This window comes from Pseudomonas sp. HN2 (genome assembly GCF_020736465.1).
GTDB classification, from domain to species: domain Bacteria; phylum Pseudomonadota; class Gammaproteobacteria; order Pseudomonadales; family Pseudomonadaceae; genus Aquipseudomonas; species Aquipseudomonas moraviensis_A.
Genome location: NZ_CP085885.1, coordinates 4,880,657 through 4,938,327 on the forward strand (window position 1 = coordinate 4,880,657; position 57,671 = coordinate 4,938,327).

General features: G+C 58.2%; 49 protein-coding genes, 1 tRNA gene and 1 pseudogene (2 of these 51 running past the window's edge). 16 read left to right on the plus strand and 35 right to left on the minus strand.

What is annotated here, in order from left to right; translation table 11 throughout:
- The 3 genes from LIS66_RS21540 to treP form a co-directional block, all read right to left on the minus strand.
- Positions 1–872 carry the 5' portion of a maltoporin gene (locus LIS66_RS21540; protein WP_227973011.1) on the minus strand. The gene continues 352 nt to the left of window position 1, outside the view, so 872 of the gene's 1,224 nt are visible here — the first part of the coding sequence; it begins with the start codon at positions 870–872; its stop codon lies off the left edge, out of view.
- Between the two features lie 104 nt (positions 873–976).
- Positions 977–2,623, minus strand: coding sequence for an alpha,alpha-phosphotrehalase (gene treC, locus LIS66_RS21545; RefSeq protein WP_042608322.1), 1,647 nt, complete (start codon positions 2,621–2,623; stop codon positions 977–979).
- Positions 2,624–2,702: 79 nt separating this feature from the next.
- A complete protein-coding gene (gene treP, locus LIS66_RS21550) occupies positions 2,703–4,145 on the minus strand; it encodes a PTS system trehalose-specific EIIBC component (RefSeq protein ID WP_042608323.1) in 1,443 nt (480 codons plus the stop codon).
- 235 nt (positions 4,146–4,380) lie between these two features.
- Between treP and treR the strand changes: the two genes are divergently transcribed.
- Positions 4,381–5,085: a trehalose operon repressor gene (gene treR, locus LIS66_RS21555; protein WP_227973012.1), complete on the plus strand. Its 705-nt coding sequence runs from the start codon at positions 4,381–4,383 to the stop codon at positions 5,083–5,085.
- Positions 5,086–5,187: 102 nt separating this feature from the next.
- Positions 5,188–8,322 (plus strand): membrane-targeted effector domain-containing toxin, encoded by a 3,135-nt coding sequence (locus LIS66_RS21560; protein WP_227973013.1) that lies wholly within the window; start codon positions 5,188–5,190, stop codon positions 8,320–8,322.
- 77 nt (positions 8,323–8,399) lie between these two features.
- On the opposite strand, the gene guaA is transcribed toward LIS66_RS21560, so the two are convergent.
- The 4 genes from guaA to LIS66_RS21580 all read right to left on the minus strand — a co-directional run bounded on the left by guaA (position 8,400) and on the right by LIS66_RS21580 (position 13,202).
- Entirely contained in the window at positions 8,400–9,977 is a 1,578-nt protein-coding gene (guaA, locus tag LIS66_RS21565; protein ID WP_042608327.1) for a glutamine-hydrolyzing GMP synthase, read from the minus strand.
- Positions 9,978–10,057: 80 nt separating this feature from the next.
- Positions 10,058–11,527: an IMP dehydrogenase gene (gene guaB / locus LIS66_RS21570; RefSeq protein WP_016773343.1), complete on the minus strand. Its 1,470-nt coding sequence runs from the start codon at positions 11,525–11,527 to the stop codon at positions 10,058–10,060.
- 196 nt (positions 11,528–11,723) lie between these two features.
- Positions 11,724–12,272: a hypothetical protein gene (locus LIS66_RS21575; protein WP_064364344.1), complete on the minus strand. Its 549-nt coding sequence runs from the start codon at positions 12,270–12,272 to the stop codon at positions 11,724–11,726.
- A 162-nt stretch (positions 12,273–12,434) separates the two neighbouring features.
- The gene (locus tag LIS66_RS21580) at positions 12,435–13,202 is read right to left on the minus strand and encodes a sulfite exporter TauE/SafE family protein (RefSeq protein ID WP_227973014.1); all 768 of its coding nucleotides are present in this window, start codon (positions 13,200–13,202) and stop codon (positions 12,435–12,437) included.
- Between the two features lie 179 nt (positions 13,203–13,381).
- Here LIS66_RS21580 and xseA point away from each other — a divergent pair, with 179 nt between their 5' ends.
- The 3 genes from xseA to leuA all read left to right on the plus strand — a co-directional run bounded on the left by xseA (position 13,382) and on the right by leuA (position 17,730).
- On the plus strand, positions 13,382–14,761 hold the full coding sequence (gene xseA, locus LIS66_RS21585) for an exodeoxyribonuclease VII large subunit (protein ID WP_042608330.1): 1,380 nt from the start codon (positions 13,382–13,384) through the stop codon (positions 14,759–14,761).
- Positions 14,762–14,764: 3 nt separating this feature from the next.
- Entirely contained in the window at positions 14,765–15,586 is an 822-nt protein-coding gene (locus tag LIS66_RS21590) for a peptidoglycan DD-metalloendopeptidase family protein (RefSeq protein WP_227973015.1), read from the plus strand.
- Positions 15,587–16,050: 464 nt separating this feature from the next.
- A complete protein-coding gene (gene leuA / locus LIS66_RS21595) occupies positions 16,051–17,730 on the plus strand; it encodes a 2-isopropylmalate synthase (protein WP_042608332.1) in 1,680 nt (559 codons plus the stop codon).
- Between the two features lie 145 nt (positions 17,731–17,875).
- Here the strand turns inward: leuA and LIS66_RS21600 are convergent, their stop codons facing one another.
- The 21 genes from LIS66_RS21600 to trmJ form a co-directional block, all read right to left on the minus strand.
- Complete coding sequence (locus tag LIS66_RS21600; RefSeq protein WP_227973016.1) at positions 17,876–18,667, minus strand: amidohydrolase; 792 nt, start codon at positions 18,665–18,667, stop codon at positions 17,876–17,878.
- Positions 18,655–19,803, minus strand: coding sequence for a pyridoxal phosphate-dependent aminotransferase (locus LIS66_RS21605; protein ID WP_227973017.1), 1,149 nt, complete (start codon positions 19,801–19,803; stop codon positions 18,655–18,657). The genes LIS66_RS21600 and LIS66_RS21605 overlap by 13 nt, the downstream gene beginning before the upstream one ends.
- 282 nt (positions 19,804–20,085) lie before the next feature.
- Complete coding sequence (gene der, locus LIS66_RS21610; RefSeq protein WP_024014210.1) at positions 20,086–21,558, minus strand: ribosome biogenesis GTPase Der; 1,473 nt, start codon at positions 21,556–21,558, stop codon at positions 20,086–20,088.
- Positions 21,559–21,694: 136 nt separating this feature from the next.
- Complete coding sequence (bamB, locus tag LIS66_RS21615) at positions 21,695–22,846, minus strand: outer membrane protein assembly factor BamB (RefSeq protein ID WP_064364339.1); 1,152 nt, start codon at positions 22,844–22,846, stop codon at positions 21,695–21,697.
- On the minus strand, positions 22,839–23,480 hold the full coding sequence (locus LIS66_RS21620) for a tetratricopeptide repeat protein (RefSeq protein ID WP_016773334.1): 642 nt from the start codon (positions 23,478–23,480) through the stop codon (positions 22,839–22,841). Before LIS66_RS21620 ends, bamB begins: the two co-directional genes overlap by 8 nt.
- A gap of 41 nt (positions 23,481–23,521) precedes the next feature.
- Entirely contained in the window at positions 23,522–24,811 is a 1,290-nt protein-coding gene (hisS, locus tag LIS66_RS21625) for a histidine--tRNA ligase (RefSeq protein ID WP_042608336.1), read from the minus strand.
- Between the two features lie 22 nt (positions 24,812–24,833).
- Entirely contained in the window at positions 24,834–25,943 is a 1,110-nt protein-coding gene (ispG, locus tag LIS66_RS21630) for a flavodoxin-dependent (E)-4-hydroxy-3-methylbut-2-enyl-diphosphate synthase (RefSeq protein WP_042608337.1), read from the minus strand.
- Positions 25,944–25,946: 3 nt separating this feature from the next.
- On the minus strand, positions 25,947–26,966 hold the full coding sequence (locus LIS66_RS21635) for a RodZ domain-containing protein (protein ID WP_065616635.1): 1,020 nt from the start codon (positions 26,964–26,966) through the stop codon (positions 25,947–25,949).
- On the minus strand, positions 26,966–27,724 hold the full coding sequence (gene pilW / locus LIS66_RS21640; protein WP_042608339.1) for a type IV pilus biogenesis/stability protein PilW: 759 nt from the start codon (positions 27,722–27,724) through the stop codon (positions 26,966–26,968). The genes LIS66_RS21635 and pilW overlap by 1 nt, the downstream gene beginning before the upstream one ends.
- 12 nt (positions 27,725–27,736) lie before the next feature.
- Positions 27,737–28,885, minus strand: a complete 1,149-nt coding sequence (rlmN, locus tag LIS66_RS21645) for a 23S rRNA (adenine(2503)-C(2))-methyltransferase RlmN (RefSeq protein ID WP_024014215.1) — start codon at positions 28,883–28,885, stop codon at positions 27,737–27,739.
- A gap of 28 nt (positions 28,886–28,913) precedes the next feature.
- Positions 28,914–29,339 carry a nucleoside-diphosphate kinase gene (gene ndk / locus LIS66_RS21650; protein WP_024014216.1) on the minus strand — a complete coding sequence of 142 codons (426 nt, stop codon included), beginning with the start codon at positions 29,337–29,339 and terminating at the stop codon, positions 28,914–28,916.
- A gap of 87 nt (positions 29,340–29,426) precedes the next feature.
- Positions 29,427–29,627 (minus strand): Fe-S cluster assembly protein IscX, encoded by a 201-nt coding sequence (gene iscX / locus LIS66_RS21655; protein WP_042608340.1) that lies wholly within the window; start codon positions 29,625–29,627, stop codon positions 29,427–29,429.
- A 14-nt stretch (positions 29,628–29,641) separates the two neighbouring features.
- The gene (gene fdx, locus LIS66_RS21660; RefSeq protein WP_016773327.1) at positions 29,642–29,983 is read right to left on the minus strand and encodes an ISC system 2Fe-2S type ferredoxin; all 342 of its coding nucleotides are present in this window, start codon (positions 29,981–29,983) and stop codon (positions 29,642–29,644) included.
- Entirely contained in the window at positions 29,983–31,848 is a 1,866-nt protein-coding gene (gene hscA / locus LIS66_RS21665; protein WP_227973018.1) for a Fe-S protein assembly chaperone HscA, read from the minus strand. The genes fdx and hscA overlap by 1 nt, the downstream gene beginning before the upstream one ends.
- A 50-nt stretch (positions 31,849–31,898) precedes the next feature.
- Positions 31,899–32,420 carry a co-chaperone HscB gene (hscB, locus tag LIS66_RS21670; RefSeq protein ID WP_016773325.1) on the minus strand — a complete coding sequence of 174 codons (522 nt, stop codon included), beginning with the start codon at positions 32,418–32,420 and terminating at the stop codon, positions 31,899–31,901.
- Between the two features lie 8 nt (positions 32,421–32,428).
- Positions 32,429–32,752: an iron-sulfur cluster assembly protein IscA gene (gene iscA / locus LIS66_RS21675; RefSeq protein WP_003227904.1), complete on the minus strand. Its 324-nt coding sequence runs from the start codon at positions 32,750–32,752 to the stop codon at positions 32,429–32,431.
- 34 nt (positions 32,753–32,786) lie between these two features.
- Positions 32,787–33,173 (minus strand): Fe-S cluster assembly scaffold IscU, encoded by a 387-nt coding sequence (gene iscU / locus LIS66_RS21680; protein WP_003227907.1) that lies wholly within the window; start codon positions 33,171–33,173, stop codon positions 32,787–32,789.
- 101 nt (positions 33,174–33,274) lie between these two features.
- Positions 33,275–34,489: an IscS subfamily cysteine desulfurase gene (locus LIS66_RS21685; RefSeq protein ID WP_039761430.1), complete on the minus strand. Its 1,215-nt coding sequence runs from the start codon at positions 34,487–34,489 to the stop codon at positions 33,275–33,277.
- 50 nt (positions 34,490–34,539) lie between these two features.
- Positions 34,540–35,031: a Fe-S cluster assembly transcriptional regulator IscR gene (gene iscR, locus LIS66_RS21690; RefSeq protein WP_016773323.1), complete on the minus strand. Its 492-nt coding sequence runs from the start codon at positions 35,029–35,031 to the stop codon at positions 34,540–34,542.
- Positions 35,032–35,271: 240 nt separating this feature from the next.
- Entirely contained in the window at positions 35,272–36,048 is a 777-nt protein-coding gene (cysE, locus tag LIS66_RS21695; RefSeq protein WP_227973019.1) for a serine O-acetyltransferase, read from the minus strand.
- Between the two features lie 3 nt (positions 36,049–36,051).
- Positions 36,052–36,822 (minus strand): tRNA (cytosine(32)/uridine(32)-2'-O)-methyltransferase TrmJ, encoded by a 771-nt coding sequence (gene trmJ / locus LIS66_RS21700; RefSeq protein ID WP_227973020.1) that lies wholly within the window; start codon positions 36,820–36,822, stop codon positions 36,052–36,054.
- A 145-nt stretch (positions 36,823–36,967) separates the two neighbouring features.
- On the opposite strand from trmJ, the gene suhB reads away from it, so the two are divergent.
- Positions 36,968–37,786: an inositol-phosphate phosphatase gene (gene suhB, locus LIS66_RS21705; RefSeq protein WP_016773320.1), complete on the plus strand. Its 819-nt coding sequence runs from the start codon at positions 36,968–36,970 to the stop codon at positions 37,784–37,786.
- A gap of 248 nt (positions 37,787–38,034) precedes the next feature.
- On the opposite strand, the gene LIS66_RS21710 is transcribed toward suhB, so the two are convergent.
- The 6 genes from LIS66_RS21710 to queA form a co-directional block, all read right to left on the minus strand.
- Positions 38,035–38,583, minus strand: a complete 549-nt coding sequence (locus LIS66_RS21710; RefSeq protein ID WP_042608344.1) for a glycine zipper 2TM domain-containing protein — start codon at positions 38,581–38,583, stop codon at positions 38,035–38,037.
- Positions 38,584–38,704: 121 nt separating this feature from the next.
- Positions 38,705–39,619 carry a protein translocase subunit SecF gene (secF, locus tag LIS66_RS21715; protein ID WP_042608345.1) on the minus strand — a complete coding sequence of 305 codons (915 nt, stop codon included), beginning with the start codon at positions 39,617–39,619 and terminating at the stop codon, positions 38,705–38,707.
- A 9-nt stretch (positions 39,620–39,628) separates the two neighbouring features.
- Entirely contained in the window at positions 39,629–41,497 is a 1,869-nt protein-coding gene (secD, locus tag LIS66_RS21720) for a protein translocase subunit SecD (RefSeq protein ID WP_016773318.1), read from the minus strand.
- A 65-nt stretch (positions 41,498–41,562) separates the two neighbouring features.
- Positions 41,563–41,901 (minus strand): preprotein translocase subunit YajC, encoded by a 339-nt coding sequence (gene yajC / locus LIS66_RS21725; RefSeq protein WP_016773317.1) that lies wholly within the window; start codon positions 41,899–41,901, stop codon positions 41,563–41,565.
- Between the two features lie 43 nt (positions 41,902–41,944).
- Positions 41,945–43,060, minus strand: coding sequence for a tRNA guanosine(34) transglycosylase Tgt (gene tgt / locus LIS66_RS21730; RefSeq protein ID WP_160768392.1), 1,116 nt, complete (start codon positions 43,058–43,060; stop codon positions 41,945–41,947).
- A 14-nt stretch (positions 43,061–43,074) separates the two neighbouring features.
- Positions 43,075–44,139, minus strand: a complete 1,065-nt coding sequence (gene queA / locus LIS66_RS21735; RefSeq protein WP_042608346.1) for a tRNA preQ1(34) S-adenosylmethionine ribosyltransferase-isomerase QueA — start codon at positions 44,137–44,139, stop codon at positions 43,075–43,077.
- 108 nt (positions 44,140–44,247) lie between these two features.
- Between queA and LIS66_RS21740 the strand changes: the two genes are divergently transcribed.
- From LIS66_RS21740 to LIS66_RS21785, 10 genes and pseudogenes are all read left to right on the plus strand, one after another.
- Positions 44,248–44,332, plus strand: a tRNA-Leu gene (locus tag LIS66_RS21740).
- Between the two features lie 164 nt (positions 44,333–44,496).
- Complete coding sequence (locus LIS66_RS21745; protein WP_227973021.1) at positions 44,497–45,738, plus strand: tyrosine-type recombinase/integrase; 1,242 nt, start codon at positions 44,497–44,499, stop codon at positions 45,736–45,738.
- Positions 45,739–45,982: 244 nt separating this feature from the next.
- The gene (locus LIS66_RS21750; protein WP_227973022.1) at positions 45,983–46,903 is read left to right on the plus strand and encodes a hypothetical protein; all 921 of its coding nucleotides are present in this window, start codon (positions 45,983–45,985) and stop codon (positions 46,901–46,903) included.
- 85 nt (positions 46,904–46,988) lie between these two features.
- Positions 46,989–47,255, plus strand: coding sequence for a helix-turn-helix transcriptional regulator (locus LIS66_RS21755; protein ID WP_227973023.1), 267 nt, complete (start codon positions 46,989–46,991; stop codon positions 47,253–47,255).
- Entirely contained in the window at positions 47,252–47,860 is a 609-nt protein-coding gene (locus tag LIS66_RS21760; protein WP_227973024.1) for a hypothetical protein, read from the plus strand. Before LIS66_RS21755 ends, LIS66_RS21760 begins: the two co-directional genes overlap by 4 nt.
- Positions 47,857–48,162, plus strand: coding sequence for a hypothetical protein (locus LIS66_RS21765; RefSeq protein WP_227973025.1), 306 nt, complete (start codon positions 47,857–47,859; stop codon positions 48,160–48,162). The genes LIS66_RS21760 and LIS66_RS21765 overlap by 4 nt, the downstream gene beginning before the upstream one ends.
- 534 nt (positions 48,163–48,696) lie before the next feature.
- A complete protein-coding gene (locus tag LIS66_RS21770; RefSeq protein ID WP_227973026.1) occupies positions 48,697–48,981 on the plus strand; it encodes a hypothetical protein in 285 nt (94 codons plus the stop codon).
- The gene (locus LIS66_RS21775) at positions 48,978–49,250 is read left to right on the plus strand and encodes a DUF3077 domain-containing protein (RefSeq protein WP_227973027.1); all 273 of its coding nucleotides are present in this window, start codon (positions 48,978–48,980) and stop codon (positions 49,248–49,250) included. Before LIS66_RS21770 ends, LIS66_RS21775 begins: the two co-directional genes overlap by 4 nt.
- Positions 49,247–52,152, plus strand: a pseudogene (locus LIS66_RS21780) (DUF927 domain-containing protein). Before LIS66_RS21775 ends, LIS66_RS21780 begins: the two are co-directional and overlap by 4 nt.
- A gap of 93 nt (positions 52,153–52,245) precedes the next feature.
- Positions 52,246–53,190: a chromosome segregation protein SMC gene (locus tag LIS66_RS21785; protein ID WP_227973028.1), complete on the plus strand. Its 945-nt coding sequence runs from the start codon at positions 52,246–52,248 to the stop codon at positions 53,188–53,190.
- A 410-nt stretch (positions 53,191–53,600) separates the two neighbouring features.
- Here the strand turns inward: LIS66_RS21785 and LIS66_RS21790 are convergent, their stop codons facing one another.
- On the minus strand, positions 53,601–57,671 hold the 3' portion of the coding sequence (locus LIS66_RS21790; RefSeq protein ID WP_227973029.1) for a hypothetical protein. The gene runs 810 nt beyond the window's last position; the window shows 4,071 of its 4,881 coding nt (coding positions 811–4,881); the start codon falls outside the window, past its right edge; it ends in the stop codon at positions 53,601–53,603.

The following is a 57,671-nucleotide window of genomic DNA, read 5'->3' on the forward strand; positions in this document are numbered from 1 at the left end:
ATATCCTTTTGATACACCGCCTGCACTTGCCCGCCAAAACGCGGCGTCACTTGCCAGTCGAAGAACTCGACGATCCGATAGCTCTTGTTGCGGTCATCGAGCCTGACGTTACCGGTATAGCCCAACCCGGTGCCCGGCCCTTCGCCGTATTGCAGCGCCAGTTTGTTCTTGCCGCCGAAAAAATCCTGCTGCACGTGCTGAGTGGTGATCGCCCAGCCACGGTGGGCGTCGCGGCTGTCGGGCTTGTCGATGTAGCTCAGGCCAAACTCCAGTTCACCGCCGGGGTTGCTGTTGAAACCGCCGACGTTGAAGTCGTGCCGGTTGATGTAATCCTTCTGGTAAAGGTTGTCCTTGCGTGAAAAGGCGTAGCTGTATTTCAAGCCACCGATCAACACGTCTTCGATACCACCGCCGGTGGCGCTCTGGTTCCAGTAGTAGTAATCGGAAATGTGGATGTCGTTACGTTTGTAGTAGCGCCGCCCCGCCCACAGCGAACCGCCATTGAGCGCGGGCATCGCCGACCACTGTGCGTAGGCCTGGGGCAAGCGAATCGAGCCATTGTCCTCTTTGAATGTCGGGCTGCGATCGTAACGGTTGTACAGCGACGCCATGCCGTCGACGCTCAGCACCGAACCGTCGTCGAGGGTGTACAGATCCTGACGCAGCTCGAGCTCGCCGTACTGCTCGCACTCGTTGCCGAGGCGATATTTGGTCTGCGCGCCGGGCAACTGGAAACACGACTGGCCACTGCTGTTGACCGAAGTACCGACACCGCTGCGCAGATAGCCGCCAAACTCCAGCGCCTGTGAAGACGTAGGCATTGCCAGACAAAATCCGGCGACTGCCAGGCTGTAACTCATGGTTTTTTTCATATGCCACCCATTGTTTTTATTGTGTGGTCGCAGGAATTCAGCGCGCACAAATCCCCCGCGCAGCGTTCTGCGTGTTTTTTTAAAAGTTGTTTTTCAGTTAGTGATCAGGGGTCGGTCAGGTGCAGAACGAAGGATTCGTAAGGTCGCAGGTGCAGCAACCGCGTGCGTTTCGGACAGTCCGGGTGGTTGCTGATCAACAGGCGCTGCTCCATGGACTCGTTGATCAGCGGCGGTAGCTCGACGTCACACGCGGTGCCATAGAAGTTGTTCACTACCAACAGACGTTCACCTGCGCCCTCGCGCAGGTAGGCCCAGACCTGTGGATGCTCCGGCAGCAGCTGACGATATACGCCGTCGGAGATCAGCGCTTCAGTGCGGCGCAAGGCGATCAGGCGTCGATAGTGATGCAATACCGATTCCGGGTCGTGGAGCTGCTGCGCGACGTTGATCTGCGCGGCATTGGCCGGCACGCCGATCCACGGTTCGCCACGGGTGAAACCGGCGTTGTGCCCGGCGTGCCAGTGCATCGGCGTGCGCCCGTTGTCCCGGGACTTCTGCATGATCGCTGCCATGTTGTCGAGTTCGCTCGCCCCGGCCTCGCGCTTGAGGCGAAAGATATTCAGGGTCTCGACATCGCGGTACTGCTCGATGCTCTCGAAGCCGGGATTGGTCATGCCCAGTTCTTCACCTTGATAAACGAACGGCGTGCCCTGCAGAAAGTGCAGCGCCGTGCCAAGCATCTTCGCCGAGAGCTCGCGGTATTCAGCGTCATTGCCGAACCGCGAGACCACGCGCGGCTGATCGTGGTTACACCAGAACAACGCATTCCACCCACCGCCCGCCTGCATGCCGGTCTGCCAGTCGGAGAGAATCTGCTTGAGCTGGAGGAAATCGAAATCGGCGCGCACCCACTTCTGCAGATTCGGGTAATCGACCTTCAGGTGATGAAAATTGAAGGTCATCGACAGTTCTTGCGATTGCGGATTGGAGTAACGAATGCAGTGTTCGAGGCGGGTCGAGGACATCTCGCCGACGTTGATCAGATCGTGCCCCTCGAAAACTTCGCGGTGCATTTGCTGCAAGTAGGTGTGCACATTCGGCCCGTCGGTGTAGAAGCGCCGACCGTCGCTGTCATCTTCGGGAAAGTCCGCCGGTTTGGAGATCAGGTTGATCACATCCAGGCGGAAGCCACCGACGCCTTTGTCGCGCCAGAAGCGCATCATCTTGAACACTTCGTCGCGGACTTTGGGGTTGTCCCAATTGAGGTCGGCCTGGGTGTGATCGAACAGGTGCAGATAGTACTGGCCGGTCTGCGCTTCGTACTCCCAGGCCGATCCACCGAACTTGGATTCCCAGTTGTTCGGCTGATCGCGCCAGATATAGAAGTCGCGGTAGGGATTGTCGAGGCTGCTGCGTGCCTGCTGGAACCAGACGTGCTCGATCGAGGTGTGGTTGACCACGATGTCGAGCATCAGCTTGATCCCGCGCTTGCCCGCTTCGGCGATCAGCAGTTCACAGTCGGCCATGCTGCCGTAGCTCGGATCGACCGCGTAGTAGTCGCTGATGTCGTAGCCGTTATCGCGCTGCGGCGAACGCAGAAACGGCGTGATCCACAGGTAGTCGACTCCCAGCCATTGCAGGTAATCGAGCTTGGCAACGATGCCGAGCAGGTCGCCGGTGGCGTTGCCGGCATGGCTGTGAAAGCTTTTCGGGTAGATCTGGTAGATCACCGAACGTTGCCAGTCTTGCATGGCGGATTTTCCTCTTGAATGTCAGGAACCGTGTAGGAGCTGCCGAAGGCTCGGGCCGCGATCGGACGATCTTTTGATTTCAGGCCACCCGGTAACCCGGCCGGACGATCTTCATGCTCAGCACGCAGGTCAGGGCAAACGGCACGAGCATGGCAATGAGCATCCCGATGACGAACATGGGGATGAACTGCGGCATGATCGAAATGAAACCGGGCAGGCCGCCAACACCGATGGCCGAGGCCTGGATCTTGTTCAGCGAGAGGAACATGCAACCCAGCGCCGAACCGGCCAGCGCGGCGTAAAACGGAAACTTGTAGCGCAGATTGACGCCGAACATCGCCGGTTCAGTGATGCCGAAGTAGGCGGAAATCGCCGAGGTAGAGGCCATGCTCTTGTCCCGCGCATTGCGCGTCATCCAGAACACCGCCAGTGCCGCACTGCCCTGCGCCAGATTGGACATGACAATCATCGGCCAGATGAAGGTGCCGCCCTGGCTCGAGATCAATTGCAGATCCACCGCGAGGAACATGTGGTGCATGCCAGTGATCACCAAAGGCGCATACAACAGACCGAAAATCAGACCGCCCACCAGCGGCGCCAGATCGAAGAGCATCACCAGCCCTTCGGTAATGTAGATGCCGATATGCCGGGTCACCGGGCCGATGATCGCCAGCGCCAGCACGCCAGTGACGACAATGGTGGTGATCGGCACTACCAGCAGTTGCACGGCATTGGGCACACGTGCGCGCAACCATTTTTCAATCACGCTCATCACATAGGCCGCCAGCAAAATCGGCAGGATCTGCCCCTGGTAACCCACCTTTTCCACCTGGAAAAGGCCGAGGATGTCGAAATACGGCAGTTGCTGCCCGTCCAGCCCGGCAACGGCCTTGCCGTAGTTCCAGGCGTTGAGCAGGTCCGGATGCACCAGCATCAGACCGAGAACGATGCCGAGGATTTCGCTGCCGCCAAAGCGCTTGGCCGCCGACCAGCCCACCAGTGCCGGCAGAAACACGAACGAGGTGTTGGCCATCAGATTGATCAGGCTCCACAAGCCATCGAGGTTGGGATAGGCATCGAGCAGGGTCTGCCCCTCGATGAACATGCCCTTGGCGCCGAGCAGGTTGTTGATGCCCATCAACAGGCCGGCAATGATCAGCGCCGGCAGGATCGGCATGAACACATCGGAAAACACCCGCACCAGCCGCTGCATGGCGTTTATCTTCTCGGCGCTTTTCTGTTTAACGTCGGCGATGGTCGATGCCGCGAGGCCTGTCTGTTGCCTCAGTTCGGCGTAGACCTTTTCAACGTCGCCCGGGCCGATGACCACCTGATACAACCCACCCGTGAAGAACGACCCCTTGACCAGCTCGACGCCGTTGAGTGCGGCGACATTGACCCGCGCGGGGTCTTTCAACGCCAGGCGCAAACGCGTCACGCAATGCGCCGCCTGCTCGATGTTATCGCTGCCACCGAGGCTTTCCAGCAGCTCCCTGGCGATGTTCGGATAGTCATGGCTCATGCTTGTTCTTCCGTCGTGGATTGTTGTTATTGGCAGCACGCCGAGAGGAAAAATACTCGTCTGTACGAGTTAATGCAACAACTCGTCTGTACGAGTTTGTGTGAGTGGATGAACGTCAGATCAGCAAGGATTTTTCCTACTCTGACTTAAGCCGTTTTCCGTCCTCCGCATGGACAAAGCCCTACCCTACCCTTAAGGTTCGGGGTTTTGAGCACCGTCGGCACAGAGCCCAGTCATGAGCAAATACAATCAGATCTACAGCGATTTGCTTGCCAGCATCACCACCCAACGCTTGGAGCGCGGCGCCCGGCTGCCTTCGGAAACCGAATTGATGGACACCTATCAGGCCAGCCGTGGCACGGTGCGCAAGGCCATCGATCAACTGCAGGAGCGCGGTTTCGCCCAGAAGATTCACGGCAAAGGCGCGTTCGTGCTGTCGACCAACCCGATCGAGTTCCAGCTCGGCGGCATCGTCAGCTTTCAGGAGACCCACCCGCGCCTGGGCAACGACGTCAGCACCGAAGTGGTGGAGATGTGCCAGGTTCCGCTGGAAGGTACGCTGCTCGAACACATCAATGCCGAGCCCGGCAGCCCGATCACCCGCATCAAACGGGTACGGCGCATCGACGGCAAACGCGTCATTCTCGACATCAACCATTTCGTCAGCACGGTGATTCCCGACCTGTCTGCAGACATCGCCGAACACTCGATCTACGCCCACATCGAACAGACCCTGCAACTGCAGATTGCCTACGCCCAGCGCACCATCGAAGCAGTTGCGTGCAGCAGGGACGACCAACAACACCTGGACCTCGACGGCCAGAGCCACGTCATCGTGGTCAGCAACCAGACCTTCCTGCAGGACGGCCGCCAGTTCGAATACACCGAATCGCGGCATACGCTGGACAAGTTTTATTTTTCGGACGTGGCGCGGCGCTGACGAGAACATCTTTTGTAACGCAACTTGCGATAGCTGGCTAACACACCCCCCTTGGGCCAATCGGTCATGCTCAGTCTTTGTTCCTCAAGGATGAAAGAACACATGACCGCTCCCGAACGCCGTCTGCTGCCAAACGCAGCGGACAAAAACGCCCTCAAAACCATCGCCACAACGATCGTGAAGACCTGCCCGAGCCTGCTTGATGCGGCCCGGCAAGTGGCCAACGAACTGCTCGCGGACAAAGGTCTGTCCGGCCTTGACCCTGACGAGATTTATTTCCACCGTTTCAAAACGGCGCAGAGCAGCACGCTGACCTTTACCGGTTGGGAACACTTGCTGGAAAAGCCTTACGAAACGCTCACCCTCACGCAACTGGTCATCCATCGTTTTCGTGCCACCGACCAGGACAATGCAGACCTGCTCGGCCTCTATTGCGGCTTTTATTCGGATGGCCCGCAAGCAGAGAATTTCAATCAGAGCAATGAAGTGCGCTTGCTGGGCAGCGACGTGCTGAAGGTGTTCTGGGATGTCGACTTCAGCGCTCGCTACACCGGTCAATTGACGAAATTCTGGCAAACCGCGTCGGAGGATTTCCGTGCGTTGGCAAAGTGCAATTTCCTCAGCCAGGCCGTGCAGGCGCTGCAACAGGGCGACCTTGATGGGACCGATTTTCAGCGCATCGTCGATTCGGTAGTCGGCCCCGTTACCTGGCCTGTCACCCTGCCAATGCTCCGAGCGACATACCCGGTCGGCGCTGAAGTACGCGCGCTGGATCTCGATGGTCACGTCGCCACCAATGTGCTGCGTCTGGTAGAAACCAATGGTCGACAGACCCTCTATTTGCCCGGCGAGGCCCAGGCCTTTCGCTTGATGGACAACGAGGCCGATCTGCATTGGTGGTTGCTTGAGCAGATGAATGCCGAGGACAAGCGCCCGGCGTTTCTCAAGCACTTCGCGCTGGCCGACAGCAATCACATGTCCGAAAACCTCACCGATCTGATGAATCGCCTGGTCCACACCTGGGGCCACAGCGATCACCACATGGTCAACCGCAGCAATGTCGCGATCAGCGGTGACGCATTCACTTGGTTAAGCGAATCGACTCGCACGGCGATGGTTGCCGAAGCGCATCTGGTGCTCACGTCCAACAGTGACCTGCGCAAGAAACTCTGGATGGGTTATCTGACTGCCGGCCTCAAGGTGTTCGGCCCTATGGCGGCCGTAGGCTGGCCGGTGGCGTTGCCCCTGATTGGCGCCAGCATCGCCAACATGGGTTTGAACATCGATCAGGCCATCAACGGCTCGACGGCCACCGAACGCAAAGCCGGCGTTACCGGCGCGGTGCTCAACGCTATCGAAATTGTCTTCAACGTCCCGTTCCTGATCGGCACGGGCGCGCAACTGGAGGTAGGACCTCAGGTCGAGTTTGCCGAAGCGCAGGAAATGCTCGGGCTGATCGAGTTCACGTCGGCTGACACGCCCTTGCTGCCGCCTGCAAAGCTTCCACCGGCCACGACGATTGAAGCGGCGACGGATGAGTTGACGAACGAAATACCCCGCGAGACGACATCCGTCACCGCCTCTGAGCACCTGAGCATGGCGGCGGCAAGGCAAGGTTCGGCGTTGCCAGGGATTCCCGGCCGTTATCGGTGCAACGAACTGCTTGCACAACGTTCCGCTGAGGCGGTCCCGGGAAAATTCGAAGGCATCTACCGCCTCGACAAAGAGCCGGCCTATGCCATCGAAATGGATGGCGTAGCGTATTACGTGCGCTATTTTGCCGACTCTGAAGGCACTGGCAACTGGGCCATCGTCAATCCCGAGCGCCCCAATCAGTTCGCGTACTCTTTGCCAGTACGTCTGGGCAGTGGCGGCAAATGGGAACGTATGCCAGCGCTGCGTTTGCGTGGAGGCGGCCAATGTGTGGGCAAGGCGTGTTTGCCGGAGGATGAACTGACCTCGACGCCGGCTTCGGCAACGCCGTCGGCGGAGCTGCCACTCGTCCAGCCGGTTTCGCCGGTTGCGCGCCCGTTGCGCCTGGTAACCCCCCTTGACGATATCGTCGGGATGGACATGGCCAGAATGAGAAGATGGGCAATGAACTTGCCAGAGACTTTCGCCGAGCTCTCCAGTGCAAACCGGGGCAATCGTGCACCCGCCGACACGTATGCAGCCTATTTCAGCGAAAGACGCGCGGCACTGCTCAATGAAGCCAAGGAATATTACTCGGAGCTGAACTGGACCAATCTGCCCGTGCGGCCGGTCATTCCTCAGGTCAGCCCGCAAATGCAGACAACTCAGTTGATCGATCGCATCTTTGCCAATAGCCAAGGGCTGGTCGTCGGTGAAACCTTCGATCGTATCGCCAGCATGCGTTTCATGATCGAGAACATGCCCGCGTTCGCGCGGCATATCAAAACCCTGTACGTCCGTGGCTTGCTGAGTGACTTCGCCCAGGCAGATCTCAATGACTTCTACTTGTCGGGAGAGATGTCCGAGGATCTTCGTGTCTACCTGTCCAGCCTGGGTACCGACCCTGAAGGCCGGTTCGACCTTCTCGAACTGGTCAAGACCGCCCAGGCCAATGGCATCAGGACCCACGGCCTCGAGACCGTGCACAGCTACAAACTGAAGATACCGCTTACCTCGATCGAGGAGCAGATGATCCACGCCCGGCTCGCCTCGCAGATCATGTGGGGTGACGAAATCCTCAACGGACCGGGTAAATGGGCAGCTCTGATCGAGGCGACGAACATCAATACGTTCAGAAACCTGCCTGGAATAAGCGAACTCAGGGGCGGCATCGGTTTGCGGATTGAAGAGGTTTCGCCGAGCGAAGTGGCGGAGACAGGCATCGATCCGGGGTTGAAAGTCGCTCGCGGTCCGTTTGATAACGGAGCAACGACGCGCAACTCATCCGACGTGCTTTTCGCTGATCTGCGCTTGCAGATCGAAACAGCGGCGCCGCAATGGACTGAGGCATCCCTGGAAAAGCTTCTGCATCGCAACGGTATGTTTCTGATCGAACAGGCACAAAACAACACGTACACGTTGGTGCGTCGCAACAGCGCGAGCAATATTGTCCGGACAGTGGTCAATCGCAGGAGGGATGGCCAGGTTTACATCTGGGCCCAGTCGCTACCTCGCATCAGCGGCATCATGTTCCGCAACATCGCCGCACTGGCCGAGCGCCTGATAGAAATCGGCCTGACCCTGCAAAGTCGCTTGCCCACCTGACCGATTGGCCAACCCATGAAACGAAAAAACCCTTGGCTTGAGGCCAAGGGTTTTTCGTTAATCGAACCGCAGCGGGATTATTCCCACTCAATCGTCGCCGGTGGCTTGCTCGATACGTCGTAGGTAACGCGCGAGATGCCTTCGATTTCGTTGATGATGCGGCCGGAGACGGTTTCCAGCAGTTCGTAAGGCAGGTGTGCCCAACGTGCGGTCATGAAGTCGATGGTTTCCACGGCACGCAGGGCCACGACCCAGGCGTAACGACGGCCGTCGCCGACCACGCCCACCGATTTCACTGGCTGGAACACCACGAACGCCTGGCTGACCTTGTGGTACCAGTCGGCCTTGCGCAGTTCTTCGATGAAGATGTGGTCGGCGCGACGCAGCAGGTCGGCGTATTCCTTTTTCACTTCACCGAGGATGCGCACGCCCAGGCCCGGGCCCGGGAACGGGTGACGGTAGACCATGTCGTACGGCAGGCCCAGTTCCAGACCCAGACGACGGACTTCGTCCTTGAACAGTTCGCGCAGTGGCTCGACCAGTTTCAGGTTCATCTCTTCCGGCAGGCCGCCCACGTTGTGGTGCGACTTGATCACGTGGGCCTTGCCGCTTTTCGCGCCAGCCGACTCGATTACGTCCGGGTAGATGGTGCCTTGCGCGAGGTACTTGATGTTTTCCAGTTTGTTCGACTGGGCATCGAAGACGTCGATGAAGGTGCGGCCGATGATCTTGCGCTTCTTCTCCGGGTCGGCTTCGCCGGCCAGGTTGTTGAGGAACTGCTCTTCAGCGTTGGCGCGGATCACTTTGACGCCCATGTTCTCGGCAAACATGGCCATCACTTGCTCGCCTTCGTGCAGACGCAGCAGGCCGTTGTCAACGAACACGCAGGTCAACTGGTCGCCGATGGCCTTGTGCAGCAGCGCAGCAACCACCGAGGAATCGACACCGCCGGACAGGCCCAGCAGGACGTTGTCAGTGCCGACCTGGGCGCGGATATTGGCGATGGCGTCTTCAGCGATCTTCGACGGCGTCCACAGCGCTTCACAGCCGCAGATGTCGAGCACGAAGCGCGAAAGGATGCGGCCGCCCTGCTTGGTGTGGGTCACTTCCGGGTGGAACTGCACGCCGTAGTAAGCGCGGTCGTCGTTGAACATACCGGCGATCGGGCAGCTCGGGGTGCTGGCGAGGATGTGGAAGTCTTCCGGCATCTTCGTGACTTTGTCACCGTGGCTCATCCACACGTCGAGGCCGAACAGGCCGTCGGCGTCGATGTGGTCTTCGATGCCGTCGAGCAGGCGGCTCTTGCCGACCACGTCAACGCGGGCGTAACCGAACTCACGCAGTTCGGAACCTTCAACCTTGCCGCCCAGTTGCTCGGCCATGGTCTGCATGCCGTAGCAGATGCCGAACACCGGAACGCCCAGATCGAACACCGCCTGCGGGCAGCGCGGGCTGTTGGCTTCGTGCACGGACTCGGGGCCGCCGGCGAGGATGACGCCTTTAGGGGCGAATTCGCGGATCGCATCTTCGTCCATGTCGAACGGGTGCAGTTCGCAGTACACGCCGATCTCGCGCACGCGGCGGGCAATCAGCTGGGTGTATTGCGAACCGAAGTCGAGGATCAGGATGCGGTGAGCGTGAATGTCGAGGGCCATGACTCATTCTCATGTAGTGAATCAGAAACAACTCGGGGCTGAATGAACAGCCCCGGTGATTTAACGTTTTGGTGGAAGCCTCAACCTACGCGGTAGTTCGGCGCTTCCTTGGTGATCTGCACGTCGTGAACGTGGGATTCGGCCATGCCGGCACCGGTGATCCGCACGAACTCGGGCTTGGTGCGCATTTCTTCGATGTTGGCGCTGCCGGTGTAGCCCATCGAGGAACGCAGGCCGCCCATCAACTGGTGAATGATCGCGCTCAGGGTGCCTTTGTACGGTACACGGCCCTCGATGCCTTCCGGAACCAGTTTCTCGGCACCTGCCGAGGAGTCCTGGAAGTAACGGTCGGACGAGCCTTGGGCCTGGGACATGGCGCCCAGCGAACCCATGCCGCGATAGGCCTTGTACGAACGGCCCTGGAACAGTTCGATCTCGCCCGGCGCTTCTTCGGTACCGGCAAACATCGAGCCCATCATCACGCAGGACGCACCGGCGACGATGGCCTTGGACAGGTCACCGGAGAACCGGATACCGCCGTCGGCGATCAACGGAACGCCGGTGCCTTCAAGGGCGGCGGCGACGTTGGCGATGGCACTGATTTGCGGCACGCCGACACCGGCGACGATACGGGTGGTGCAGATCGAGCCAGGGCCGATACCGACCTTGACTGCGTCGGCGCCCGCTTCGGCCAGAGCCTTGGCGGCTGCGCCGGTGGCGATGTTGCCGCCGATCACCTGCACTTCAGGGAAGTTCTCTTTGACCCAGCGTACGCGGTCGATCACGCCTTTGGAGTGACCGTGCGCAGTGTCGACCACCACCACGTCCACGCCGGCGTTGACCAGGGCGGTCACGCGATCACCGGTGTCTTTACCGGTGCCGACCGCAGCGCCAACGCGCAGACGACCTTGGTCATCCTTGCTGGCCAGCGGATAGGCTTTGGCTTTTTCGATGTCGTTGACGGTCATCATGCCTTTGAGGGCGAATTTGTCGTCGACGATCAGCACGCGCTCGATGCGGTGCTTGTGCAGCAGTTCACGGACGTCGTTCTTGTCGGCGCCTTCCTTGACCGTGACCAGACGCTCTTTAGGCGTCATCACTTCGCGGACAGTGGCTTCCAGACGGTTTTCGAAACGTACGTCGCGGGAGGTGACGATGCCGACCAGGTCGCCATCGTGCAGTACCGGAACGCCCGAAATGTTGTGCAGACGGGTCAGTTCGAACAGATCACGCACCGTGGCATCGGCCTCGATGGTGATGGGATCCTTGACCACACCGGCTTCGAACTTCTTGACCTTGCGCACTTCGGCAGCTTGCTGCTCGATGGTCATGTTCTTGTGGATAATGCCGATGCCACCTTCCTGAGCCATGGCAATTGCCAGACGGGCTTCAGTAACGGTGTCCATGGCGGCAGAAACCAGAGGAATATTCAGTTCGATGCCACGGGTAAGACGGGTCTTCAGACTGACTTCGTTGGGAAGCACCTCGGAATAACCGGGCACTAGGAGAATGTCGTCGAATGTCAGAGCTTCTTGGCTGATACGCAGCATCGCGGGGGCTCCCGAGCGGGAAAATGGAAGCGCGCCATTATAGTCAGACACCCCCTGCTGTTCAATGTAAAACTCAGCCTAATTGATAGATGGAAAACCCCGCTTTCCGTAGGAGCTGCCGAAGGCTGCGATCTTTTGACTTTGCTTTTCAAAGGCAAGATCAAAAGATCGCAGCCTTCGGCAGCTCCTACAGGGATCAGAGCTCGACCTTTACCCAACTTACTGGTTGATCGAGCCAGTCGGCGAACTCGTCGATAAAGCTCTGCTTGAACCCCGCCTCCAGCCAGTTATTGAAAATGAAACCGAGGTTGGAAAACGCGCATTCCTGCAAAAACAGGAAACCGTTGATGTCGTCTTCATGCCCGCATTCAGGGCAGGTGAAATTGTCGGTGCGTCCTGGAAACCAGTCTTCGAGGCTTTCGAACAGCGCCTCGCCCACTTCGCGGCGGCACTCGGCGCAACCGGCCTCTTCGAGAAAACCCTTGGCCGGGGTGTAGATGCAGCGTTTGGTGACGATCTCCAGGCCATTGATCGGCTCGCCGAACGGCAGCGCTTCGGGGTGCAGAACGACAGCGCGGGCACCCTCGGCGATGGCGTGGGCCATGCGGTTGCCGGTGCGGCCGCAGGTGGTCAGCTGTTCTTCGATGATGTTCTTGCGCACCAGCCAGCGCACGATCGCCCGCGCCCGGGGTTCGTGCACCGGCAAGGTGGAGATTTTCGGGACGATGATGCTTTGCGTGTTCATGGTCGAGCCTGCTGAAAATACCGGGATCCCCCTGTAGGAGTGAGCCTGCTCGCGATAGCGGTGGGTCAGACGCACCAATTTTGATTGATGCACTGCTATCGCGAGCAGGCTCACTCCTACAGGGAAACTGCGGCCGGCAGCTTAATCCCTGAAGAAATCCGGTCAAGTGCTGAAATAGCGCACGATCAAGGCAATCCCGCTGACCAGCACCAGCCAGGTCACCAGCCGCACAAATGCCTCGCGCGACAACCTCATGGTCAGCCGCCGGCCGATCCACAAGCCCAGCGCCATGGCCGGTAGCAGACACAGGGCCAGCATCAACAAGGGTAGCTCGGCATATACACCGGCGATGGCGAACAGGCTCAAACGCACCACCGTGCTGCAACTGATCAGCGCACTTTGCGTGGCCCGCGCCGCTTCCTTGGGCAGACGACTGTTCAGATAAATGGCATAGAGAAACCCGCCGCTGCCAAACAAAGCGCCGAACAACCCGCCGACCGTGCCCATCGGCACCGCCCACGCCGCTGACAACTGCGTCGGCCGGGCTTTGACCCACAGGCTGTAGATCGCATAAGCGCTGATGAACAGCCCCATCAACAACAGCAACAGATCGGATTTCAGATTCAGCAGGAAGATCACCCCCAGCGTGCAGCCGATCGCCATGCACGGCAGCAGCCTGAGCAATTCCGGCCTGGCGACGTCCCGCCGCGAGGGCAGCAGATTGCCGAATGCCGCGACGAAATCCAGCAGCACCAGCAGCGGAACGATTTTCGACAACGGCATGAACAGGATCAGAATCGGCCCCGCCACCAGCGCCGTGCCGAAACCGGCGATGCCGAACACGATGTAGGCCAGCGCAATGCCCAGCCCGATCACCGCCCAACCGCCAGCGCCCCACGACCATGTGCCCAACAGCTCCATCATGCTCATTGTCCGCATCCCTTATAAGACCGCGCTGACTCTACCATTCCCCTGTAGGAGTGAGCCTGCTCGCGATAGCGGTGTGTCAGTCGACAACAGCTTTGAATGACTCACCGCTATCGCGAGCAGGCTCACTCCTACAGTGGATCGGTGGTGATTGACGGGCAAATGCCTTTAAACTGCGCCCCATGATTAAAGATCCCTTTGCAAGACTTGGCCTGGACCGTGAAGTCCTGACCGTCAGCCAGCTCAACGGCCGCGCGCGGGTGTTGCTTGAAGACGTGTTCAGCAACATCTGGGTCGAAGGCGAAATCTCCAACCTGGCGCGCCCGGCGTCCGGCCACGTCTACTTCACTCTCAAGGACAGCGGCGCGCAGGTGCGTTGCGCGTTGTTCCGGCAGAACGCCGCCCGCGTGCGCCAGGCACTGAAGGACGGTCTGGCGGTCAAGGTGCGCGGCAAGGTTTCGCTGTTCGAAGGCCGCGGCGACTATCAACTGATCCTCGACACCGTCGAGCCGGCCGGTGACGGTGCGTTGCGTCTGGCCTTCGATGCACTGAAGGAGAAGCTCAGCGCCGAAGGCCTGTTCAGTGCCGAACGCAAGGTGCCGCTGCCCGCGCATCCGCAACGCATCGGCATCATCAGCTCGCCGACCGGCGCGGTGATTCGCGACATCATCAGCGTATTCCGCCGCCGTGCGCCGCAAGTGCAACTGACCCTGATTCCCACCGCCGTGCAGGGCCGCGAGGCCACCGCGCAGATTGTCCGCGCGCTGAAAATGGCCGATGCCCGTGGCTTTGACGCGCTGATCCTGGCCCGTGGCGGCGGCTCGCTGGAGGACCTCTGGTGCTTCAACGAAGAAGCCGTGGCCCGCGCGGTCGATGCCTGTGTCACGCCGATCGTCAGCGCCGTCGGCCATGAAACCGATGTGTCGATCAGCGACTTTGTTGCCGACGTCCGCGCACCGACACCCTCGGCCGCCGCCGAACTGCTCGCCCCGGATTCCAGCCATCTGATCCGTCAGGTCGAGAGCCTGCATCGCCGCCTGGTAATGCGCATGCGTGATCGCTTGATGCGTGATCGCCTGCGGCTGGAGGGCATGGCGCGGCGGCTGCGGCATCCCGGCGAACGTCTGCGCCAGCAGGCCCAGCGTCTGGACGATCTGGACATGCGCATGCGTCGTGCCTTCGAGCGCAGTCTCAATACCCGCCGCGAACGCCTGATCCGTCTGGAAACCCGCCTCGCCGGGCAACATCCGGGGCGCCAACTGGCGATGCTCCGTCAGCGCCTCGAAAGTCTCGCCGAACGTCTGCCCCGCGCCATGCGTGATGGCCTGAAACAGCGCCGACAGCAATTGCACAGTCAGATGCAGACCCTGCATGTGGTCAGCCCGTTGGCGACCCTCGGTCGTGGTTACAGCATTTTGCTCGACGAGCGCGGCCACGCGATTCGCAACGCTGCACAGACTCACACCGGCCAGCGTCTGAAAGCCAGGCTGGGCGAAGGCGAACTGCAAGTGCGCGTCGAGGACAATCACCTGACGCCCGTCACCCTTTCTTTACTGGACTGATCCATGCCGCGTTTTCTGGCTCCACTGCTGTTGCTCTGCCTGACCTTCAACGCCCACGCCGACAGTTACATCACTCGGCTGCTGAACAAACCGGTACCAGGCGGCGTCGCCGTGGTGGATCTGGGCACCGCCGCGCAGGCGCCGAAAGCCACCTATCAAGGCAAACCGGTGCTGGTGGTCAAGGAGCAGAACAACTGGCTGGCGATCGTAGGCGTACCGCTCACGGTCAAGCCCGGTGGGCAGCAGATCAGCAGCGCTGGGCGCAATCTGCCCTTCACCGTCGGCAGCAAGAAATACCCGGAACAGCACATCACCCTGAAGAACAAACAGCAGGTCAACCCTAACGCCGACAACCTCAAGCGCATCGAGGGTGAACTGGCGGAACAGATCGCGGCTTACCGCAGTTTCAGCCCGAACACGCCGAGCAATCTGCTGCTGGACAAACCGGTCAACGGGCCGCTGTCGAGCAAGTTCGGTGTGCGCCGCTTCTTCAATGGCGAGGAGCGTAACCCTCATGCCGGACTGGATTTCGCAGTGCCGGCGGGCACGCCGATCAAGACCCCGGCGGCGGGCAAGGTGATTTTGATCGGCAATTACTTCTTCAATGGCAACACGGTGTTCGTCGATCATGGCCAGGGATTCATCAGCATGTTCTGCCATATGTCGAAGATCGATGTGAAAAACGGCCAGCAACTGGCCCGCGGTGCGGTGGTGGGCAAAGTGGGCGCGACTGGTCGGGCGACCGGGCCGCATATGCACTGGAATGTCAGCCTGAATGATGCGCGGGTGGATCCGGCGATTTTCGTTGGTGCTTTCCAACCCTGAATACTGTGTTGAGGCCGCTGGCCTCATCGCGAGCAGGCTCACTCCTACATTGGACTGGTGTTGTGAACACGATCAACTGTAGGAGTGAGCCTGCTCGCGATGGCGGCTTATGCTGTACTCAAACACCCCTGACACCCCATCGATCTCAATTGCGCCCCAATCAAACCTCGCGCAAATATCACAACGATCAGCGGAATTCAGCGCAATAAAATCCCGCAAAAACTCTCTTTCCGGGTATTCCTCTCAATTTTTTCCGACTGCTTGCCATCCTTTCCCCTCGCGGTTAGGGTTGAAGCCATGAAAACCTCTCACACCCTCATTCAGCTTCGCCAGCACCGCAGCCTGTGCCTCGTCAGCGCACGACTGCCAGGCTGAATCGCTGCGCCTCGTCCCACGCTTTTCCAAGAACATTCGTTCAACCGGCAGGCCGCCTCTATTCGGCCCAGACAACAAGGAATTTCCCGATGAGCATGCTCAAAGACCCGTCTTCGAAGTACCGCGCGTTTCCCGTCATCAACCTGCCGGATCGCACCTGGCCGTCGAAAACCATCGACGCCGCGCCGATCTGGTGCAGTTCCGACCTGCGTGACGGCAACCAGTCGCTGATCGAACCGATGGACGCGGCGAAGAAGCTGCGCTTCTGGAAAACCCTGGTGCAGGTGGGCGTGAAGGAAATCGAAGCGTCGTTCCCGGCCGCTTCACAAACCGACTTCGACTTCGTGCGTACGCTGATCGAGGAAGGCCACATCCCGGACGACACCACCATTCAAGTGCTGACCCAGGGCCGTGAAGACCTGATCGAACGCACCTTCGAATCCCTGCGCGGGGCGAAGAAAGCCATCGTCCACCTGTACAACGCCACCTCGCCTTCTTTCCGGCGCATCGTCTTCAACCAGGACAAGGACGGCATCAAGGCCATCGCGGTCAATGCCGCCAAGCTGTTCGTCAAATACGCAGCCATGCAGCCAGACACCGAGTGGACCTTCGAATACTCGCCGGAAACCTTCAGCGCCACCGAGCTGGAATTCGCCAAGGAAGTCTGTGACGCCGTGATCGAGGTGTGGAACCCGACGCCTGAGCACAAGATGATCCTCAACCTGCCAGCTACCGTTGAATGCGCGACGCCGAACGTTTACGCCGACCAGATCGAGTGGTTCGGCCGTAACATCAACCGTCGTGACAGCGTGATCATCAGCCTGCACACCCACAACGACCGTGGCACCGGCGTCGCTGCTACCGAGCTGGGCCTGATGGCCGGCGCCGACCGGGTCGAAGGCTGCCTGTTCGGCAACGGCGAGCGCACCGGTAACGTCGACCTCGTCACCGTAGCGTTGAACATGTACACCCAAGGCGTCGATCCTGAGCTGGACTTCTCCGACATCGATGGCGTGCGCAAGGTCGTCGAAGAGTGCAACCAGATCCAGGTGCACCCGCGTCATCCGTACGTTGGCGATCTGGTGCATACCGCGTTCTCTGGCTCGCACCAGGACGCGATCCGCAAGGGTTTCGCCCAGCAGAAACCGGACACCCTGTGGGAAGTGCCGTACCTGCCGATCGACCCGGCCGACATCGGCCGCAGCTACGAGGCGGTGATCCGCGTCAACAGCCAGTCGGGCAAGGGCGGCATCGCTTACTTGCTGGAGCAGGAATACGGCATCAGCCTGCCACGGCGCATGCAGATCGAATTCAGCCAGGTCGTGCAGCGTGAAACCGATCGCCTGGGCCTGGAGATGACCGCCAAGCAGATTCACTCGCTGTTGATCAGCGAATACCTGCAAGCCAACACCCCGTATGCACTGGTCAGCCATCGCCTGCAGGAAGAAAACGGCAACAGCGCCGTCGAAGTCGAAGTGGCCAGCAAAGGCCAGGGCGAAACCAACCTGCACTGGCGCGGCAAGGGCAACGGCGCACTGGAAGCCCTGGTCGCCGGCCTGCCGATTCCGGTGGAAATCATGGACTACAACGAACACGCAATCGGCGCCGGCACCAACGCCAAAGCAGCGGCCTACATCGAGCTGCGTGTGAATGGCGAGCGTGCAGTGCACGGCGTGGGTATCGATGAAAACATCACCACCGCCAGCTTCAAGGCGCTGTTCAGCGCACTGAACCGCTCGTTGAGCCAGCCTGAAGCGAAAGCGGCGTAATCGACCGCTGAAATACGAAAGGCCCCGAAGTGCAAACTCCGGGGCCTTTTTTGTAGTAGATCAAAGGATCGCAGTCTTCGGCAGCTCCTACAGGATGTTCGCCGTCCCAATGTAGGAGCTGCCGAAGGCTGCGATCTTTTGCTTTTCAAGTGAACTGGAAGGTATCGGCATCCAGGTTCGCCGGAAAGCGCTCCCGATAGGCAGCCAACGGCGCAGCTTCCAGAATCACTTTGAACACGCCATCCGCCTCCCCCGCCGCCAGCAAGGTTTCGCCCTGGAAATCCAGCACCTGACTGTCACCGGTATACGCGAAGCCCTTGCCATCGCTGCCCACCCGATTCACCGCCGCTACGTAGCAGAGGTTTTCAATCGCACGCGCCGGCAGCAAGCGATTCCAGTGCAGACGCCGTGCGCCCGGCCAGTTCGCGGTGTACAGCAGCAGATCGGTGTCCTGCGCATCCCGGCTCCACACAGGGAAACGCAGGTCGTAGCAGATCAGCGGACGAATCCGCCAGCCCTTGAGTTCGAACTGCACCTGACGCTCGCCCGGGGTGTAATGGTTGTGCTCGCCGGCCATGCGGAACAGGTGGCGCTTATCGTAATGCAGCACTTCGCCGTCCGGCCGTGCCCACAGCAGGCGGTTACGATGGCTGCCGTCAGCCGCCTGAATGATCACGCTGCCAGTGATGACCGCATCGAACTTCGCTGCCTGCATCCGCAGCCATTTGCTGGTCGGCCCGTTTTCCGCCTCGGCGAGGGTTTCCGATTCCATGGAAAACCCGGTGGTGAACATCTCCGGCAGGATAATCAGATCGGCGCCACGGGCCTGCTCCAGCAACAGCTCGAAATGCTCGAGGTTGGCCCGGCGATCATGCCAGGCCAGGCTCGTCTGGATCAGCGCCAGGGTCAGGTCTGGCAATGTACTCAGATCACGCATAGTTTCGCCGCCGCTTCACGCAGCGTCTCCTCGCGTTTGGCAAAGCACAGGCGTATCAGGCGCTGGCCTTGCGGTGGATTCTGGTAGAACACCGACACCGGAATGCTCGCGACACCGTGCTCGCGGGTCATCCACATGGCCATGTCGACATCATTCAGATCGGGACGGATCTGCGAATAATCGACCAGCTGGAAATAGGTGCCGCTGACCCGGGTGAAGCTGAAGCGCGACGGCGCGAGCAGATCGCAGAACAGATCGCGCTTGGCCTGATAGAAGCCCGGCAACTCTTCAACGTGCTCCGGGTGCTCGGCCATGTAGTCGGCCAGCGCGTATTGCAGCGGTGTCACGCCACAGAAACTCACGTACTGATGCACTTTACGCAGCTCGGCCGTCAGGGCCGGCGGCGCGACGACGTAGCCGGTTTTCCAGCCAGTGACGTGGTAAGTCTTGCCGAACGAGCTGACCACGAACGCGCGCTGATACAGCTCTTCATGGGCCAGCACGCTGACATGCGGTACGCCGTCGAACACCAGGTGTTCGTAGACTTCGTCGCTGATCAGGTAGATGTCGCGATCACGGATCAACGCCGCCAGTTGATCGAGCTCGTCGCGGCTGATCAATGCGCCGCTCGGGTTATGCGGGGTGTTGATGACGATCATTTTCGTGCGCGGGCTCAGGGCCGCGGCGAGCTGGTCGAAATCGATGGTGAAATCGTCCGGGTTCAGTTGCACATGCACGCAACGGCCACCCGCCAACTCCGTGGCCGGTCCATAGCTGTCGTAGCACGGATCGAACACGATGACTTCGTCGCCGCTGTGGATAACTGCCTGAATCGCGCAGAAGATTGCCTGAGTCGCACCGGGCGTCACCGTCACTTCGTGATCGGCATCGACATTCACGCCATAACTGCGCGAGATCTTCGCTGCGATCTGCTCACGCAACGCCGGCAATCCGGTCATCGGCGAATACTGGTTATGGCCACTGGCGATATGCCGCCCGACCGCATCACGCAGCGACTGCGGCCCGTCGAAATCCGGGAAACCCTGAGACAGGTTGATCGCGCCGGTCTGCGCCGCGAGCTGAGACATCTGCGTGAAAATAGTGATGCCGACATTCGGCAGCTTGCTGGTGATCATCGGGGGTTCTCTGCTCAACACCCGGCTCTGACGACGGCGCGGGAGAGCCCGAGGATAGCCCATCCGGCGCTCATAAAAAAAGGGCGCCTGAACGGCGCCCTTCTTCTTTGCCAGCACACCGAACTCTGTGGCGAGGGAGCTTGCTCCCGCTCGGCTGCGCAGCAGTCGCAAAGCAGCCCGATGCGTTCTGTCTGAACGACTACGGTTGCAGGCTTCGGGATCGCTTCGCGATCCAGCGGGAGCAAGCTCCCTCGCCACAAAAGTCCCACTCCAGACAGTCAATCACTTCTTGTCGCGGCGCTTCTTGCTGGCTTTCTTGTTGTGCGACATCAAGCGACGCTTCTTGTTGACCTGGCGGTCGGTCAGCGTGTTCTTGTTGCCTTCGTACGGGTTCTCGCCGCCCTTGAACTCGATGCGGATCGGCGTACCGACCAGCTTCAGTACACGGCGGTAAGTGTTTTCCAGATAGCGCACGTACGACTTCGGCACTTTCTCGATCTGGTTACCGTGGATCACGATGATCGGCGGGTTCGCGCCACCCAGGTGAGCGTAACGCAGCTTGATCCGGCGGTTGTTGACCATCGGTGGCGCGTGCTCGCCTACCGCATCTTCCAGAATCTGGGTGAGGCGGTTGGTCGGCCAGCGGGTAACCGCGGACTTGAACGAGTTCTGCACCGAGGCGTAGAGGTTGCCCACGCCAGTACCGTGCAGCGCCGAGATGAAGTGGATGTCGGCGTAGTCAACGAAGAACAGCCGGCGCTGCAGCTCGACCTTGACGAAGTCGCGCTCGCTCGGCGTCATGCCGTCCCACTTGTTGATCGCGATGACCAGCGCACGACCGGATTCGATCGCGAAGCCCAGCAGGTTCAAGTCGTGATCGACCACACCCTCGCGGGCGTCCATGACGAAGATCACCACGTTGGCGTCTTTGATCGCCTGCAGGGTTTTGACCACGGAGAATTTTTCGACTTCTTCGTGGATCTTGCCGCGCTTGCGCACACCAGCGGTGTCGATCAGCGTGTACTTCTCTTCATTGCGCTCGAACGGAATGTAGATACTGTCGCGGGTGGTGCCGGGCTGGTCATAAACGATAACCCGGTCTTCACCGAGCATGCGGTTGACCAGGGTCGACTTGCCGACGTTCGGCCGGCCGATGATGGCGATCTTGATCCCGTCTTTTTCGCTCGGGCCAGGAATGCGCTTGGCTTCCTCGCCTTCGGCGACGACTTCTTCCTCTTCACCTTCAGCCGGCTCGTCGTCATCGCGCGGGAATTCGCTCAGGGCGGCTTCCAGCAATTGCGTGATGCCACGGCCGTGGGCGCCAGCGATCGGGATCGCGTGGCCCATGCCCAGCGGGGCGAACTCGGCGCGGGCCATTTCCGGGTCGATGTTGTCGACCTTGTTGGCCACCACGTGGGAGCGCTTGTTACGTTTGCGCAAATGCTCGGCGATCATCTGGTCGGCAGCGGTAAAACCGGCCTTGGCATCTACCAGAAACAGCACCACATCGGCTTCTTCGATGGCCAGCAGCGACTGCTCGGCCATTTTTTCGTCCATACCATGTTCGTCACCGGAGATACCGCCGGTGTCGATCAGAATGTAGGAACGCCCTTGCCACTTGGCCTCACCGTACTGGCGATCACGGGTCAGACCGGACAGGTCGCCGACGATGGCGTCACGAGTCCTGGTCAGGCGGTTGAACAAGGTGGACTTGCCGACGTTCGGTCGGCCCACCAGGGCGATTACGGGAACCATGCGGCTCTCCACTGCGTTATTTCAGAAAATACAAAAGCCGCTGCGAGGCAGCGGCTGGTGCTCGGGGCAACACCCGGGGGCGCTGCAAAACCCTGCTGATGCAGGGCCGCTTGGGGATGAACCCCAAGCATAGTTGTTACTTGATGGTCAGGGCTTCCAGTTTGCCGCTGTTGCCATACACATAAATCGTGTCGCCCACCACCAGCGGACGGGCACGCAGGCCATCGCTGTCGATGCGCTCACGGCCGACGAAACGACCGTCGACCTGACTCAGCAGGTGCAGATAACCTTCCAGGTCACCCACAGCTACGTAGCTGGAGAACACTTCCGGCGCCGACAGTTGACGGCGAGCCAGCGAGTCATTGCTCCACAGTGCAGTGGTCGATCGCTCGTCAACGCCTTCGACGGTGCCCGAGGACAGGCTCACGTAGACGCTGCCGAAACCCTGAGCGATACCGGCGTAGCTCGACGCATCGCGCTGCCACAGTTGGCGACCGCTTTCCAGGTCCAGTGCCGCCACGCGACCCTGATAGCTGGCGACGTACAGCGTGCCGCCAGACAACAGCAGACCGCCGTCGATGTCGACCACGCGCTCCAGCTCCGAACGTCCCTGTGGAATGGCGATGCGTTGTTCCCACACCGGCACGCCGTTGGTGATATCCAGAGCGACCACTTTACCGGTCGACAGGCCAGCTACCGCCAGACGATTGGTCACCAGCGGAGCACTGGTGCCACGCAGGGTCAGGACCGCCGGGGTGCTGTCATACACCCAGCGCTGGTTGCCAGTGGCAGCGTCCAGACCGATCAGACGATCGTCCTGGGTCTGTACAACCACCACGTCGCCGTTGTTGGCCGGCGGCGCGAGGACTTCACTGTTGACGCGGGCACGCCACTTCTCTTCACCATTGCTGGTATCGAGCGCGACAACTTCGCCACGCAGGGTACCGATCAGTACCAGACCGTAACCCACGCCAACGGCGCCGGAGACAGGTAGTTCCAGATCCTGGTCCCACTTCACGTCGCCGTTGCTGCGATCCAGCGCCATCACCACGCCAGTGACATCAGCGGCGTAGATGGTGTCACCGTCGATCGCCGGCACCAGCATGTTGTAGGTTTCGCCCTGACCGTCACCGATCGAGCGGCTCCACTGCTTGTGCAGAACCACTTCTTCTTTGAAGTCGGTCAGTTCGGCCGGTGGCAATTCTTTCTTGCTGTTGCTGCTGCAACCCGCGGCCAGAAGGGCCAGAGCCAGCAATGCTGCATGCTTCCAACGGATCACGTCACGCATCCCCTTTGGCCAGGTCGTCGAGCTTGATTTGAAGGCCACCGACCGCCGCTTCATCCGACAGTGCCGCCTTGGCTTTTTGATACGCCTTGTTCGCGTCATCGGTACGGCCCAAGCGCACCAGCAGGTCGCCCTTGAGTTCTTCGCGAGTGGCCAGGAACGCTTTGTCGGCATCGCCGTCGAGCAGTTTCAAGGCGTCTTCGGCCTTGTCCTGCGCGCCCAGCACCTGCGCCAGACGCTGACGGGCGATTTCGCCCAGCGCCGGGTTGGCCGGTTTGTCGACGATGGCTTTGAGTTCGGTTGCCGCGTCGTCCAGCTTGCCGCTGTCGACCGCTACTTTGGCGACGAACAGGCTGCCGTACTGCGCGTAGGCCGAACCGCCGTATTCGCTGTTGAGCTTGCCGGCCAGATCCGCAACACGGGCGGCATCAGGCTTGCCGTCAGGCGTCAGGGTGGTTTCCAGCAATTGCTGATAGAGCACCGAGGCGCCTTGCGACTGGTTGCTCTGGTATTTGTGATAAGCCTGCCAGCCGAACACGATGACCAGCGCCAACAGGCCGCCGGTGACCAGAGGTTTGCCGTTGCGTGTCCACCAGTCCTTCAAATCCGCCAACTGTTCGTCTTCGGTACTCGACACCCCAATACTCCTTAATCGCTAAATCGGCTGTTAAGACAGCTTCAACCCTGCACGACGCAGGTGGCCAGGTGAGCGGCGAGCGCATCCCAGGCAATGCTTTGTTGTTCGCCCTGGCCACGCAGGGGTTTGAAACCTACCACTTGCTGGGCCATTTCGTCGTCACCGAGGATCAATGCGTACAGCGCACCGCTCTTGTCGGCCTTCTTGAACTGGCTTTTGAAGCTGCCGGCGCCGGCATTGACTTGCAGGCGCAGGTTTGGAAGTTGATCGCGAACCCGTTCGGCCAGGGCCAGACCGGCCAGCTCGGCTTCTTCACCGAAGGCGCAGAGGTAGACGTCGACCTGACGGGAAATTTCTTCCGGGATCTGCTCGAGGGTTTCGAGCATCAGGACCAGGCGCTCGATGCCCATGGCGAAACCCACGCCCGGGGTTGGCTTGCCGCCCATCTGCTCGACCAGACCGTCGTAACGGCCGCCCGCGCACACGGTGCCCTGGGCGCCGAGCTTGTCGGTGACCCATTCGAAAACGGTTTTGCTGTAGTAATCGAGGCCGCGCACCAGTTTCGGGTTGAGCACGTAAGGAATGCCGACGGCATCCAGACGCGCCTTCAGTCCTTCGAAGTGAGCACGGGACTCGTCGTCGAGGTAATCGGCCATTTTCGGCGCATCGACCAGCACGGCCTGGGTGTCGGCATTTTTCGTGTCGAGCACGCGCAGCGGGTTGGTTTTCAGGCGACGCTGGCTGTCTTCGTCGAGCTTGTCGTGGTGCGCCGAGAGGTACTCGACCAGCGCTTCACGATAGCGGCCACGGGATTCGCTGGTGCCGAGGCTGTTGAGTTCGAGCTTGACCGCATCACGGATGCCCAGCTCGCCCCACAGGCGCCAGGTCATGATGATCAGCTCGGCGTCGATGTCCGGACCGTCGAGGTTGAACACTTCCAGACCGATCTGGTGGAACTGGCGATAGCGGCCTTTCTGCGGACGCTCGTGGCGGAACATCGGGCCGATGTACCAGAGCTTCTGCACCTGACCGCCGCCGGTGATGCCGTGTTCGAGCACTGCGCGCACGCAGGCCGCGGTGCCTTCCGGACGCAGGGTCAGGGAGTCGCCATTGCGGTCTTCGAAGGTGTACATCTCTTTTTCGACGATATCGGTGACTTCGCCGATCGAGCGTTTGAACAGCTCGGTGAACTCGACGATCGGCATGCGGATCTGCTTGTAACCGTAGTTATCCAGCAGACGCGCCACAGTGCCTTCGAAATAACGCCACAGCGGGGTCTGTTCGGGCAGGATGTCATTCATGCCACGAATGGCTTGCAGAGACTTGCTCACAAAATTTCCTTAATTCGTTCGATCAGCCGCGCGCAATAACGGCAGCGTCAGCTTCGACCTTTTCGGCCGCTTTCTGGCGGATCAGCTTTTCCAGCTCGTCCACCAGATTGTCATTCGTCAGCTTCTGCGACGGCTTGCCGTCGATGTAAATCAGGTTTGGCGTGCCGCCGGTCAAGCCGATATGGGCTTCCTTGGCTTCGCCGGGGCCGTTGACCACGCAACCGATGACCGCGACATCCAGCGGCACCAGCAGGTCTTCAAGGCGCCCTTCCAGCTCGTTCATGGTCTTGACCACATCGAAGTTCTGCCGCGAGCAGCTCGGGCAGGCGATGAAGTTGATGCCACGGGAACGCAGATGCAAAGACTTGAGGATGTCGTAACCGACCTTCACTTCCTCGACCGGATCGGCCGCCAGCGAGATGCGGATAGTATCGCCAATCCCTTCGGCGAGCAGCATACCTAGGCCCACGGCGGATTTCACCGTGCCCGAACGCAAACCGCCAGCTTCGGTAATACCCAGGTGCAACGGCTGAACGATTTCTTTCGCCAGCAAACGGTAGGCTTCGACGGCCATGAACACGTCGGAGGCCTTCACGCTGACTTTGAAGTCCTGGAAATTCAAGCGTTCGAGGTGCTCAACGTGGCGCAGCGCGGATTCGACCAATGCGGCCGGGGTCGGCTCGCCGTATTTCTTCTGCAGGTCTTTTTCCAGGGAGCCGGCGTTGACGCCGATGCGGATCGGAATGCCGCGATCACGGGCCGCATCGACCACGGCACGCACGCGGTCTTCGCGACCGATGTTGCCCGGGTTGATACGCAGGCAGTCGACACCCAGCTCGGCCACGCGCAAGGCGATCTTGTAGTCGAAGTGAATGTCGGCCACCAACGGCACTTTGACCAGTTGCTTGATCCTGCCGAACGCCTCGGCGGCGTCCATGTCCGGTACCGAGACGCGAACGATGTCGACGCCGGCAGCTTCCAGACGATTGATCTGCGCCACGGTCGCGGCCACGTCATTGGTGTCACTGTTGGTCATGCTCTGCACAGCGATCGGCGCGTCGCCGCCCACCGGTACGTTGCCGACCCAGATCTTGCGCGATTCGCGACGTTTGATTGGAGATTCGCCGTGCATGACTTATTGACCCAACTTCAGGCGAGCAGTCTCGCCACTGGTGAACGGAGCGATATCGACCGGTTGGCCGTTGTAGCTGACCTGTGCCGCGCGGGCAACGCCCAGACGTACAGCGAGCGGCGGCTTGCCGGAAACACTCACGCTGTCGCCTTTATGCTTCAGGCCGCTGAAAATCACTTTGCCACGGCCATCGGTCACCTGTGCCCAGCAATCGCCGGTGAACTGCAACTGCACCTGGCCTTCGCCGGCAACCGGCGCAGCTGCTTCAGCGCTTGGCGCCTGAGCAACCGGCGCGGTCGGGGCAGGTGTCGCTGGGACATTCGGCGCTGGAGTGGCCGGAGCCGCCACCACTGGCGCAGGCGTCTGTGCCGGTGCGCTTGGCGCAACTGCCGGGGCAGCTGGCTCGGTCGCTGGCGCAGCAGATTCGGCACCGGTGGATTCAGCGCTGGTTTCCGACTGCGGCAAGGCCAGCGAAGTCGAATTGTCGGCCTGATTTTCAGCGACAGCCTGATCTTCCGGCTCGTCGATCGGGTGAATCTGCGTGGTGCCGTCAGCGCCTTCGACTTCGACGTGCTCCGGCGCGAGGCTGGTCAGATCGCGGGTGCGCTGCGAGGTCTGATCCTGCCACCAGACGAAACCGCCGCCGATGACCGCGATCAGCAGCAACAGGCTGACGATACGCAAAATGGTGTGGGAAACGCGCACCGGCTCTTCGATCCGGCCAAGGGCGTGAACGTTGCTGCCCTGGGAGTCCGTGCCGGTGGACTGGTCGAATTGCTGAACCAGAACGGTCTGGTCCATGCCGAGCAATTTGGCATAGGCGCGAATGTAACCGCGAGCGAAGGTATGCCCCGGCAGCTTGTCGAAAGCGCCGGCTTCAAGATTGCTCAGGGACGTCACGGTGAGGTTGAGCTTGAGGGCCACTTCGGCCAGCGACCAGCCATTGCTTTCGCGGGCCTGGCGCAGGGTCTCACCGGGATTAACGCGATTCGCTGCTACAACTTCGGGATGCGCCGCTTTCATCATTGCTCCGACAGGTATTGCTGATATTCCGGCGTACCGGGATAGAGTCGTTTTAATTGCAGACCGTAACTGGCTGCCTTGTCGCGATCTTCAAACACTTTTGCCAGCCGAACGCCGAGCAATAGACTACGTGCATTTTGTTCGGTCAGCTGGCTGAAACGGTCGTAATAGTCACGCGCGGGCACATAATGCCTGTCTTCGAAGGACAACTCAGCCATTTCCAGCAATGCGCGTGGTTGTTGGCGGTTCAGGCGCAGGGCTTTTTCCAGCTGTTGCTGCGCCAGATCACGCTGGCCCAGCTTGGCGGCGGTCATGCCGAGGTTTTCGAAGACCCGCGAACGCTCAGGATACAGGGTATCGGCGGCCGCTTGTTCAAAACGCTCGTAGGCTTCCTTGTAGCGTTGTTGTTCGTAGAGAAAACTGCCGTAGTTGTTGAGGATGCGCGCATCGGCGGGACGGGAAGACAGGGCCTTGCGAAAGTGCTCGTCGGCCAGTGCAGGCTCCATCTCGGCCTGAAACACCAGACCGAGGGCCGCATTGGCGTCAGGGTCTGATCCGTCCAGCTCCAGCGCTTTCTTCAAGGGCACCTTGGCCCGCTCGGTCATGCCCTGCTGCAGGTAGCCCAGCCCCAGCTGCACGTAGGCAGCCCGCGCTTCATCGCGGCCCTTGCTGGTCTTCATCGGGTTGTAGTCACCCGACAGGACACAACCAGCGCACAGGCTGGCCAACAGCAACAGCAGCGCAAAGCGCAGGGACATAGAGATCCTCTCTTAGTTAGTGTTCGCGGCGTTCTGTGCCAGATCGCTGTCGGCGCTCAACTCGCGCACGGCGATGTAACGTTCGCTGCGACGGGTGCGATCCAGCACCTGCCCTACCAATTGACCACATGCGGCATCGATGTCTTCACCACGAGTGGTGCGCACGGTGACGTTGAAGCCGGCCTGATGCAACTGATCCTGGAAGCGGCGGATGGCATTGTTGCTCGGCCGCTCGTACCCGGAGTGCGGGAACGGGTTGAACGGGATCAGGTTGATCTTGCACGGGATGTCTTTGAGCAGCTCGATCATTTCCACCGCGTGCTCAAGCTTGTCGTTGACGTCCTTGAGCAAGGTGTACTCGATGGTCAGCACACGTTTCTCGCCAAGGGCGGACATGTAGCGCTGGCACGACTCGAGCAGCATCTTAAGCGGATATTTCTTGTTGATCGGCACCAATTGGTTACGCAATGCGTCATTTGGTGCGTGCAGCGACAACGCCAGGGATACGTCGATGTGCTTGGCCAGCTCATCGATCATCGGCACCACACCCGAGGTGGACAGGGTCACGCGGCGCTTGGAGATCCCGTAGCCGAGGTCATCCATCATCAGATGCATGGCGGCGACGACGTTGTCGAAGTTCAGCAACGGCTCGCCCATGCCCATCATCACCACGTTGGTGATGGCGCGGTCGACGGTGGCCGGGACGCTGCCGAAAGATTTGTTGGCAATCCACACCTGACCGATGACTTCGGCGGCGGTGAGGTTGCTGTTGAAGCCTTGCTTGCCGGTGGAGCAGAAACTGCAATCCAGGGCACAGCCTGCCTGGGACGAAACGCACAAGGTGCCGCGTTTGCCCTGGGGAATGTACACGGTCTCGACGCAGCTGCCGGACGCCACGCGCACCACCCATTTACGGGTGCCGTCGCTGGAGATGTCCTCGCTGACCACTTCCGGACCACGTACTTCAGCAATAGCCTTGAGCTTGTCGCGCAAGGCTTTGCTGACGTTCGTCATGGCATCGAAATCATCGACGCCAAAGTGGTGAATCCATTTCATTACCTGACCGGCACGGAAACGCTTCTCCCCGATTGAGTCGAAGAATTTTTCCATTTCCGGCTGGGTCAGACCCAGCAGGTTTGTTTTAACAGTCGATGTAGTCATGGATTCACCTTCACTCTGCAAGCAATGCTTAGCGAGTGGTTACTTCAGTAGCTGCGAAGAAGTAAGCGATTTCGCGAGCGGCAGCAGCTTCGGAGTCCGAACCGTGAACGGCGTTGGCGTCGATCGATTCAGCGAAGTCAGCACGGATGGTGCCGGCAGCAGCTTCTTTAGGGTTGGTAGCGCCCATCAGCTCACGGTTGCGAGCGATAGCGTTTTCGCCTTCCAGAACCTGAACGACAACCGGGCCGGAAGTCATGAAAGCAACCAGGTCACCGAAGAAACCGCGCTCGCTGTGCTCAGCGTAGAAGCCTTCGGCTTCGGCTTTGGACAGTTGCTTCAGTTTCGAAGCTACAACGCGCAGGCCAGCGTCTTCGAAGCGAGTGGTGATCTTGCCGATCACGTTTTTAGCAACGGCGTCAGGCTTGATGATGGAGAAAGTACGTTGAACAGCCATGGTGTAACTCCAGAAACGGTAATTTGCGAAAAATTAAACCCGCGAATTATACGCGGGTTCTTGGGTATTGCCTAACCTGCGAGACGATCAGTCCGATTCTGCGGCCCAAAGCTCCTGAACCGCTTCAAGCACCTTCTCGCCGACCCGGCCAGAAGTAGCATCGAAGTCAGGCAGCTCAAGGATCATCTGCTGCAGACGGACAAAACCTACAGAGTATGGATCGAGCCCCTCGTGGGCCTCGGCCAGCTCTTCGGCAATGCGTTGAACATCATTCCAACCGTAGCTCATGACAGTCTTACCAGTCAGTGCGGCGCTTCGGCCGCATGGTTAAGCGAATATTTCGGAATCTCGACGGTGAGGTCTTCCTCACCGACGATGGCCTGACAGGCCAGACGCGATTGCGCTTCAAGGCCCCAGGCACGGTCGAGGAAATCTTCTTCCAGCTCGTCAGCCTCTTCCAGCGAGTCGAAACCCTCGCGGATGATGCAGTGGCACGTGGTGCAGGCGCAGACACCGCCGCAGGCGCTTTCCATCTCGATGTGGTGTTCGTGGGCCAGTTCGAGAATCGATGTGCCGGGCGCAGCCTCGACCACCATGCCTTCAGGGCAGAACTTCTCGTGGGGCAGAAAAATGACCTGCGGCATCAGATATCCTCGATTTCATTCAGGTTGCGCCCCGACAGAGCGGCTTTCACCGTCAGATCCATGCGGCGGGCAGCAAAAGCATCGGTCACTTGCGACAGACGCTTGGTCTGCTGCTCGATGGCGTAACCATCGGTACCTTTCATCAGTTCGGCCAGTTCCTGCATTTGCAGTTCGATGACCATGCGCTCTTCGGCGTCGAGCAAACGCTCGCCATCGGTATCCAGCGCACCCTGCACGGCTTCGAGCAGGCGCTGGGCATCGACTTGCTGCTCGCGCAGAACGCGGGCGACCTTGTCGTCATTGGCGTGCTGGAACGAATCCTTGAGCATCTTGGCGATTTCGCCGTCGGTCAGGCCGTAGGACGGCTTGACCTGAATGCTCGCTTCAACGCCCGAGCCCAATTCACGGGCAGACACGCTGAGCAGACCGTCGGCGTCGACCTGGAAGGTCACGCGAATCTTCGCCGCACCGGCCACCATCGCCGGAATGCCGCGCAATTCGAAGCGCGCCAGCGAGCGGCAGTCGCTGATCAGCTCGCGCTCGCCCTGCAAGACGTGGATCGCCATGGCCGACTGACCGTCTTTATAAGTGGTGAAATCCTGAGCGCGGGCGACGGGAATGGTGGTGTTGCGCGGAATCACCTTCTCCATCAGACCGCCCATGGTTTCCAGCCCAAGGGACAGCGGAATCACATCGAGCAGCAACAGCTCACCACCATCACGCTTGTTGCCAGCCAGGGTATCGGCCTGGATCGCGGCCCCGATGGCCACCACTTGATCCGGGTCGATTTCCGTCAATGGCTGACGACCGAAGGCTTCGGCCACGGCCTCACGAACACGCGGCACGCGGGTCGAACCGCCGACCATGACCACGGCGTGGACGTCTTCCAGCTCAATGCCGGAATCGCGAACGGCGCGGCGGCAGGCTTTCAGGCTGCGCGCGACCATCGGCTCGATCAGCGCATCGAATGCTTCACGGGTCAGTTGTGCTTTCCAGTCGCCGTAAGCCACTTCCACACTGGCCGCGTCGGTCAGGGCTTCTTTGGCCGCACAAGCGGTTTGCAGCAGACTGCGTTGTGCGCCCGGATCGAGATCGGCGGACAGGCCAGCGCTCTCGATGATCCAGCCGGCAATCGCATGATCGAAGTCATCGCCGCCCAGCGCGCTGTCGCCGCCAGTGGCCAGAACTTCAAAGACGCCGCCAGTCAGACGCAGAATGGAAATATCGAAAGTACCGCCGCCCAGGTCATATATCGCCACCAGACCTTCGGCGTGCTGATCCAGACCGTACGCTACAGCGGCAGCGGTCGGTTCGTTGAGCAGACGCAACACGTTCAGACCGGCGAGCTTGGCGGCATCTTTGGTGGCCTGACGCTGCGCATCGTCGAAGTAGGCAGGAACGGTGATCACCGCGCCAACCAGCTCGCCGCCCAAGGTCGCTTCGGCACGCTGACGCAGGACCTTGAGAATATCGGCGGACACTTCGACCGGGCTTTTCGGGCCTTGCACGGTGTCGATGAACGGCATGTGCGATTCGCCACCGACAAAGCGGTACGGCAGTTGCTCGCCCAGTTGCTTGACGTCGGAAAGACCCCGACCCATCAAGCGCTTGACCGACAGCACGGTATTCAGAGGATCGGAGGATGCAGCGAGCTTGGCCGACTCGCCGACTTCGACGCGGTCAGCGTGATAACGCACGGCGGACGGCAGGATGACCTGCCCGTTGGCGTCGGCCAGCGGTTCGGAGAGACCACTGCGCAGCGCAGCGACCAGCGAATTGGTAGTACCCAAGTCGATCCCCACAGCCAGACGACGCTGGTGCGGTTGAGGACTTTGGCCGGGTTCGGCGATCTGCAGTAGAGCCATGGTGATCAGGTCTTGTCTGTCTGTCAGCGTGCAATCAGGGCAGCGCTGGGTTAATCGTCGAGGCGCTCTTCCAGCTGGCGCACTTCGTAGGTGAGCTTGTCGAGGAACTGCATGCGCCGCATCAGGCGTTCGGCCTGCTCGCGTTGCGCTGCATCATCCCAACAGGCTGCGAAGCTTTCGTTGAGCTGCTCCTGAGCTGCCTTCAAGCGACGCTTGAATACCGCGACACCGTCGAGGTCGGCACTGTCCTGCAGATCTTCGAGCTCTTCGCGCCATTGCATCTGCTGCAGAAGAAACTCGGGATCGTGGACGGTGACTTCCATCGGCACTTCATGCCCGCTGATTTTCAACAGGTAGCGTGCACGCTGGGCCGGGCTCTTGAGCGTCTGGTAGGCGTCGTTGAGCCGCGCCGATTGCTCGAGCGCCGAGCGCTGCTCGCGCTCCGAAGCGTCGGCAAAACGGTCGGGATGGACGCCGCGCGCCAACTCACGGTAGCGCGTGGCCAACTGCTCGAGATCCAGGCGGAAGCTCGGCTGCAGCTCGAATAAAGCGAAATGACAAGGAATACCCACGACCAGCCTCAGATGTTGAAGCTTTCGCCGCAGCCACACTCACCGCGCACGTTGGGGTTGTTGAACTTGAAGCCTTCGTTCAACCCTTCCTTGACGAAATCGAGCTCGGTGCCGTCCAGGTAGGCCAGGCTCTTAGGGTCGATGATCACTTTTTCGCCGTGACTCTCGAACACCTGATCCTCCGCCACTACCTCGTCGACAAACTCCAGCACGTAGGCAAGGCCGGAACAGCCTGTGGTGCGAACACCCAGACGAATCCCTTCACCTTTGCCGCGCCCGTCGAGGGAGCGCCGCACGTGTCGAGCAGCCGCTTCTGTCATGCTGATAGCCATCGGTGACTCCTTACTCGTCGCCAAATCTTGAAAGTCAGATCAAGCCTTTCTTCTGCTTGTAATCGCGAACTGCCGCTTTGATAGCGTCTTCTGCGAGCACGGAGCAGTGGATTTTCACTGGCGGCAGGGCCAGTTCTTCGGCCAGCTGAGTGTTCTTGATGGTTTCGGCTTCGTCCAGGGTCTTGCCTTTCATCCACTCGGTGGCGAGGGAACTGGAGGCGATCGCCGAACCGCAGCCGTAGGTCTTGAACTTGGCGTCTTCGATAACGCCCTGATCGTTGACCTTGATCTGCAGGCGCATTACGTCGCCGCACGCCGGAGCGCCGACCATGCCGGTGCCGACATCAGGATCTTCCGCGTTCATCTTGCCGACGTTGCGCGGGTTTTCGTAGTGGTCGATGACCTTTTCGCTGTAAGCCATGATTCTCAATCCTCACTCATCAGGGCCGCTCTTGAGACCCTGCAACTGCGCTGCGTAAACCGCCGCGTCGCTACAGGATCTGTATCCGGCGGCTTCTATAGTTAGTGTGCCGCCCACTCGATTTTCGAGATATCGACGCCGTCTTTGTACATGTCCCACAGCGGCGACAGAGCGCGCAGCTTGGTAACGGCCTCGCAGACTTTCTGCGCGGCGTAGTCGATTTCTTCTTCGGTGGTGAAACGGCCGAAGGTAAAGCGGATCGAGCTGTGTGCCAGTTCGTCGTTGCGGCCCAGGGCGCGCAGTACATACGAGGGCTCCAGGGACGCCGAGGTGCAGGCCGAACCGGACGATACCGCCAGATCCTTGAGCGCCATGATCAGCGACTCGCCTTCAACGTAGTTGAAGCTCAGGTTCAGGTTGTGCGGAACGCGGGCGGTCAGGCTGCCGTTGACGTACAGCTCTTCCAGGTGCTCGACCTGCTGGTAGAAACGGTCGCTCAAGGCTTTGATGCGCACGTTTTCAGCGGCCATGTCTTCCTTGGCTACGCGGAACGCTTCACCCATGCCGACAATCTGGTGGGTCGCCAGGGTGCCGGAACGCATGCCACGCTCGTGACCGCCGCCGTGCATGGTCGCTTCGATGCGCACACGCGGCTTGCGGCTGACGTACAGCGCGCCGATGCCTTTAGGGCCATAAGTCTTGTGGGCGGAGAACGACATCATGTCGACTTTCAGCTTCTGCAGGTCGATCTCGACCTTGCCAGTGGACTGAGCGGCGTCGACGTGGAACAGCACACCCTTGGCGCGCAGCATCTCGCCGATGGCGGCGATGTCGTTGATGGTGCCGATTTCGTTGTTGACGTGCATCACCGACACCAGGATGGTGTCCTCGCGCAGGGCCGCGTCGATCATTGCCGGCGTGATCAGACCGTCTTCGGTCGGCTCGAGGTAGGTCACTTCGAAACCTTCACGCTCCAGTTGGCGCATGGTGTCGAGGACAGCCTTGTGCTCGATCTTGCTGGTGATCAGGTGCTTGCCCTTGGAGGCGTAGAAATGTGCCGCGCCCTTGATCGCCAGGTTGTCGGATTCAGTGGCACCGGAGGTCCAGACGATTTCACGCGGGTCGGCATTGACCAGATCGGCCACCTGACGACGGGCGTTTTCGACGGACTCTTCAGCCTTCCAGCCGAACACGTGGGAACGGGACGCCGGGTTACCGAAGTTTCCGTCGACCAGCAGGCATTCACTCATTTTCTGCGCAACGCGCGGATCAACCGGGGTGGTTGCAGAGTAATCAAGGTAAATCGGCAATTTCATGGACTATCTCCTAAATCAGGGCTGGCGTGCCGCGGGTAGCTCTTCGGCTGTCATTCGACGGCGGACGCTTCAATCTTGTCCAGGCGTGGCGCCTTGCTGCTGCAACGGCGCTGGTCCTGACGCTGGGCCACTTCTTGCACCTCACGGCGAGTCACAAGGTCGGCCAAGCTGATACCGCTCAGAAATTCGTGAATCTGCAGGCTCAAGTCGCACCACAGATGGTGGGTCAGGCAAGTATCACCGGAATGGCAATCGCCCTGGCCCTGGCACTTGGTGGCATCGACCGATTCGTTCACCGCATCGATCACCTGAGCGACCTGGATGCCCTGCATGTCGCGGGACAACTGGTAGCCACCACCCGGACCGCGAACGCTGGAAACCAGGTTGCTGCGGCGCAGCTTGGCAAACAGCTGTTCGAGGTAGGACAGGGAGATGCCTTGGCGCTCGGAGATATCGGCCAGAGACACCGGCCCGTGCTGCGCGTGCAACGCCAGGTCAAGCATGGCGGTCACGGCGTATCGGCCTTTTGTAGTCAGTCGCATGGACAGTTACCACGGAGTTCGGAATGGGCGGGAGTATGCAATTCCCGAGCATTTAAGTCAACTATAAGACCTAGTGCTTTAGTCGGGTTTACCCGCAAAAGAGCGCGCGCATGATAGCAAAGGCCTGCGGCGTACAGCCAGCGGAACCGCGTTATCGTTATTCGCGAGCAGGCTCGCTCCCACTATTGGAATGCATTCATCTGTGGGAGCGAGCCTGCTCGCGAAAAGCAGCGCTGCGGTTCAGCCGGCTTTCGATTCATCCTTGCCTTGCACACTGGCGAAGTCTTCTTCGCGCAGCGAAGGCAGATCTTTCGCACAGTAATTGCTGCCCAGATCCTTCAGCGCGCCGCACATGCCTTCCAGACGCCCGTCCACCGCTTGCAGATGGTCGAGCAACTGGCCGATGGCGCGGGCCACCGGGTCGGGCATGTCTTCGCTGACACCATAGGCGTCAAAGCCGATCTTTTCTGCCATCGCCTTGCGCTTGGCATCCTGCTCTTCGTCGGTCTTGACGATGATCCGCCCCGGAATCCCCACCACCGTGGCGCCCGGCGGCACTTCTTTGGTGACCACGGCATTCGAGCCGACCTTGGCGCCGGCACCCACCGTGAACGGACCGAGCACTTTGGCTCCCGCACCGACCACCACGCCATCACCCAGCGTCGGGTGGCGCTTGCCTTTGTTCCAACTGGTGCCGCCGAGGGTCACACCTTGATAGATGGTCACGTCGTCGCCGATTTCGGCGGTTTCACCAATGACGATGCCCATGCCGTGGTCAATGAAGAAACGCCGACCGACCTTGGCGCCCGGATGAATTTCGATTCCGGTCAGCCAGCGACCGAAGTTCGACACCAGCCGCGCCAGCCATTTCAGTTCGTTACGCCAGAGCATGCCGGCCAGTCGATGAATCCAGATCGCATGCATGCCGGGGTAGCAGGTCAGGACTTCAAAAGCGTTACGTGCCGCCGGGTCTCGATGGAATACGCTCTGGATATCTTCACGCAAACGCTCAAACATCATTCAATCCTTCCGCTTTAGAAGCTCGCCACGGGCCGCTTTCTGGGTTTCCGTGAGGATGCCACGCAAAATATTCATTTCCGCCCGGCTGACCGAGCTGCGTCCATACAAACGACGCAGGCGCGCCATCAAGTGCCGTGGTTTTTCCGGGTCGAGGAATTCGATGGCGACCAGCGTCTGCTCAAGGTGCTCATAGAATCGCTCCAGCTCATCCATGGTCGCCAGCTCGGCGCTTTTCACCGAGGCCACTTCTTCTTTCTCGACCTTGCTCGGCTGACCCTGTGCGACCAGCCAGGCCATGCGCACTTCATAACTCAACACCTGCACCGCCGCCCCGAGGTTCAGCGAACTGAACGTCGGGTCGGAAGGGATGTGCACGTGAAAGTGACATCGCTGCAGCTCGTCATTGGTCAAGCCGGAATCTTCGCGACCGAATACCAGAGCGATCTCGGCGCCCTGCCCGGCCTCCTCGACCACTTTGCTGCCGCATTCGCGCGGATCCAGCAGCGGCCAGGGAATACGGCGGTCGCGAGCGCTGGTACCGAGCACCAGATTGCAGCCAATCAAGGCGTCTTCCAGAGTGGCGACGACTTGCGCGTTTTCAAGGATGTCACCGGCACCGGAGGCGCGGGCGTCGGCCTCGTGATGCGGGAAGACCCGCGGCTCGACCAGCACCAGTCGCGACAGACCCATGTTTTTCATGGCGCGCGCGGCCCCGCCGATGTTGCCGGGGTGGCTGGTGTTGACCAGGACGACACGAATGTTCTGCAGCAAGGGAGGCGCTCTCGGACACAGGAAAGGGGGGCAAATCTTACAGAACAGCCTACCGTTAAGCTATGAAAGCGAACAGCGTCCTTCACCTGAAGAAAAGTTCTGATAGAATGCGCGGCTTTCTTTAACAACCTTAGGTGACACATCCATGCAGCCCATGCTGAATATCGCGCTGCGCGCCGCCCGCAGCGCCAGTGAACTGATCTTCCGCTCCATCGAGCGCCTGGATACCATCAAGGTCGACGAAAAAGACGCCAAGGATTACGTATCCGAGGTCGATCGCGCCGCTGAACAGAAAATCATCGATGCCCTGCGCAAGGCTTACCCGAACCACTCGATCCAGGGTGAAGAAACCGGCCTGCACGCCGGCACCGGCATCGAAGGCGAAGAGTACCTGTGGATCATCGATCCGCTGGACGGCACCACCAACTTCCTGCGTGGCATTCCGCACTTTGCAGTGAGCATTGCCTGCAAATATCGTGGCCGCCTGGAACACGCAGTGGTGCTGGACCCGGTTCGCCAGGAAGAATTCACCGCCAGCCGTGGCCGCGGCGCCCAACTGAACGGTCGTCGTCTGCGCGTCAGCGGTCGCACCAGCCTCGACGGCGCCCTGCTCGGCACTGGCTTCCCGTTCCGTGACGATCAGATGGACAACCTCGACAACTACCTGGGCATGTTCCGCGCCCTGGTTGGCCAGACTGCCGGCATCCGCCGCGCCGGCTCGGCGAGCCTGGACCTGGCCTACGTGGCTGCCGGTCGTTTCGACGCGTTCTGGGAGTCGGGCCTGTCCGAGTGGGACATGGCTGCAGGCGCCCTGCTGATCCAAGAAGCTGGCGGTCTGGTGAGCGATTTCACCGGCGGTCACGACTTCCTCGAGAAAGGCCACATCGTTGCCGGCAACACCAAATGCTTCAAGGCAGTACTGACGGCGATCCAGCCGCACCTGCCGGCTTCGCTGAAGCGCTAAGCTTTCCGCGAAACAAAAAAAACACCCTTCGGGGTGTTTTTTTATGCCTGCAATTTGCCTCCCTGACACACCACAAACCATGTAGGAGTGAGCCTGCTCGCGATAGCGTCGTATCAGTCACCACCCGCTTTGAATGATGAATCGCTATCGCGAGCAGGCTCACTCCTACAAGGGAATGCGGTGCAGCCAAAAAACGCGGGTATAAAAAAAGCACCCCGCAGGGTGCTTCTTTTCAAAACGCTGAAACCTTACTGACCCGGCTCATTCTGCGACAGGATCAGCTTGCCTTCCTTGTCGACCGGAATCTGGTTGCCCGGATCACGGTCCATCCGCACTTTGCCTTCCTTGCCATCGAGCGAGTAACGCACGTCGTAGCCGACGACCTTGTCGCTGATGTCATTGACCGTGTTGCAGCGGGTTTGCGTGGTGGTGTAGGTATCGCGGTTCTGCATACCTTCCTGCACCTTGTTACCGGCATAACCGCCGCCGACTGCACCGGCCACGGTGGCAATCTTCTTGCCGTTACCGCCGCCCACCTGATTACCCAACAAACCACCGGCTACGGCACCGATCGCCGTACCGAGAATCTGGTGTTGATCCTTGACCGGCGCCTGCCGGGTCACGGTTACATCCTTGCATACTTCACGTGGAGTCTTGATCTGTGTCTTGACCGGCTCGACGGCTAATACTTGCGCATACTCAGGGCCGCTTTTAACCAGGCTGTAGGTGGCAACAGCACCCCCGGCTGTGACACCGACAGCACCCAATACCGCACCAACCAGCAACGACTTGTTCACATGAACCTCCTGACCATCACATGCGGGATGCGCCCGCGCTTCTCCCAGCCTTGGAGCACAAAAAAAGGCGCGAGTTCAACTCGCGCCTTTTGTCGACTGACAGCCGGGACATCGCTGGCCGTTATGGACGGTCGTCGACTTCCTTCTCGGTGTTGGCCGGAGGAATCAGATCCTCGGTGGTCAGGTTCAGCCAGATCAGCACCACGTTGGCGATGTAGATCGACGAGTAGGTACCCGCCAATACACCGATGAACAGCGCGATGGAGAAGCCGAACAGGTTGTCGCCGCCGAAGAACAGCAGCGCCGCGATCGCCAGCAGCGTGGAGATCGACGTCGCCATGGTGCGCAGCAGGGTCTGGGTGGTCGAGATGTTGATGTTCTCGATCAGCGTCGCCTTGCGCAGCACGCGGAAGTTCTCACGGACCCGGTCGAAAACCACGATGGTGTCGTTCAGCGAGTAACCGATGATCGCCAGCACTGCCGCCAGTACGGTCAGATCGAAAGTGATCTGGAAGTACGAGAGGATACCCACGGTCACGATCACGTCGTGGATCAGCGAGACAATCGCGCCGACCGCGAACTTCCACTGAAAGCGGAACGCCAGGTAGATCAGGATCCCGCCGAGCGCCAGCAGCATGCCGAGGCCGCCCTGGTCGCGCAGCTCTTCACCGACCTGCGGGCCGACGAACTCGACACGCTTGACCGTCGCCGGGTTATCGCCGCCGATCTTCTGCAGCGCTTCGGCAACCTGATGGCCCAGCTGCGGGTCTTCACCCGGCATGCGCACCAGCAGGTCAGTCGTGGCGCCGAAATTCTGCACCACGGCTTCGTGATAACCGGAGGTCGCCAGCTGCTCGCGCACCTTGGTGACGTCGGCCGGACGCTCGTAGGTCAGCTCGATGAGCGTACCGCCGGTGAAGTCCAGGCCCCAGTTCATGCCTTTGTGGAACACGCTGAACAGGGCAATGACCGTGAGCAGCACTGTGACGCCGAACGCTACGTTGCGAACGCCCATGAAGTTGATTGTACGTAACATGGCAGCCCCTTAAATCCACAACTTCTTGAAGTCACGTCCGCCAAAGATCAGGTTGACCATTGCGCGGGTCACCATGATGGCCGTGAACATCGAGGTAAAGATCCCGAGGGACATGGTCACTGCGAAACCCTTCACCGGGCCGGTGCCCATGGCGAAGAGAATGCCGCCGACCAGCAAGGTGGTCAGGTTGGCGTCGAGAATCGCAGTGAATGCCCGGCCGAAGCCTTCGTTGATTGCCCGCTGCACCGTCATGCCAGCGGCGATCTCTTCACGAATCCGCGAGAAGATCAGTACGTTGGCGTCGACCGCCATACCCATGGTCAAAACGATACCAGCGATACCCGGCAGGGTCAGCGTAGCGCCCAGCAACGACATCAGCGCCAGCAGCAGCACCATGTTCACCGCCAGCGCGACGGTGGCGATGACGCCGAAGAAGCGGTAGATGGCGATGATGAACAGCGACACGAACAGCATGCCCCACAGCGATGCATCGATACCTTTGGTGATGTTGTCAGCACCCAGGCTCGGACCGATTGTGCGCTCTTCAGCGAAGTACATCGGTGCAGCCAGACCACCGGCACGCAGGAGCAGCGCCAGTTCGGACGACTCGCCCTGACCGTTCAGGCCAGTGATGCGGAACTGCGCACCCAGCGGCGACTGTATGGTCGCCAGGCTGATGATCTTCTTCTCTTCCTTGAACGTCTGCACCGCGACGTCTTTCTCGACGCCATCCACCACTTGCTTGGTGTAAGTGGTGACCGGACGCTGCTCGATGAAGATCACCGCCATGCTGCGACCGACGTTGGAACGGGTCGCGCGGCTCATCAGCTCGCCGCCGTGACCATCCAGACGGATGTTCACTTCAGGTGTGCCGTGCTCGCCGAAACCGGCCTTGGCGTCGGTGACCTGGTCACCGGTGATGATCAGACCACGCTCGATCTGCGCTGGTGGACGGTTGCCTTCACGGAACTCGAACGATTCGGAAGTGGCTTTCGACGCACCCGGCTCAGCGGCCAGACGGAACTCGAGGTTGGCCGTCTTGCCGAGAATTCGCTTGGCTTCGGCAGTGTCCTGCACGCCCGGCAGCTCAACCACGATGCGGTTGGCGCCCTGACGCTGCACGATCGGTTCGGCAACACCCAGCTCGTTGACGCGGTTACGTACCGTGGTCAGGTTCTGCTTGATGGAGTATTCACGGATTTCCGCCAGCTTGGCCGGGGTCATCGCCAGACGCAGCACCGGTTGACCGTTGAGGTCGGCCGGAACAATGTCGAAATCGTTGAAGTTCTTGCGGATCAGCGCACGGGCCTGTTCGCGGGAGTCTTCATCGCTGAAGCCCAACTGAATGGCACCGCCCAGTTGCGGCAGGCTGCGATAGCGCAGCTTCTCTTTGCGCAGCAGGCTCTTGACGTCGCCTTCGTAGACTTTCAGGCGCGCATCGAGGGCTTTGTCCATGTCCACTTCGAGCAGGAAGTGCACACCACCGGACAAGTCCAGACCCAGCTTCATCGGGTGCGCACCGAGGTTGCGCAGCCATTGCGGAGTGGTCTGTGCCAGGTTCAGCGCGACGACGTAGTCATCACCCAGTGCCTTGCGTACAACGTCCTTGGCCGGCAGCTGATCTTCAGCCTTGCTCAGACGGATCAGACCGCCCTTGCCACCTGCGGTCAGAGTGGCCGCCTTGACGTTGATGCCGGACTCTTTCAGCGCTGTGCTGACGCGAGCCAGATCGGCGTCATTGACCTGCAGGGCCGTGCTGGCGCCGCTGATCTGAATGGCCGGGTCATCGGGGTAAAGATTGGGAGCGGAATAAATCAGACCGATCGCCAGCACCGCCAGGATCAGAATGTATTTCCACAGAGGGTATTTGTTCAGCATCACGCCGCCCGTTATGAACGCGGGGCGCCTTGCGCGCCCCGTCGATTGAGTAGAAGTTGTTGCTCTTAGATCGCTTTCAGCGTGCCTTTTGGCAGCGTGGCGGCGATAGCGCCTTTCTGGAACTTCATTTCCACGGTGTCGGAGACTTCCAGGACGACGAAGTCATCGGCAACTTTGGTGATCTTGCCGGCGATGCCGCCAGTGGTCACGACCTCGTCACCCTTTTGCAGGCTGCTCAGCAGGTTCTTCTGCTCTTTGGCGCGCTTGGCCTGTGGACGCCAGATCATCAGGTAGAAGATGACCAGGAAGCCGACCAGGAAAATCCACTCGAAGCCGCCGCCCATTGGGCTTGCAGCAGCCGGTGCAGCTGCGTCAGCCATGGCGTTAGAGATAAAAAAGCTCATTTAGCACTCCAGTTGCAAATGTTGAATCTTGGGGTCAGAAAACTCAGTCCAAAGGCGGGACGGGAAGTCCGCGTTTGGCGTAGAAGGCATCGACAAAGGCGGCCAATGTACCCTGTTGAATAGCCTCGCGCAAACCAGCCATCAGCACCTGATAATGGCGCAAGTTATGGATGGTATTGAGCATGCTGCCGAGCATTTCGCCGCACTTGTCCAGGTGATGCAGATAAGCGCGCGAGAAGTTCTGGCAGGTGTAGCAATCGCAGGTCGGATCCAGCGGCGATTCATCATGGCGATGGAACGCGTTACGGATCTTCAGCACACCGGTATCGATGAACAGATGCCCATTGCGGGCATTACGGGTTGGCATCACGCAATCGAACATGTCCACACCGCGGCGCACACCCTCAACCAGATCTTCCGGTTTGCCAACGCCCATAAGGTAACGAGGTTTGTCAGCGGGCATCTGACCCGGCAGATAATCCAGCACCTTGATCATTTCGTGCTTCGGTTCGCCCACCGACAGACCGCCGATGGCGAGGCCGTCGAAGCCGATCTTGTCGAGGCCTTCGAGCGAACGCATGCGCAGGTTTTCATGCATGCCGCCCTGGACGATGCCGAACAGCGCTGCAGTGTTGTCACCGTGAGCATTCTTCGAACGCTGTGCCCAACGCAACGACAACTCCATCGATACGCGCGCGACGTCTTCGTCAGCCGGGTACGGCGTGCATTCGTCGAAGATCATCACGATGTCGGAACCGAGATCGCGCTGCACCTGCATCGACTCTTCCGGGCCCATGAACACTTTGGCGCCATCGACCGGAGAAGCGAAGGTCACGCCCTCCTCCTTGATCTTGCGCATCGCGCCAAGGCTGAACACCTGGAAGCCGCCGGAGTCGGTGAGAATCGGGCCTTTCCACTGCATGAAATCGTGCAGGTCGCCGTGTTCCTTGATCACTTGGGTGCCAGGACGCAACCACAGGTGAAAGGTGTTGCCCAGAATGATTTCCGCGCCAGTGGCGACGATGTCGCGCGGCAGCATGCCCTTGACCGTGCCGTAGGTGCCGACCGGCATGAACGCCGGGGTCTCGACAGTGCCACGGGGGAAGGTCAGGCGACCACGGCGAGCCTTGCCATCGGTGGCCAGCAGCTCAAAGGACATTCGACATTCGCGACTCATTCTGTTTCCTCTGGGCCCGACTGTTCAGGGGCAGTTGGAGCGGGATTGCGGGTGATGAACATCGCATCCCCGTAGCTGAAAAAGCGGTAACCGTTTTCAACGGCGGCCTTGTAGGCGGCCATGGTTTCGGGATAACCGGCAAACGCGGAAACCAGCATCAACAACGTGGATTCCGGCAAATGGAAATTGGTCACCAGGGCATCGACCACATGAAACGGCCGGCCTGGGTAGATAAAGATGTCGGTGTCGCCACTGAACGGCTTGAGCACACCATCGCGCGCCGCACTTTCCAGCGAACGCACACTGGTGGTGCCGACCGCGATCACCCGACCGCCACGCGCGCGGCATGCCGCCACGGCATCGACCACGTCCTGGCCGACTTCCAGCCACTCGCTGTGCATGTGGTGATCTTCGATCTTCTCGACGCGCACCGGCTGAAACGTCCCCGCGCCGACGTGCAAAGTAACGAACGCCGTCTCGACGCCCTTGGCAGCAATCGCCTGCATCAACGGCTCATCGAAATGCAGCCCTGCCGTCGGTGCCGCCACCGCGCCCAGACGCTGGGCATACACGGTCTGATAACGCTCGCGGTCCGAGCCTTCATCCGGGCGGTCTATATAAGGAGGCAACGGCATGTGCCCGACGCGGTCGAGCAGCGGCAACACTTCCTCGGCAAAACCCAGCTCGAACAACGCGTCATGACGCGCGAGCATCTCGGCTTCGCCACCACCGTCGATAAGAATCTTCGAACCCGGCTTGGGCGACTTGCTGGAGCGCACATGAGCCAGCACGCGGTGCGCATCGAGCACGCGCTCGACAAGAATTTCCAGCTTGCCGCCGGACGCTTTCTGCCCGAAAAGCCGCGCCGGAATCACCCGGGTATTGTTGAACACCATCAAATCGCCCGGGCGCAAATGCTCAAGCAAATCAGTGAATTGACGGTGTGCCAGGGCGCCGCTCGGCCCATCGAGGGTCAGCAGGCGACTACCGCGACGCTCGGCCAACGGATGGCGGGCGATCAGCGAATCAGGAAGCTCGAAAGTAAAGTCAGCAACGCGCATGATGGGGTTCGTCTAGCAGGGCCGGAAAGTCTAGCGGAAATATCAAAAATTGACCATGAAACGTGATTGACCAACGGTAATCACCTCTCTATACTTCGCCGCCATTGAGCCCTGATGGCGGAATTGGTAGACGCGGCGGATTCAAAATCCGTTTTCGAAAGGAGTGGGAGTTCGAGTCTCCCTCGGGGCACCATATAGCAGTATCTGAAAGTCTCTACCAGACTTTCAGACCCAGATAAACCGGCCACTTGGTCGGTTTTTTTGTGCCTGTCTGTTTATGCCAGTCTCCCTCTATCCGTTGTATCCCTGTATCCCTGCTTGTATCCTGAGAAAAATACCGAACTTTGGGATACAAGGATGAAGCGCGCAGACATCAAGCGCCGCCCTCTCGCTGATACGACACTCGCGGGATTGGAGCCGGAATCAAAGGAATACCGAGAGCTGGACGGAAACGGCCTTTATTTCAGGGTCAAACCTGATGGAGGCAAGTCTTGGCAATTTCGCTACAAACGTCCGGCGGGCAATTGGGCTTGGATGGGGCTCGGGGGTTACCCGGAAGTAAGTGGCGCGCTGGCACGAGACAAAGCCGCTGATCTACGCAAAGTAGTTAGTAGCGGTGCCGACCCACTTGAACAGAAGAGATCCGCTAAAGCTGCTATCGACGCGGTCAAAACTCGAACCTTTCGAGCTGCCGCTGATGCCTGGCTGAAGGCAAAAGAGGAAAAGGGTCTCGCACCCTCCACTCTCAACAAAATCCGCACCTACCTCGACAAAGACATACTCCCGGCACTGGGAGATAAGCCGCTAGACGAAATAACCCGTACCGACTGCGCAGAACTCCAAGCATCAATCGAAGCCCGCGACGCACACAACGTGGCGGAGAAGTGCCGCACTTGGATAAATCAGATATTCGGGCGAGCCATCGGCTTGGGTCTTACCGAAAACGATCCTGGCAGTCGACTTCGCGATATTGCGGCCCAAGCCCCAAAGACTCAGCAGCACCCACATCTGCTGGAGCCTGAGCTGGCTGAATTTCTCCAAGCCCTCAAAAATACTCCAAGTAGGCTGACGGCCCGCACTGCGGCATGGCTTTGTGTATGGACGGCATCACGACCTGGGATGGTCCGCCTGGCTGAATGGAAAGAGTTCAACCTTGATAAAGGCATTTGGACCACACCAGCCTCCAAGATGAAGATGCGTCGGGATTTCGTATGCCCCCTTCCTCACCAAGCTGTTGCTGCGCTTAAAGAGCTGCACTGCTTAACCGGACGGAGTCGTTGGCTATTCCCCGGAGTCGGAGCGAAAAATCCAACCATCAGTGAAAACACGATCAACAAGGTCTTCGCCACCATCGGCTATAAGGGACGTCTTGTTGGGCATGGGACTCGCCATACAGCGAGCACATTGCTTCGAGAACATGGTTGGCCGAAAGAACATGTTGAGGCGCAGCTTGCTCACAAAGAAGAAGGTATCTCAGGCGTGTACAACAAAGCCCAATATCTTGAGCAACGCGTAAAGATGATGCAGTGGTATGCGAATCATCTTGATGCATTAGAGTCAGGGAACGTATCGCACGTACAGCCTGGAAAGGTTGTATGAGAGCGAAAACCCGTACCCGCCCTAAAACAGGTGTAACCGGTGTTGCGCGTGTAACGCAGCGCAACAACCCATTGAAAACGTTGAATTTATATCGAGTTACACCGTGTCTGACGCTCCCATCAAGAGCGTGTTACGTCGGCGGGATGTGTAACGGACACGAAGCCACATGCTCCCTGTCGGCAACCTCTTTCCAAGGCATTGCTCGCAGGGTCAGTCATCCTTTGTGGGGGCGAGGGGCGCTCTGATGGAACACACACTTGGCACCAGAGATCTGGAACTTGAAATCGCCGGAGCAGATGTGGCCAGTCTCCTTTGGGATCTTGACGAGGTCGAGCAAGCCGTCCGCGAGCTAGCGTTGTATAGCGATTTCGCTGAGAGCTTCCGCGACGCGTTTGTGTGTATCGATAACGCAACCTTCTTCTGGCTAGAGGATGGTCGGTATGCTGATTGTGCTGATTCAGTGACAAAAGCAATGTTTCACCTCCGCGCCACAATTGATGAGCACTTCAGTTTTTCCGAAACCACGTCACTGCCGAGGGTCGTCCGCCGCTTCCTCGGGATTGATCATTCGGCAAGCGACACTCAGCTCGTAGCGACTTACGCTCTCATACAAGCGGTTCAGGCGGTCGAAGCCCTTGCGAACTGGCTATTTGATTTAGAGCTATCTCTATACGACTTGGATGTCGATCTGATAGAGCAGCTAAGACAAACTGATCCTCAGCAATACCTCGCGCTCGTAACCCGAGCACGAAGACGAGATAGCAGCTCAGAAATCATCGCCCGGGAAGACTTCGCCATTTTCAATGGCGAGGCCTCCAAGATCTTGATGCTAGCTTCTCTCTATCAACAGGCTGATTTCAGCGATGGTCTGCGTAACGATTTCGCGGCATCAAGTTTTCTAAGAAGTGCATTGGATAAGGCCTTTGCGGCTAAAGCTTCAGCAAGAGCCCAAGCTGCTGGAAAGGCGAATAGAAATCCAGGCGCAATAAAGCAGGAAAACAGCCACAAACTTTTCGAGGAAATTAGTACAGCCGCGAGAAGCCAAATATCCAGCAATCCAAAAATATCGGAAACCGAGCTAGTCAAAACGATAGTCGCGCAGGGCAAAGCATCTGCGCCGACCGTTAGGAAGCACTTAAGGAAAGGTGGATTTATTCCTCGATAATTTTTCAAGTTCGCAAAAAGCAAACCATGTTTGCTTTTTTTTCGCCCTCTAGTCTGTGCCTGTCTCCCACCATAAAGGCACGACTATGACTATCTCTATTGCTACTGAAAAAAACTCCCTCTCTCATCGCGACCCAGCCACGACCCTGATCAGAATATCTGAGGTCATGGCCATCATTGGCTTAGCTCGCCCCACCATCTACAAGCTTATGCAGTGCACTGAAAGCGGCTTTCCGCGCCCCGTGAAATTAAGCATGAGCAATGCTCGCGGCGCTCCTGTCGCGTGGGTACTTGGCGAAGTTCAAGCTTGGGCACGTAGTCGCATTGAGGCACGTGACCAGGTGGCCGCATGAAGCGCAATTACTGCCCTTTCAAGGGGCCATTCTTCGATTCGTACAGCATCGGATTCCGGCTCTATCAACCTGGTGAAATCAACTGGCGTCATCGCACCATTGCGGGCGTGAGCTGGAACGGCGAAGAGCAGGAAGCGTTCTTTTTTAGCCCTGACGGGTTCGTACTTCCACTCAAAGCCAATCCTTGGGAACTGCCCGAACTGATCCGCAAAAATGCAGTGCGCAGAGAGTTTTCGAGTGTTCACGGCTCCGGCTATTTTGCTATGAGCGAAAGCCGCCTCGCCTCGCTGAAATCGCGCGGCATGGCCGACTGGGTCACCTACTGGCTCGTCGATCAATCAGCAGGATTCGCGAACGATCCGGTGGTGTGGCAACGCATCACGGATGAGGATCTTGCCGCCGAGAAGACGACAAGCGAGCGCGCTCATCAAGATATGCGCTTGACCTCCGACCTCAACGGTTATGTCGAGGAGTGTGTTGCACAACGCCGCGAGCAAATGGACGTTGTACACCGCCGACGCTGTGTTGAAGACAGCAAGATCCTCTCCTGGCTCAAAGGCGAAACACCGCCTCCACTGTTCGCTAATGCGCAGGAGGCAGCATGAATCGCAAAATTGCTGATATCGCCGTTATGCATCCGTTTTCTGTGCTCCGCCGGATCGGATTTCCCCCTTGCCTCATGCAGCGTCTTGAACGCCACCGCAGCCGACAGGAAAAGCAAGGTCGCATAGTCAGTGTCCTGAGCTGGGCGGACGGCACCTGGTGCGCCCTTTCCCTCCACTGCGAAAAGACTGGAGCCGTGGTCGTCGACGAAGGCCAGCAAACTCACGCCTACGAAGACGCCCGCTCGATGCTCAGCGGCGGTTTTCTACCACTCCTATCCCTGCGCTGGGAAGCCCATGCCTGAAACGAAAACGCCTCCGGGGGCGATCCGGAGGCGTTGAGGTCAAACTACATGCACGAACAATTTATGCCGCACCCGAAAAAACCGCAAGCCATCAGCGCAGTTGCACTTTCGAAAAACGGGCGTTACTCTCTGACCATCGCTGCAAATTCAGCGATTGGGCTTGGCGGCCCAGACAGTACAAGGCGCAACAGCGCCCCCATTACGTTTGCAGGCGCTTTTTTTGCGCCCGCATTCCCGTGTTATGGCGGGTTGCGTAGGAGCACCCTCGGGTGCGCCGGTCTCCTTGTACGCCGGTCCGCCAATCCTGCGCAATCCGTCACCCTAATCTGCTTGGCGGCAGACGGTGACGGTTCCTCAGTACAAGGAGCCTTCACAAATGCAACGCACCCTCAATCCGTCCAAAATTCGCGCCGCTGCACACCGTGCAATGGCTCTCGCCGCTTTACACGCCAATTCCAGCCTCGCTACACGCCTCTCCCGTTACAACGCTCACATGGCCAAAGCCCGAGCACTCGAAACCGCAGGCGGTGCCCAATGAACAGTGCTTTGAGCTTCGCCCTGCCCGAAGACCTTCTCTGCGTGAATCCGACCGCAGAAGCCGGTGTGCCCATCGACGCCATCACCTGCGCCATTGCTCGCGCCGACTCGGTGCTGACGCTGCTTGAAGAACACTTCGAAAACGATTCCTCGCGCCTTGCTAATCACGTCATCGCGGCCGTCCTCTGGGACGTGCGCGGCACACTTGGCTTGATCAAAACGCTGACCTTGCACGGCGACTCCACCTCGATGCCTGCTGCGCAGAAAGGCGGTGCGCTATGACCACCTCCACCACCCTCGGGCATGCCACGTTCACTCGCGTGAACGCCTCCGATTTGAAGTTGTTCCGGGTCAATGCCGGAATACCGGTCGAAGACGCACTGGAGATGGTTTCCCTGCTGCAGCATCACGCCAACCAACTTAATTTCGACGCCGCCATGAGTGAAAGCGGTGAGCGTTTCAGTTGGCCTGCCATGTACCTAGGCGAGATGGCTAAAGCTCTGATCGATGATATCAACGACGCATTGTTTCTGCCGAGGGCTGACGCATGAGCCAACGCCCGAGCACCTCCGCAAAGCGTCCAAGCTTTGCCGACGTGAAAGCCGCCGCACTGAAAGACATTGATCGCGTTCTGTCTCACTGGCTGCCCAATGGCAAGCGCGTCGACGGAGGTAAGGAATACACCGCACCCAACCCAACCCGCAGCGATAAGCGCGCCGGTTCGCTCAAGATCAGTTTGAGCAAAGGCACATGGTCCGACTTTGCCACCGGCGACAAGGGCGGCGACCTGATCGATTTGGTGCGCTATCTGGACGGCGGCACTGACATCGAGGCCTGCAACCAACTCGCAGAATTGCTCAACGTGTCGCCCGGCGGTGCCCAGGCGAAGACAGCGCCTGCCAAGACAAAAGCCCCTGAGTGGATTGCCATCCAGCCGATCCCAGGCGAGGCCATGAATAAGTGCCCTGCCAAGCATCGGCAGCACGGCGCACCGTCCAAGGTGTGGATCTACCGTGATGCAAAAGGCCAGCCGCTTATGGCGCTCTACCGCTTCGACCTGACGCCCGATGAGGACGGCAAGCCGAAAAAGGTCTTTGCACCACTTACATGGTGCGAGCGCGCCGATGGCCAAACCAAGCAATGGCGCTGGCAGGGTCTGCCCGATCCACGTCCGCTGTTGCGACTTGATGAACTGGCTGAGCGCAGTGATGCACCGATAGTTTTATGCGAAGGCGAGAAAGCTGCCGATGCTGCCGCCGAACTGCTGCCGGGCCACGTGGCCACCTGCTGGCCGAACGGTTCCAACTCTTGGCATAAAGCTGACCTGACACCACTTAAGGGTCGCGATGTGCTGTTGTGGCCTGACAACGACGACAGCGGCAAAGCTTGCATGAAAACCGTCGCCGAAAAGCTGCGCGAAATCGGAGCCGCCTCGGTCCGTTTCATCGCTATGGACTCGTTCAAACGCAAGCCCACGCTGAAGAGTGGCCGCGCCGCTTTCGCCAAAGGTGGTCAATGGGATGATGGTGATGACGCTGCCGATGCGCTTACCAAAAATTGGACAGCCGCGCATTTCGCCGAGCTGCAAAGCAGCGGCGAGCTGTTTGGTTTGGTCGAGGAACAACCATCCCCGGAGCAAACTGAAGCCAAGCCGGACGCGAAGACGAAACCCGCAGCCAAGCGCCCGACAAAATCGAAAACCGACCTGATGCCCGGCGGCTTTCGACTCACGTCAGAAGGTGTGTTTTATGCCGGTGATGACGGTGAGGCGCGTCCGGTGTGCTCGCCATTGGAGATCCTCGCCCGTACTCGCGACGACAAAGGTCAGACTGGGGCTTGTTAGTCGAATTCGACGATCCCGACGGCGCCAAGAAACGCTGGAACATTCCGGCGCGCACCATGACCGGTGACTTTGGCAAAGACGTGCTCGGCCCGCTGGTGGACATGGGACTACGTCTCGCAGGAAGTCGGTCAGGGCGTAATGCACGCAATGATCTACAGAGTTATCTCGGCGGCTTCGACAGCGCCCAACGGGCTCGACTGGTCACGCGTTTAGGTTGGCATGACACGGCGTTTCTACTGCCCGAGCAGCAGGTTGGTGCGCACAGCGAGCACCTACACTTCTACGAAGCCGGTTCGCAACTTCCTCCAATCAGCGAAGCGGGCACGCTTGAACAATGGCAAGAGCAGATCGGCGCGCTGTGCGTCGGCAATCATCGTTTGGCATTTGTCGTCGGCGTGGCCTTCGCGGGGCCGCTGTTGCACATGCTTGGTCATGAGTCGGGCGGCTTTCACTTGTACGGCGACAGCTCCGGCGGCAAGACCACCCATTTGCAGGTCGCCGCATCGATCTACGGCGGACCGCGACTGGTGCGTTCGTGGCGTTCCACCGACAACGCGCTGGAGTCTATCGCCGCCGCGCATTCCGACGGCCTTCTGGTCTTGGATGAAATCGGCATGTGCGACCCGCGCATCATCGGCGAGACGGTGTACATGCTCGGCAACGGCACAGGCAAGGCACGCGCCAACGATCGAGGCCAAGCTGGCCGACAGGTGCAAGAGTGGCGCCTGCTATTTCTCTCCACCGGCGAGAAGACGTTGGCCCAGCACATGGCCGAAGCGAACAAGGAACTAAAAGCGGGTATGGAAGTGCGCATGCTTGCTGTCCCGGCCGATGCCAGCAAAGGCCTCGGCATGTTCGATGTGCTTAACGGTTTTGAAGATGCAGCGGCACTGTCCGACGCGCTCAAAGCACGCGTAGCGAAGTACTACGGCACGCCGCTCACCGCCTTCCTTACCGCGCTGTGTGAACCCGGTAAACGTCACGGCTGGGCAGCCATCCTGCGCCGCACGCTGGAAGGTTTTATCGCCCAGTCGTTACCGGCGTCGGCCAGTGGACAAGCGCACCGTGCCGCCGCTCGCTTCGGTCTCGCCGCTGCAGCGGGCGAGTTGGCAACCGCGATGGGGATCACCGGCTGGCCCGACGGGACCGCCACCACCGCTGCTCGCGTATGCCTCAACGCATGGATGAACGAGCGTGGCGGCGCCGGCAACTTCGAGGGCGATGCAATCGTGGCGCGACTTAGACAGATCATCGAGCGCTTCGGTGAGAGCCGCTTTACGCGTTGGGAGTCGACAGCGGCGAAGATCGACGAACACGGTCCGCGCACCATCGACCGACTCGGTTTTCGTAAGACGTTGGAGCACGGTCTTGGTGATTCCCTGCACACAACCAACACCTACTACGTGCTCCCCGAGTTATGGCGCTCGGAAATCTTCCGAGGCATGAACATCAACGCGGTGAACAAGGAACTGCTGCAGCGCGGTGTTCTGGAACCGGGGAAGGACGGCAAGGCGTCGAGCCTGATCCGGTTACCAGGCCTCGGTACGCAACGTTGCTACATCGTGAAGACGATTCCGGGAATGGATCAGAGCGAGGCTCGGGCTGCCTGAGGGCATCTCTGCTGATCGAGGTAGCGCCGGCTAAATCCCGGCCTCGCCAGCCACTCAGCAAACCCACAATCGAATTGAACAGAGACCAACCACATGAACGAGATTCAAAACCTGAAAGACCGTCGCGACCATCTGTTGAGCGAGGCCGACCAACTGCATGCCGAACTACTGCCTCTTGAGGCTGTGCTGGAAAGCGAGGAAACCATCGAGCCGACTCAGGAGCGCGAACTCCGCAACAGGTACAACGAGCTGAAACGGAGTTTCGATTCGCGCAAAAACAACGCCGACCTTTTGGACAGGAAGATCGGTCGCCGCGAGAACCTTGCCTACTGCGATTCCCTGATGGCGGGATACATCGAAGCGATGGATAACTGGGCCGCTGATGAACAGGAGTTGAAGGAGAAGCGCCAAAGCCTCAGCAACCGTTTGGAGCAGATTCAGAAGCAGGCGGAAGAGGACATGGCGAGAGCTCGTCAGGCCGAGACGGACGCTGCCACGGCTTACGCGCAGGCAGTCGCCTGGGGTGATACCGAAGGCGAGAAGACCGCCAACACTGATGCGCAGAAGGCGGCGAAGAACCTCACGGTGGCCACCGAACACAATCGTCGCCAACACCTGATCATGAAGGCTTTAGAGCAGGAGCTGGTCACCGTAGATAAATACATCGCCGAAGCACAGGTAAAGCATAAGGGGATAGAGCGCACCGCCCTGCTGCTATCGCAAACGGTACTCGAAGAAAAGTGGAACGAAGCCGCAAAAGCGTTGTTCGAGGTGGGCGGAAAATTGTGGGCCAATTACAACCTGCTTGACCGTGACCAGATTGGACTTATGAAGCTTGCCGTTCCAGAGCAAGGTGAGAACTTTGGGAATTGGACGTGGGAAGAGCTATCAGCTCGTTCGCGCCAATATCGCGCGCGGGACTTAATCCAGCTCGACAGCCTGACGGTACCGCAATACCTCGAAGATATGAACAATCCAGAACGACGCAAGGATGAACGTAATGAACAAGCCGATACAGAACAGCGCCAGTTGGTCTGACACGCTCAAAACTCGGAAGGCCCATCTCAATGCGTTGTTGAAAACCCTCAACGCTGAAGCTGGTAAATCCAGCCCGATACAGAGTCTAACAATCACCGCAATTAAATCGGAGGTGACACATATTGAACGACAGCTGAATCGTCGACAATGACGATTTAGGAAGGAGCTGACTGAGTAACTACCTAAAAAAGGCCTCCAGGAGGCCTTTTTTTAAAGTTTGAGAGTTGGCAAGCAAATACACGGCAAAAAAGTATGAATAAGTTGAATAAAAAAGCCCAAAATCATTGTCTAGCTCAAAGCTTAAATGACAAGCATCTGAGAACGAAAACCTTGCTTTGCGCTCCAGGCCACCCTCTACAGTAAGGCCGCCAGTAAGGCGACCCCAAACAAGAGCGGAATCAGATATGACGCTACAACTGAAACCTCTCTATTTTAACCCTACCACCATCTATGAACACCTGATCCACTAAAAATCTATTCAGCTGCCCTTCGCATTCTGAAAGATCATGAGGCGTCATGATTGATATCTCACTAACCTTGTACCCTATAGAGTTGAATGAAGTCCCCAGCCTCAACCCCACGCCCTTACTTATTATCCATCTATCATGAATTAACTCTGCATTATTGAGTTTACCAACGCCATAAATATAAGTCTCAGGCGGAGTTTGATCCGATATTTTTTGCCACGCCACCTCGAAATCGTCATTTGAAGCCGACTTCTTCTCTTTTAGATAGCTTGACGATGCAATAACCTGAATTTTACAAGATGGGTTTGCGGCTTGAATCATTTGTATAATTTCAACATCATCACTTGTAAAAAACGGGTCACAGAACTTTACATATTCCAAGCAGTTCTGATTAAGCCAGTTTTGTATATACTCCAGCGCGGAAGCTCGAGTATTAGGCTTAATAATCATTCCTTTCACCGAGGAATCGAGTCCGCCGACGTGTACCGCTGAATGTGTTTTAGTACTTATCACCTCAATAGCCAATTCAGACGTTTTCATTAACGTCTCACACATAGGCAATATATGTTGATTGATATCACTTGCTGAGATGTATTTTCTCGCAGCATTCTCTACATACCAACACAACAAAGGATACAACTCACCCAAACCTAGATCTAGGTCACACGACATATACGCGGTCAGCGCGGATACAGGCTTAGCCGTAATGCGTCCTGACAATAATGAAGAGAGGTTCCTCCATGCTGCCTCAGCGAGAAACTCTTCATCGATATCTTTGCCTGCTCCGGAACTGCTGCAGTCAGCGAACGCTTTTTTTGCCTTGACAACCGACAGAGTATGTTTTGCGTGCGCTCGTGCCTCTAGGCGAGTTGGATCATCACCGATAAGCTCTAAGAGCTCCTCTGCGAATTTTTGATCAATTTGATCAGCTGCATCTATTAGGGATTTTTGCACGTCCGCAATTACGTCTATGTCTTCAATCTCCTGACACATAGTAAATGCTTCACGCAACATTTTCTTGGAAGAAAAAGGATTTAGTTCTTTGCAAGTTATCGCACACAACTCCAAGCGACCGATCTTATCCACCAACCAAGGAATTAGATTTGATCCTGCCTCAGCCGCCTCCAAAAGCTCCTTTTTTTGTGACAAGAATTTCACAGGCATCGAGCTCAAGATCTCTATATAAACGAACGCCTTATCAGCAGCATTTGGAATCAACTTTGCCTCTTCGATTAAGGCTAGCCAAGTCGGCAATGCAACATCCGTTATCATATAAACCCGAGCTAACGCACATAGCGCATAACCTTTATGGGTAATATTTTTTGCATCAGGTAATTTTGCCCTTATCAAAAGAGTAAGACGCTCACTAATGTCTTTACGCTGCTGAGCAGAGAACTTAGATTTGCTTTTTTTACTTGCAATAGATCGGAGCAACCTTTCGAGCGATGGATAGATGGATGAATCGAACACCATATATTCAATAAGGGTGATAATGTCGGATGCTTGATTATAATCTAACGAAAACTCTTCAGTTGAATCCACGGCTGCAGGATCTGTAGCAGTCTGCCTGCGCCTGATAAACTCACAAGCATTGTAGAGCGCAGCTTCTCTATTGCTCTCAGATAAGCAGGACAATTCTTTCAGGGATGACTCACTATGGCAAACGAACAACGCAGGGAACGCTATTTCATACATCGCCGCGTATAAGGATTCATTAGAGCGCCGCGTCTTTTCCAGAAGAGGATAACAGAAATCGGAAACTATAGTTTTAAGCATGCTATCAGCAAGCCATGCTCGCGATGCTAAATCCGTATACAGCGCTATCTGCTGTCTTGGAGATGATAGTTTACCAATAGCGGCAGCTAAACGCAGAAGCATTTCCGAATCTACAGAACCACTTTTTATTGCTACCCCATAAGATCTGACAGTTAATGCCAGACACTGCATCAGGCATTGTTGGACGCCTAGATTTTCGAATTCCAGTGTACCTCGAAACTCCGTTGCACGCTGATAAAGCTTTTCAGCCTCATCAATGGCAGTTTCGGACAGTGCTTCGACCGCGTTGAAGCAGACCTCATTTCTAACTGCTCCCGGGGGATACTTATCAATCAGTTCATTTATTGAGCCGACCAGGTAGGACCATCCCATAGGACTGTTAGACCTGGCGAACTGCTTAAATAAATTCACTTTACATCTAGCGATAATTAGATAGTCACCAATTCTTCCAACAACACTTCTTAGGCACTCAGCCCAGCCATTATCAAAATCTTCTTTGATTACTATTCTGGTACACGAAAGAATAAGATTGGAGACAAACTCCTCATCATCAATTGAATCTAGAATCTTAATGAATAATGTTTCGTTTTGCTCAACAGAAGGCTTGCGAACAAGATCCTCAGCAATCAATTGCAATGCCAAAAACCGACTACGCATGGTATTTAATCGGCTAGCCAAACTGTAGGCTTCAGTCACATCGCACTCTATAAGCGCGGGCAAAACGGATTCAATACACTCGTATTGAGAAGCTGAGTTACTAAGCAGATCATCAACAGAGGTTTTTAGACCTTCATCAATGACAACCTTAAATCCTTCCTCATCTTCAAATTTATTATCAGGATCAATATATCTTAACGCGTAAAACAGCCTCACAAAGCATTCAGACTGCACCTCACAGTTATTAGACTCACAAACAACATAGTAAGCCTCCATAAGCCTATCATAAGCTTTGCGCGGGTTGCTTTGGGATTCAGCATAGGCAAGATATGTGTTCAACCTCACGAGCTCACGAACTAAAGAAGCATCCTTCACAAGCTTAATTTGACGATCAAACAGCCCGATCAACTCCTGAGCGACCTCCTGCTCCCCATCGGTCGTTCGAAGTGCACTGGCCAAAGACGCTAGATCTTTCAGAGTGACATTGTACCCTGTGTCTTTATCTATAACGCCAAGCACATACTTAACAATTTCTAATAATCCCTCACGCTTATTTTGCGTTGACACAAAACGAATTAAAACTCTAGTTTTGTTTTTTATTTTCGACGAGTCAAAGAAATTTATGATTTCTGCCGAGCTATCATCTTTATGAAACAAGGTCATAGCAGCAGTAAACTCCTTCACTGCTTTATTTTTTATGCGACCTTCAAAAGAGTTACCTTCAAGCTCTTGTTTCTCCATAGAAGCAACAATACTAAACCTGGAAAATGTAAGATCTTTACGCTTAGCATCACTTACGTTAATCAAACATCTTTCCAACGCTTCAGAAGCTAATGTTACGTCAACAGATACCAGCTCTTCGGCAATTTGCAGCGCCGCTCCGCCGCCCTCACTAAAGTCTACATTTTTAACTAACTGAACAATATGCTCTAGAAGAAATGGATCGACGTTTTTCGACTTACTCTTCAAACCATTTGCATACGCTGTTAGAAGTGACAATTTAGATATTTTTGTCAGCGCACGCTCAACCAACTGCATCGCATGTTGAGTCTTCCCGATGGCAACCAGAGCGTTAACTTCAGCTTTGGATGCACTCGACTCCGAAAGATCTACGAAAAGGGATTTCTGCAATGCAAATTGAAATATTGATAACGGTCGACCTTCTGCATGAGCACTAACGAGACCAATCGAAGCACTCGACTTTAGCAAAGCCAATGACTGAGTGGATTCAAGCAGCATATAATAATGCTCGCTTGATACAAGCTCTATAATTTCTGCATTACGACTTTGCTGCTGCAAATATCCAGCGAGAAATAGTAGAGTTTCGTTGCTCTCCGGCTTTCTCTTAAGATAATCTATCTGCAACCCTACAATTTCCAGCTGGTAGTTCTTCAGTTTATTTTCCGCGTACTTTCTATGAGAGCTAGAGATAAAGCCGATCACACCGGTAGTTTTCAGCTCTAAAAAAGTGCAGAGTTCAAGCATCTCCGCAACTTCAGAAGCACTAACCCCTAAAATAATCTCAATTTCATTTCGACTAATTATCTGCTTAGAAAAAGCAAGCAGAGACACCGCCCTTTT

What these genes read in the sequence shown, in the direction of transcription:
- der (WP_024014210.1), bottom strand. Translation starts at nt 21,558, where the DNA reads ATGGTTCCCGTAATCGCCCTGGTGGGCCGACCGAACGTCGGCAAGTCC.
- hscA (WP_227973018.1), bottom strand. Translation starts at nt 31,848, where the DNA reads ATGGCTCTACTGCAGATCGCCGAACCCGGCCAAAGTCCTCAACCGCAC.
- LIS66_RS21635 (WP_065616635.1), bottom strand. Translation starts at nt 26,966, where the DNA reads ATGAAAGCGGCGCATCCCGAAGTTGTAGCAGCGAATCGCGTTAATCCC.
- tgt (WP_160768392.1), bottom strand. Translation starts at nt 43,060, where the DNA reads ATGTCCTTTGAGCTGCTGGCCACCGATGGCAAGGCTCGCCGTGGTCGC.
- fdx (WP_016773327.1), bottom strand. Translation starts at nt 29,983, where the DNA reads ATGCCGCAGGTCATTTTTCTGCCCCACGAGAAGTTCTGCCCTGAAGGC.
- LIS66_RS21600 (WP_227973016.1), bottom strand. Translation starts at nt 18,667, where the DNA reads ATGCGTGATCTGAGTACATTGCCAGACCTGACCCTGGCGCTGATCCAG.
- bamB (WP_064364339.1), bottom strand. Translation starts at nt 22,846, where the DNA reads ATGCGTGACGTGATCCGTTGGAAGCATGCAGCATTGCTGGCTCTGGCC.
- iscR (WP_016773323.1), bottom strand. Translation starts at nt 35,031, where the DNA reads ATGCGACTGACTACAAAAGGCCGATACGCCGTGACCGCCATGCTTGAC.
- LIS66_RS21590 (WP_227973015.1), top strand. Translation starts at nt 14,765, where the DNA reads ATGCCGCGTTTTCTGGCTCCACTGCTGTTGCTCTGCCTGACCTTCAAC.
- queA (WP_042608346.1), bottom strand. Translation starts at nt 44,139, where the DNA reads ATGCGCGTTGCTGACTTTACTTTCGAGCTTCCTGATTCGCTGATCGCC.
- LIS66_RS21560 (WP_227973013.1), top strand. Translation starts at nt 5,188, where the DNA reads ATGACCGCTCCCGAACGCCGTCTGCTGCCAAACGCAGCGGACAAAAAC.
- LIS66_RS21575 (WP_064364344.1), bottom strand. Translation starts at nt 12,272, where the DNA reads ATGAACACGCAAAGCATCATCGTCCCGAAAATCTCCACCTTGCCGGTG.
- cysE (WP_227973019.1), bottom strand. Translation starts at nt 36,048, where the DNA reads ATGTTTGAGCGTTTGCGTGAAGATATCCAGAGCGTATTCCATCGAGAC.
- rlmN (WP_024014215.1), bottom strand. Translation starts at nt 28,885, where the DNA reads ATGACTACATCGACTGTTAAAACAAACCTGCTGGGTCTGACCCAGCCG.
- LIS66_RS21775 (WP_227973027.1), top strand. Translation starts at nt 48,978, where the DNA reads ATGACCACCTCCACCACCCTCGGGCATGCCACGTTCACTCGCGTGAAC.
- pilW (WP_042608339.1), bottom strand. Translation starts at nt 27,724, where the DNA reads ATGTCCCTGCGCTTTGCGCTGCTGTTGCTGTTGGCCAGCCTGTGCGCT.
- iscX (WP_042608340.1), bottom strand. Translation starts at nt 29,627, where the DNA reads ATGAGCTACGGTTGGAATGATGTTCAACGCATTGCCGAAGAGCTGGCC.
- secF (WP_042608345.1), bottom strand. Translation starts at nt 39,619, where the DNA reads ATGTTACGTACAATCAACTTCATGGGCGTTCGCAACGTAGCGTTCGGC.
- guaB (WP_016773343.1), bottom strand. Translation starts at nt 11,527, where the DNA reads ATGCTGCGTATCAGCCAAGAAGCTCTGACATTCGACGACATTCTCCTA.
- secD (WP_016773318.1), bottom strand. Translation starts at nt 41,497, where the DNA reads ATGCTGAACAAATACCCTCTGTGGAAATACATTCTGATCCTGGCGGTG.
- LIS66_RS21745 (WP_227973021.1), top strand. Translation starts at nt 44,497, where the DNA reads ATGAAGCGCGCAGACATCAAGCGCCGCCCTCTCGCTGATACGACACTC.
- leuA (WP_042608332.1), top strand. Translation starts at nt 16,051, where the DNA reads ATGAGCATGCTCAAAGACCCGTCTTCGAAGTACCGCGCGTTTCCCGTC.
- LIS66_RS21770 (WP_227973026.1), top strand. Translation starts at nt 48,697, where the DNA reads ATGAACAGTGCTTTGAGCTTCGCCCTGCCCGAAGACCTTCTCTGCGTG.
- LIS66_RS21750 (WP_227973022.1), top strand. Translation starts at nt 45,983, where the DNA reads ATGGAACACACACTTGGCACCAGAGATCTGGAACTTGAAATCGCCGGA.
- treR (WP_227973012.1), top strand. Translation starts at nt 4,381, where the DNA reads ATGAGCAAATACAATCAGATCTACAGCGATTTGCTTGCCAGCATCACC.
- ispG (WP_042608337.1), bottom strand. Translation starts at nt 25,943, where the DNA reads ATGCACGGCGAATCTCCAATCAAACGTCGCGAATCGCGCAAGATCTGG.
- xseA (WP_042608330.1), top strand. Translation starts at nt 13,382, where the DNA reads ATGATTAAAGATCCCTTTGCAAGACTTGGCCTGGACCGTGAAGTCCTG.
- ndk (WP_024014216.1), bottom strand. Translation starts at nt 29,339, where the DNA reads ATGGCTGTTCAACGTACTTTCTCCATCATCAAGCCTGACGCCGTTGCT.
- iscU (WP_003227907.1), bottom strand. Translation starts at nt 33,173, where the DNA reads ATGGCTTACAGCGAAAAGGTCATCGACCACTACGAAAACCCGCGCAAC.
- LIS66_RS21685 (WP_039761430.1), bottom strand. Translation starts at nt 34,489, where the DNA reads ATGAAATTGCCGATTTACCTTGATTACTCTGCAACCACCCCGGTTGAT.
- LIS66_RS21755 (WP_227973023.1), top strand. Translation starts at nt 46,989, where the DNA reads ATGACTATCTCTATTGCTACTGAAAAAAACTCCCTCTCTCATCGCGAC.
- LIS66_RS21785 (WP_227973028.1), top strand. Translation starts at nt 52,246, where the DNA reads ATGAACGAGATTCAAAACCTGAAAGACCGTCGCGACCATCTGTTGAGC.
- suhB (WP_016773320.1), top strand. Translation starts at nt 36,968, where the DNA reads ATGCAGCCCATGCTGAATATCGCGCTGCGCGCCGCCCGCAGCGCCAGT.
- LIS66_RS21765 (WP_227973025.1), top strand. Translation starts at nt 47,857, where the DNA reads ATGAATCGCAAAATTGCTGATATCGCCGTTATGCATCCGTTTTCTGTG.
- yajC (WP_016773317.1), bottom strand. Translation starts at nt 41,901, where the DNA reads ATGAGCTTTTTTATCTCTAACGCCATGGCTGACGCAGCTGCACCGGCT.
- treC (WP_042608322.1), bottom strand. Translation starts at nt 2,623, where the DNA reads ATGCAAGACTGGCAACGTTCGGTGATCTACCAGATCTACCCGAAAAGC.
- iscA (WP_003227904.1), bottom strand. Translation starts at nt 32,752, where the DNA reads ATGGCTATCAGCATGACAGAAGCGGCTGCTCGACACGTGCGGCGCTCC.
- guaA (WP_042608327.1), bottom strand. Translation starts at nt 9,977, where the DNA reads ATGGCCCTCGACATTCACGCTCACCGCATCCTGATCCTCGACTTCGGT.
- treP (WP_042608323.1), bottom strand. Translation starts at nt 4,145, where the DNA reads ATGAGCCATGACTATCCGAACATCGCCAGGGAGCTGCTGGAAAGCCTC.
- LIS66_RS21580 (WP_227973014.1), bottom strand. Translation starts at nt 13,202, where the DNA reads ATGAGCATGATGGAGCTGTTGGGCACATGGTCGTGGGGCGCTGGCGGT.
- LIS66_RS21605 (WP_227973017.1), bottom strand. Translation starts at nt 19,803, where the DNA reads ATGATCACCAGCAAGCTGCCGAATGTCGGCATCACTATTTTCACGCAG.
- LIS66_RS21760 (WP_227973024.1), top strand. Translation starts at nt 47,252, where the DNA reads ATGAAGCGCAATTACTGCCCTTTCAAGGGGCCATTCTTCGATTCGTAC.